The 55,576-nt window shown below is 67.4% G+C and carries 53 protein-coding genes and 1 riboswitch (1 of these 54 cut by a window edge); of the genes, 21 read left to right on the top strand and 32 right to left on the bottom strand.

The features are described 5' to 3' along the window. The 7 genes from IEW85_RS10275 to otnK form a co-directional block, all read right to left on the bottom strand. Positions 1–477, bottom strand: the 5' portion of a protein-coding gene (locus IEW85_RS10275) for an SGNH/GDSL hydrolase family protein (RefSeq protein ID WP_188685370.1). It extends 315 nt beyond the left edge of the window; the window shows 477 of its 792 coding nt (coding positions 1–477); the start codon lies at positions 475–477; its stop codon lies off the left edge, out of view. A 22-nt stretch (positions 478–499) separates the two neighbouring features. Then, complete coding sequence (gene otnC, locus IEW85_RS10270; protein ID WP_188685368.1) at positions 500–1,117, bottom strand: 3-oxo-tetronate 4-phosphate decarboxylase; 618 nt, start codon at positions 1,115–1,117, stop codon at positions 500–502. Between the two features lie 10 nt (positions 1,118–1,127). Continuing rightward, positions 1,128–2,543 (bottom strand): GntP family permease, encoded by a 1,416-nt coding sequence (locus tag IEW85_RS10265; RefSeq protein WP_188685366.1) that lies wholly within the window; start codon positions 2,541–2,543, stop codon positions 1,128–1,130. 62 nt (positions 2,544–2,605) lie between these two features. Continuing rightward, entirely contained in the window at positions 2,606–3,565 is a 960-nt protein-coding gene (gene denD / locus IEW85_RS10260) for a D-erythronate dehydrogenase (protein ID WP_188685365.1), read from the bottom strand. A 103-nt stretch (positions 3,566–3,668) separates the two neighbouring features. Next, positions 3,669–4,454: a DeoR/GlpR family DNA-binding transcription regulator gene (locus IEW85_RS10255; RefSeq protein WP_188685362.1), complete on the bottom strand. Its 786-nt coding sequence runs from the start codon at positions 4,452–4,454 to the stop codon at positions 3,669–3,671. After that, positions 4,451–5,296, bottom strand: a complete 846-nt coding sequence (gene otnI, locus IEW85_RS10250; protein ID WP_188685360.1) for a 2-oxo-tetronate isomerase — start codon at positions 5,294–5,296, stop codon at positions 4,451–4,453. The genes IEW85_RS10255 and otnI overlap by 4 nt, the downstream gene beginning before the upstream one ends. Next, positions 5,296–6,681, bottom strand: coding sequence for a 3-oxo-tetronate kinase (otnK, locus tag IEW85_RS10245; RefSeq protein WP_188685358.1), 1,386 nt, complete (start codon positions 6,679–6,681; stop codon positions 5,296–5,298). Before otnK ends, otnI begins: the two co-directional genes overlap by 1 nt. Before the next feature lie 142 nt (positions 6,682–6,823). Here otnK and IEW85_RS10240 point away from each other — a divergent pair, with 142 nt between their 5' ends. Beyond that, entirely contained in the window at positions 6,824–7,735 is a 912-nt protein-coding gene (locus tag IEW85_RS10240; protein ID WP_188685355.1) for an NAD(P)-dependent oxidoreductase, read from the top strand. A 22-nt stretch (positions 7,736–7,757) separates the two neighbouring features. Here the strand turns inward: IEW85_RS10240 and IEW85_RS10235 are convergent, their stop codons facing one another. Beyond that, positions 7,758–8,891, bottom strand: coding sequence for a glutathione S-transferase family protein (locus IEW85_RS10235; RefSeq protein WP_188685353.1), 1,134 nt, complete (start codon positions 8,889–8,891; stop codon positions 7,758–7,760). A gap of 102 nt (positions 8,892–8,993) precedes the next feature. On the opposite strand from IEW85_RS10235, the gene IEW85_RS10230 reads away from it, so the two are divergent. Continuing rightward, positions 8,994–9,809 carry an MBL fold metallo-hydrolase gene (locus tag IEW85_RS10230; protein WP_188685351.1) on the top strand — a complete coding sequence of 272 codons (816 nt, stop codon included), beginning with the start codon at positions 8,994–8,996 and terminating at the stop codon, positions 9,807–9,809. 110 nt (positions 9,810–9,919) lie between these two features. Here IEW85_RS10230 and IEW85_RS10225 read toward each other — a convergent pair whose 3' ends face one another. Further along, complete coding sequence (locus IEW85_RS10225) at positions 9,920–10,327, bottom strand: hypothetical protein (RefSeq protein WP_188685350.1); 408 nt, start codon at positions 10,325–10,327, stop codon at positions 9,920–9,922. Between the two features lie 141 nt (positions 10,328–10,468). On the opposite strand from IEW85_RS10225, the gene IEW85_RS10220 reads away from it, so the two are divergent. Continuing rightward, positions 10,469–11,884, top strand: coding sequence for an SDR family NAD(P)-dependent oxidoreductase (locus IEW85_RS10220; RefSeq protein ID WP_188685349.1), 1,416 nt, complete (start codon positions 10,469–10,471; stop codon positions 11,882–11,884). Positions 11,885–11,996: 112 nt separating this feature from the next. Here the strand turns inward: IEW85_RS10220 and IEW85_RS10215 are convergent, their stop codons facing one another. Next, complete coding sequence (locus IEW85_RS10215) at positions 11,997–13,604, bottom strand: mechanosensitive ion channel family protein (protein WP_188685348.1); 1,608 nt, start codon at positions 13,602–13,604, stop codon at positions 11,997–11,999. A gap of 86 nt (positions 13,605–13,690) precedes the next feature. Between IEW85_RS10215 and hisD the strand changes: the two genes are divergently transcribed. The 4 genes from hisD to IEW85_RS14400 are packed head-to-tail and all read left to right on the top strand — an operon-like array spanning position 13,691 to position 16,891. Continuing rightward, entirely contained in the window at positions 13,691–14,998 is a 1,308-nt protein-coding gene (hisD, locus tag IEW85_RS10210; RefSeq protein ID WP_188685347.1) for a histidinol dehydrogenase, read from the top strand. 30 nt (positions 14,999–15,028) lie between these two features. After that, positions 15,029–15,154 carry a hypothetical protein gene (locus IEW85_RS14590; RefSeq protein ID WP_268234672.1) on the top strand — a complete coding sequence of 42 codons (126 nt, stop codon included), beginning with the start codon at positions 15,029–15,031 and terminating at the stop codon, positions 15,152–15,154. A 35-nt stretch (positions 15,155–15,189) separates the two neighbouring features. Continuing rightward, positions 15,190–16,479, top strand: a complete 1,290-nt coding sequence (locus IEW85_RS10205; protein ID WP_229658953.1) for a GmrSD restriction endonuclease domain-containing protein — start codon at positions 15,190–15,192, stop codon at positions 16,477–16,479. Further along, a complete protein-coding gene (locus tag IEW85_RS14400) occupies positions 16,430–16,891 on the top strand; it encodes a hypothetical protein (protein ID WP_229658952.1) in 462 nt (153 codons plus the stop codon). The genes IEW85_RS10205 and IEW85_RS14400 overlap by 50 nt, the downstream gene beginning before the upstream one ends. A 135-nt stretch (positions 16,892–17,026) precedes the next feature. On the opposite strand, the gene IEW85_RS14650 is transcribed toward IEW85_RS14400, so the two are convergent. Then, positions 17,027–19,369 (bottom strand): SH3 domain-containing protein, encoded by a 2,343-nt coding sequence (locus IEW85_RS14650; protein WP_188685346.1) that lies wholly within the window; start codon positions 19,367–19,369, stop codon positions 17,027–17,029. A gap of 871 nt (positions 19,370–20,240) precedes the next feature. Between IEW85_RS14650 and IEW85_RS10195 the strand changes: the two genes are divergently transcribed. The 3 genes from IEW85_RS10195 (at position 20,241) to IEW85_RS10185 (ending at position 21,977) form a co-directional block, all read left to right on the top strand. Further along, entirely contained in the window at positions 20,241–20,630 is a 390-nt protein-coding gene (locus IEW85_RS10195; RefSeq protein ID WP_188685345.1) for an RNA-binding S4 domain-containing protein, read from the top strand. 38 nt (positions 20,631–20,668) lie between these two features. Next, on the top strand, positions 20,669–21,013 hold the full coding sequence (locus IEW85_RS10190; RefSeq protein ID WP_188685343.1) for a non-heme iron oxygenase ferredoxin subunit: 345 nt from the start codon (positions 20,669–20,671) through the stop codon (positions 21,011–21,013). A gap of 337 nt (positions 21,014–21,350) precedes the next feature. Further along, on the top strand, positions 21,351–21,977 hold the full coding sequence (locus IEW85_RS10185; RefSeq protein ID WP_188685341.1) for a YigZ family protein: 627 nt from the start codon (positions 21,351–21,353) through the stop codon (positions 21,975–21,977). 6 nt (positions 21,978–21,983) lie between these two features. Here the strand turns inward: IEW85_RS10185 and IEW85_RS10180 are convergent, their stop codons facing one another. Genes IEW85_RS10180 through IEW85_RS10170 form a run of 3 tightly spaced genes read right to left on the bottom strand, consistent with a single transcriptional unit; the run spans position 21,984 to position 24,048 of the window. After that, entirely contained in the window at positions 21,984–22,757 is a 774-nt protein-coding gene (locus IEW85_RS10180; protein WP_188685339.1) for a hypothetical protein, read from the bottom strand. Then, positions 22,754–23,650 carry an ATP-binding cassette domain-containing protein gene (locus tag IEW85_RS10175; protein WP_188685336.1) on the bottom strand — a complete coding sequence of 299 codons (897 nt, stop codon included), beginning with the start codon at positions 23,648–23,650 and terminating at the stop codon, positions 22,754–22,756. Before IEW85_RS10175 ends, IEW85_RS10180 begins: the two co-directional genes overlap by 4 nt. A gap of 38 nt (positions 23,651–23,688) precedes the next feature. Then, entirely contained in the window at positions 23,689–24,048 is a 360-nt protein-coding gene (locus IEW85_RS10170; protein ID WP_188685334.1) for a GntR family transcriptional regulator, read from the bottom strand. 115 nt (positions 24,049–24,163) lie between these two features. Between IEW85_RS10170 and IEW85_RS10165 the strand changes: the two genes are divergently transcribed. Further along, entirely contained in the window at positions 24,164–24,976 is an 813-nt protein-coding gene (locus IEW85_RS10165; protein ID WP_188685333.1) for an HAD-IIA family hydrolase, read from the top strand. A gap of 749 nt (positions 24,977–25,725) precedes the next feature. Here IEW85_RS10165 and IEW85_RS10160 read toward each other — a convergent pair. Together IEW85_RS10160 and IEW85_RS10155 are read right to left on the bottom strand one after the other, a co-directional pair. After that, complete coding sequence (locus IEW85_RS10160) at positions 25,726–28,431, bottom strand: MMPL family transporter (RefSeq protein ID WP_188685331.1); 2,706 nt, start codon at positions 28,429–28,431, stop codon at positions 25,726–25,728. Positions 28,432–28,550: 119 nt separating this feature from the next. After that, positions 28,551–29,195, bottom strand: a complete 645-nt coding sequence (locus IEW85_RS10155) for a TetR/AcrR family transcriptional regulator (protein ID WP_188685329.1) — start codon at positions 29,193–29,195, stop codon at positions 28,551–28,553. A gap of 114 nt (positions 29,196–29,309) precedes the next feature. Between IEW85_RS10155 and IEW85_RS10150 the strand changes: the two genes are divergently transcribed. Next, entirely contained in the window at positions 29,310–29,513 is a 204-nt protein-coding gene (locus IEW85_RS10150) for a hypothetical protein (RefSeq protein ID WP_188685327.1), read from the top strand. After that, a complete protein-coding gene (locus IEW85_RS10145; RefSeq protein ID WP_229658951.1) occupies positions 29,495–31,126 on the top strand; it encodes an anthranilate synthase component I family protein in 1,632 nt (543 codons plus the stop codon). The genes IEW85_RS10150 and IEW85_RS10145 overlap by 19 nt, the downstream gene beginning before the upstream one ends. 50 nt (positions 31,127–31,176) lie before the next feature. Here IEW85_RS10145 and IEW85_RS10140 read toward each other — a convergent pair whose 3' ends face one another. The 3 genes from IEW85_RS10140 to cls all read right to left on the bottom strand — a co-directional run bounded on the left by IEW85_RS10140 (position 31,177) and on the right by cls (position 34,507). After that, positions 31,177–31,983 (bottom strand): hypothetical protein, encoded by an 807-nt coding sequence (locus IEW85_RS10140; protein WP_188685322.1) that lies wholly within the window; start codon positions 31,981–31,983, stop codon positions 31,177–31,179. Further along, positions 31,973–32,929: a hypothetical protein gene (locus IEW85_RS10135; protein WP_188685320.1), complete on the bottom strand. Its 957-nt coding sequence runs from the start codon at positions 32,927–32,929 to the stop codon at positions 31,973–31,975. Before IEW85_RS10135 ends, IEW85_RS10140 begins: the two co-directional genes overlap by 11 nt. A 66-nt stretch (positions 32,930–32,995) precedes the next feature. After that, positions 32,996–34,507 (bottom strand): cardiolipin synthase, encoded by a 1,512-nt coding sequence (cls, locus tag IEW85_RS10130; protein WP_188685318.1) that lies wholly within the window; start codon positions 34,505–34,507, stop codon positions 32,996–32,998. 90 nt (positions 34,508–34,597) lie between these two features. On the opposite strand from cls, the gene IEW85_RS10125 reads away from it, so the two are divergent. From IEW85_RS10125 to IEW85_RS10105, 5 genes are all read left to right on the top strand, one after another. Further along, positions 34,598–35,554 carry an aminodeoxychorismate lyase gene (locus IEW85_RS10125; protein WP_188685316.1) on the top strand — a complete coding sequence of 319 codons (957 nt, stop codon included), beginning with the start codon at positions 34,598–34,600 and terminating at the stop codon, positions 35,552–35,554. Positions 35,555–35,696: 142 nt separating this feature from the next. Next, complete coding sequence (locus tag IEW85_RS10120) at positions 35,697–36,506, top strand: carbon-nitrogen hydrolase family protein (RefSeq protein WP_188685314.1); 810 nt, start codon at positions 35,697–35,699, stop codon at positions 36,504–36,506. 433 nt (positions 36,507–36,939) lie between these two features. Continuing rightward, positions 36,940–37,044: riboswitch (TPP riboswitch) on the top strand. Between the two features lie 77 nt (positions 37,045–37,121). After that, the gene (locus tag IEW85_RS10115) at positions 37,122–37,967 is read left to right on the top strand and encodes a 3-oxoacyl-ACP reductase (RefSeq protein WP_188685312.1); all 846 of its coding nucleotides are present in this window, start codon (positions 37,122–37,124) and stop codon (positions 37,965–37,967) included. Then, positions 37,964–39,304, top strand: a complete 1,341-nt coding sequence (locus IEW85_RS10110) for an LLM class flavin-dependent oxidoreductase (RefSeq protein ID WP_188685309.1) — start codon at positions 37,964–37,966, stop codon at positions 39,302–39,304. The genes IEW85_RS10115 and IEW85_RS10110 overlap by 4 nt, the downstream gene beginning before the upstream one ends. 72 nt (positions 39,305–39,376) lie before the next feature. Further along, complete coding sequence (locus tag IEW85_RS10105; protein WP_188685308.1) at positions 39,377–39,643, top strand: DUF4235 domain-containing protein; 267 nt, start codon at positions 39,377–39,379, stop codon at positions 39,641–39,643. 22 nt (positions 39,644–39,665) lie between these two features. On the opposite strand, the gene mnhG is transcribed toward IEW85_RS10105, so the two are convergent. Genes mnhG through IEW85_RS10075 form a run of 6 tightly spaced genes read right to left on the bottom strand, consistent with a single transcriptional unit; the run spans position 39,666 to position 46,450 of the window. Next, entirely contained in the window at positions 39,666–40,049 is a 384-nt protein-coding gene (mnhG, locus tag IEW85_RS10100) for a monovalent cation/H(+) antiporter subunit G (RefSeq protein ID WP_188685307.1), read from the bottom strand. Next, positions 40,049–40,585 (bottom strand): MrpF/PhaF family protein, encoded by a 537-nt coding sequence (locus tag IEW85_RS10095; protein WP_229658950.1) that lies wholly within the window; start codon positions 40,583–40,585, stop codon positions 40,049–40,051. Before IEW85_RS10095 ends, mnhG begins: the two co-directional genes overlap by 1 nt. Then, positions 40,578–41,195, bottom strand: a complete 618-nt coding sequence (locus IEW85_RS10090; protein ID WP_188685306.1) for a Na+/H+ antiporter subunit E — start codon at positions 41,193–41,195, stop codon at positions 40,578–40,580. The genes IEW85_RS10095 and IEW85_RS10090 overlap by 8 nt, the downstream gene beginning before the upstream one ends. After that, complete coding sequence (locus IEW85_RS10085) at positions 41,195–42,949, bottom strand: Na+/H+ antiporter subunit D (RefSeq protein ID WP_188685305.1); 1,755 nt, start codon at positions 42,947–42,949, stop codon at positions 41,195–41,197. The genes IEW85_RS10090 and IEW85_RS10085 overlap by 1 nt, the downstream gene beginning before the upstream one ends. Continuing rightward, a complete protein-coding gene (locus tag IEW85_RS10080; protein ID WP_188685304.1) occupies positions 42,930–43,400 on the bottom strand; it encodes a Na(+)/H(+) antiporter subunit C in 471 nt (156 codons plus the stop codon). Before IEW85_RS10080 ends, IEW85_RS10085 begins: the two co-directional genes overlap by 20 nt. Beyond that, entirely contained in the window at positions 43,400–46,450 is a 3,051-nt protein-coding gene (locus IEW85_RS10075; protein WP_188685303.1) for a Na+/H+ antiporter subunit A, read from the bottom strand. The genes IEW85_RS10080 and IEW85_RS10075 overlap by 1 nt, the downstream gene beginning before the upstream one ends. An 87-nt stretch (positions 46,451–46,537) precedes the next feature. Between IEW85_RS10075 and IEW85_RS10070 the strand changes: the two genes are divergently transcribed. Next, positions 46,538–47,947, top strand: coding sequence for an MFS transporter (locus IEW85_RS10070; RefSeq protein ID WP_188685301.1), 1,410 nt, complete (start codon positions 46,538–46,540; stop codon positions 47,945–47,947). A 98-nt stretch (positions 47,948–48,045) separates the two neighbouring features. Here the strand turns inward: IEW85_RS10070 and IEW85_RS10065 are convergent, their stop codons facing one another. Together IEW85_RS10065 and dcd are read right to left on the bottom strand one after the other, a co-directional pair. Continuing rightward, on the bottom strand, positions 48,046–48,870 hold the full coding sequence (locus tag IEW85_RS10065) for a putative endonuclease domain-containing protein (RefSeq protein ID WP_229658949.1): 825 nt from the start codon (positions 48,868–48,870) through the stop codon (positions 48,046–48,048). A gap of 291 nt (positions 48,871–49,161) precedes the next feature. Continuing rightward, the gene (gene dcd, locus IEW85_RS10060) at positions 49,162–49,743 is read right to left on the bottom strand and encodes a dCTP deaminase (protein ID WP_188685297.1); all 582 of its coding nucleotides are present in this window, start codon (positions 49,741–49,743) and stop codon (positions 49,162–49,164) included. Between the two features lie 166 nt (positions 49,744–49,909). Between dcd and IEW85_RS10055 the strand changes: the two genes are divergently transcribed. After that, on the top strand, positions 49,910–50,335 hold the full coding sequence (locus IEW85_RS10055) for an SseB family protein (protein WP_188685295.1): 426 nt from the start codon (positions 49,910–49,912) through the stop codon (positions 50,333–50,335). A gap of 137 nt (positions 50,336–50,472) precedes the next feature. Here the strand turns inward: IEW85_RS10055 and phnE are convergent, their stop codons facing one another. From phnE to IEW85_RS10040, 3 genes are read right to left on the bottom strand one after another with little or no spacing between them, the layout of a single operon-like run. Further along, a complete protein-coding gene (gene phnE / locus IEW85_RS10050) occupies positions 50,473–51,366 on the bottom strand; it encodes a phosphonate ABC transporter, permease protein PhnE (protein WP_188685293.1) in 894 nt (297 codons plus the stop codon). After that, complete coding sequence (phnC, locus tag IEW85_RS10045; protein WP_188685291.1) at positions 51,356–52,129, bottom strand: phosphonate ABC transporter ATP-binding protein; 774 nt, start codon at positions 52,127–52,129, stop codon at positions 51,356–51,358. The genes phnE and phnC overlap by 11 nt, the downstream gene beginning before the upstream one ends. Next, positions 52,126–53,061 (bottom strand): PhnD/SsuA/transferrin family substrate-binding protein, encoded by a 936-nt coding sequence (locus IEW85_RS10040; protein WP_188685289.1) that lies wholly within the window; start codon positions 53,059–53,061, stop codon positions 52,126–52,128. Before IEW85_RS10040 ends, phnC begins: the two co-directional genes overlap by 4 nt. 218 nt (positions 53,062–53,279) lie before the next feature. Here IEW85_RS10040 and IEW85_RS10035 point away from each other — a divergent pair, with 218 nt between their 5' ends. Further along, a complete protein-coding gene (locus IEW85_RS10035; protein ID WP_188685287.1) occupies positions 53,280–54,239 on the top strand; it encodes an AEC family transporter in 960 nt (319 codons plus the stop codon). A 180-nt stretch (positions 54,240–54,419) separates the two neighbouring features. On the opposite strand, the gene IEW85_RS10030 is transcribed toward IEW85_RS10035, so the two are convergent. After that, positions 54,420–55,001 carry a hypothetical protein gene (locus IEW85_RS10030; RefSeq protein ID WP_188685285.1) on the bottom strand — a complete coding sequence of 194 codons (582 nt, stop codon included), beginning with the start codon at positions 54,999–55,001 and terminating at the stop codon, positions 54,420–54,422. A 114-nt stretch (positions 55,002–55,115) separates the two neighbouring features. Then, on the bottom strand, positions 55,116–55,409 hold the full coding sequence (locus tag IEW85_RS10025) for a hypothetical protein (protein WP_188685283.1): 294 nt from the start codon (positions 55,407–55,409) through the stop codon (positions 55,116–55,118). Positions 55,410–55,576: the final 167 nt, after the last annotated feature.

Genomic DNA, 55,576 nt, shown 5'->3' with positions numbered 1-55,576 from the left:
CTCACAGTCTGCGGAGATCTTGCGGACGTGCTCGTTGTAGATCGCGGTGCGTCCGCGGGTGGCGCGGAAGATCGGCGCCTTGCCGGAGTCGAAACCGGTGAACAGCACCACACGCGCACCGGTCTCGGCGAGCTTCTCGACGCCGGCCCGGTAACGTTCCATGAGCCCGTCGAGGTTCACCGAGGGGCGCAGGATGTCGTTGCCGCCGGCATAGAGAGTCACCAGTGTGGGATCCAGGGCGATGGCGGCGTCGAGCTGCTCGTCGAGGACCTGCTGGAGCTTCTTCCCGCGGATCGCGAGGTTCGCGTAGCCCCAGGAGTCATCGTTGGCGACCAGCTGAGCGGCCACCCGGTCCGCCCAGCCGCGGCAGTCGTTGGGACGTGTGGGGTCGATGTCCCCCACACCCTCGGTGAATGAGTCCCCGATGGCGACAAAACGCTGCGCAAAGGGACCGTCGAGTTCATCAGCTGCGGACATGGCACCAGCCTACAGGGGCTGATCAGCCGAGCAGGTCGGCGACCTGCGACTCTGTCAGCGGCCGGGTGGCCCGGCCCTCCAGCAGGAAGGCCAGCTGAGCCGAGACCTCCAGCTCCTCTGCGGCGTTGACTGCGTCCTCCAGCGTTGATCCGGCCACGATGGAGCCGTGGTTGGAGAGGATCACGCCCGGTCCACGCCGGCCGGCGGCCACGATGTCATCGAGCATCTCCGCGGCTCCCGGCCTGTAGTACGGCACTGTGGGCACGTCCCGGCCCAGTCGCATGACGAAATACGGCGTCAGCGGCGGGATGCCCTCCTCGCCGGCCAGGCAGCTGTAGGCGGTGACATAGGTGGAGTGCAGGTGCACGATGGCCTGCGCCTCGGGCCGAGCCTCGTACATCGCCCGGTGCATGACCACCTCTTTGGAGGGCCGGGGCCCGTCCACATGCTCCCAGTCCTCGTTCAGCACGGAGAGACTCTGCGGGTCCAACCGTCCCAGCGAGGAGTTGGTGGGGGTCATCAGGTAGCCCTCGGGGATGCGGACGCTGATGTTGCCGGCGCTGCCCACGGAGAATCCCCGCTGGAACAGGCTGGCGCCGAGTTCGGTGATCTGCTGGCGCAGCAGGTGTTCGTCGGTCACGGTTCTCCTCTCAGACGATGACGCTGGCGATCAGCAGCATCACCATGGTCGCGGCCCAGGCGATGGTGGTCGGCACCGACCAGACCAGCATCTGATGTTTGGCGTTCTTGACCCCCAGCATGCGGTTGACCACCCAGAAGAAGCTGTCGTTGAAATAGCCGAAGAACAGCGATCCGAGGGCGGCGGCCTGGGCTGCCAGAACCATATTCACATCCGGGACCTGAGCCAAGATGGGCGCGGAGATCGAGGCGGAGGTGATGATGGCCACCGTTCCGGAGCCCTGGATGACGCGCACCACGGTGGCGATCAGGAAGGGCACCAGGATAGTCGGCAGCGGCAGTCCGGCCACGGCCTCACCGATGGCGTCGGCGGAGCCGGATTCGCGCAGCACCTCACCCAGCGCGCCGCCGGCGCCGGTGACCAGCAGGATGATGCCGGCCGCCTGCACGCCCTGCTCCATATCCTCGATGGTGTCCTGCCGGCTCTGCCTGCGAGTCAGCCCGTAGATGGCGGCCAGCACGCCGAAGAGCAGAGCGATCACGGGGTTCCCGATGAACGCCGCCACGGAGACGAAGCCCTCAGGGAGGTCGAGAACCCCGGCGTCGGTGAGGTTGGCGGAGAAGGTGTTGACGAAGATCAGCAGGATCGGCAGGAGGATGGGGAGCACCGAGATGAACAGGTTCGGCAGCTCCTTCTCCCGCTCATCGGCCCGCTGCTGGAACTCTTCGAAGGCCTCGGCGGGGGTGATCTCCTCTCCGGTTCCGAGCCGCTCCCCGGTGTCGCGCTCGATCATCGCCTCGATCCGCGGTCCCATGATCTTCGCGTAGAGGGTCACCAGGATCGCCGCGGGGATGGTCAGGATGACGCCCCAGAGGATCATCTCTCCCACGCTGACCCCGAAGATCCCGGCCGCACCCAGCGGACCCGGCGTCGGCGGCACGGCGTGGTGGGTGACGATCAGGCCGCCGGCCAGCGCGATGCCCAGGGTCAGGACCGAGCGCCCGGTGGTGCGGGCCAGCGACTTCACCAGCGGCTGCAGGATCACGAAGGCGGAGTCGACGAAGATCGGGATGGAGACGATGAAGCCTGCCGCGGCGAGCGCCCACTCCTCCTTCCTCCTCCCCAGCCACCGGATCAGGGTGTAGGCGAGCTTCTCGGCGGCCCCGGAGACCTCCAGGATCCGCCCCATCATCACGCCCAGGCCGATCACCAGGCCGATGGTGCCCAGGGTGGAGCCGAAGCCGGAGGTGATCGCGCCGATGACGGCGTCGGGAGCCATCCCAGCGGAGATGCCGGCGATGGAGGCCGCGATCACCAGCGCCAGAATGGCGTGGATCTTGGTCCTGATGACGAAGAAGATGAGCAGCGCCACCGCTGCCGCGAGGCCGACGAGCGCCCCGATCTCGGATGTTCCGAGGTCATTCATGGTGTCCTCCTTGACACTGAAGAGGTGAGAGAGGCGTCATACGCCTGTAGAGCCTGAGGGACTCAGGCGACAAACTCCTGGTGGAACTGGCGGACCGCGTCTTCGAAGCTGTCATCGCGGGCGAAGCCGAGCTCCAGCACGCGGTCCACGTCGAAGTCTCCGGGCCAGGAGAGCACGATGGACTTGATCCGCTCGTCCTCCTGGTGGGTGACCAGGTCACGGGCCTGCTGGCCGCCCACTGCGGTGAGGCTCTCAAGCATCTCGCCCACGGTCACGCAGATCCCGGGCAGGTTGAGCACGCGCCAGCGGCCGATCTGCTCGCCTTCGATGGTCACCGCGTGGACCAGGTTGGCCACCACGGTGTTCGGGGAGGAGAGCCACATGCGGGTCTCCAGCGGGACCGGGCAGACCGAGGCCTCGCCCTGCAGGGGTTCGCGGATGATGCCGCTGGCGAAGGAGGAGGCCGCCGAGTTGGGGCGTCCCGGGCGCACCGAGATGGTGGGCAGTCGGCAGATCCGTGCGTCCACGAAGCCCTTGCGGGAGTAGTCGTTGACCAGCAGCTCGCCCATGGCTTTGAACGCCCCGTAGGTGGAGTCGGGCTGGGTGGCGAGGTTCTCCGGGACCGTCTCGGGCATCTCCCCGCCGAAGACGGCGATGGAGCTGGTGAACAGGAACCGCGGGCGGCTCCCGGTGGCCCGGGCGGCCTCGAGCAGCTGGTGGGTGGCGTGGACGTTGACCCGGTGGGAGAGGTCGAAGTCCTCCTCCGAGCCTCCGCTGAGCACGGCGGCCAGGTGGCAGATCGCCCAGGTGTCCTCATCCACAGTGCGGCGCAGCAGCTCGGGGTCGGCGATGTCGCCCACCACGGAGCTGACCCGCGGGTCCTGGACCGAGGTCTCGGTCAGGTCCAGGGAGACCACCTCGGTGATCTGCTGGGGCAGGTGGCCTGCGTCCTGAGCGGCCAGCAGCTCGCTGATGACGCGGCTGCCCAGGAATCCGGCTCCTCCGGTGACGATGATCTTCATAGAACGTCCTTGTCCTTTCGAGGTCCTCGGCCGTCTTCGACGGCACATTCGGTGGTGGTGCCCCAGGCTCAGCGCCCGGGACGAGGTGGTCGGTGCGGCACCCTCAGAGCAGCAGCTCGAGGCCGTGCTGCTTGGCGTGTTCTCTGGCGGCCTCCGGCAGGTCCTCATCGCTGAGGATCCCATCGAAGGCGTCCAGTGCCAGGGCTTTGAAGGCGGCCACTCGCCCGTATTTGCTGCTGTCGGTGGCCAGGTACGACCGCGAGGAGTTGGCGATGATCGCCCGCTTCACCACCGATTTCGCATCAGTGGGGACCGAGAGCCCCCGCAGGTCGAAGGAGGAGGCCGAGACGAAGGCCAGGTCGATGTTGAACTCGCCCAGCTCCGCGGCGGTCATCGGCCCCTGTGTGGACATGTTCCCGCTGTCCAGGGCTCCACCCAGCACGTGCACCCGCGCCTGGGTGTGCTCCCCGACGGCGGCGGCCACCGCCAGATCATTGGTCACCACATCCAGTCCCGACGTCGGCTCCTCGGCCGGCTGCTGGGCGGCGCGGCGCACCAGCTCACGGGCCAGGGCGAGCATGGTGGTCCCGGCGTCGAGGTAGACCAGGTCACCGGGGCGGACCAGCTCGGCGGCACGGGCGGCGATGGTCTCCTTCTGCTGCGGCCGGATCCCCAGCTTGGCCTGATGCGTGGCGTCCAGGGCCAGGCGGGAGGGTTTGGCCACTCCCCCAGAGACTGAGACCAGCCGGCCGTCCTCCTCCAGGACGCGGATGTCCCGGCGCACCGTCATATGGGAGACGTCGAGCTCCTCGGTCAGGTCGGCCACGGAGGCGGAGCCGCGCTCCTCCACCAGGTGGAGCAGCCGGCGTCGGCGCTCGTCGGGGATCACTGCTGGGCCTTCCCGGACTGTCCCGACTCTCCGGCATCGGACTGCAGAGCGTGGAACCAGCCCAGTCCGTCCTCGGTGCGGCCGACCGGGTGGTATTCGCAGCCGACCCAGCCGCTGTAGCCGATCTCATCGATCACGGAGAACAGATGCGGATAGCTGGTCTCACCGGCGTCGGGCTCATGACGATCCGGCACGGAGGCGATCTGAATGTGCTCGATGACCTCGGCACTGCTGCGCAGCAGCCGGGTGAGGTCCCCGTCGGTGATCTGCGCGTGGTACAGGTCCAGCTGCAGGCCGAGGTTCTCGCGGTCGATGCGCTCGAGCATCTGCAGCCCCAGGGCCACGCTGCCCAGGAAGTAGCCGGGCATATCCACGTGGTTGATGGGCTCGATGACTACACGGCGGCCCTCTGCGGCGGCACGGTCGGCGGCCTGGCGGATGCGGCGGGTGTAGACCTCGGCGGCCTCGTGGTTCAGCGCCTGCTCCACTGTGCGGCGCCCAGGGCCCTGCGGCCCCGGGATGCCTGCCATGACGTGGATCTGCGGGCAGTCCAGCGCCTGGGCGTAGCTCATGGCAGTCTCCAGGCCCTCGACGAATTCCTCGTCCCGGCCGGCGAGGGAGGCAAGCCCCCGCTCACCGCTCTCCCAATCGCCGGGGGGTGCGTTGAACAGCGCCTGGGTGAGGCCGGCACCCTGCAGCGCGGCGGCCACCTCCTGCTCCGGGTGGGCGTAGGGGAAGAGGTACTCCACGGCGTCGAACCCGGCCTGGGCGGCGGCTTCGAAACGCTCCAGGAAAGGCACCTCGGTGAACATCATGGACAGGTTGGCGGCGAAGCGGGGCATCAGCGGTCCTCCTTCTGCTGGCCTGTGGTGGGCTGGACTGTGCTGGACGCGCCGGAGCTCATCTGCACGGCGGTGCGGAAGAAGTCGGGGTCGCCGAAGTTGCCCGACTTCAGGGCCAGATCGATGCCCTGCTGCGGGTCCGACTCCAGGCTGCGCGTCCAGGGCACACCCGGGGCGATCTGCGGGCCGACTTCGAACCCGTCCACGCCCAGCGCCTGGGTGACGGCGCCCGAGGTCTCGCCGCCGGCGACGATGAACCGGGTGACTCCGCCGCTGCGCAGCCGGGCGGCCAGCTCGCCGAAGAACTCTTCGATGGCGGCCGAGAGCCGCTCAGCGCCGTAGCTCTGCTGCCACTGCTTCACCTTCTCCGGGGCTGCGGTGGCATAGACCATCGGCGCCGCCTGGTCAGTGCTGTCCGGGGCGGTGCTGTTCTCCAGCACCCAGCGGCTGAGCTCCTCCAGATATCCGGCGGCGTCGTCCATGACCCGCGGGATGTCCAGGGCCGTGCTCGGAGCCTCGGCCGCATAGGCCTCCACCTGCCGATTGGTCATCTGCGAGGCCGACCCGGAGATCACGACGGCGGCGCCTGAGGTGAAGCTCCAGTCCTCGGCCGGGCTGGCGGCGTCGGGAGCTCCGGTTCCGCCCTGCTGGGCCGGCTGGGCCGGCTGGCCCGACTGGCCGGTGAGCGCGCGGGCGAGTCCGGAACCGATGCCGGATCCGCCGGTGAGCAGGCGCAGGCCGGTGGCGGCCTGGCCGATGATGTCCAGGTGGTCGTGGTTCAGAGTGTCCGGCACGGCGTAGCGGGCGCCTTCGGAGCGAGCCTGCCGGAGCGCCTCGCGGACGGCGTCGGGGCCCTGCTCGACGACCGCATAGGGCACTGAGGTGGCGGTTCCCGAGCTCTGCGCCTCCATGAGACGCAACAGGTCTGAGTCGGTCATCGGGGTGACCGGGTGGTCCTTCATCCCGGATTCGTGCAGCGGCTGGTGGTGGACGAAGAGGGTGCTCCGGTAGACCGTCCGGCCGTTGACCGGCAGGGCGGGGACCACCACGGTGAACTCCTCGCCGAGCTCCTCGAGCAGGGCGTCGGTGACCGGGCCGATGTTCCCCTCCGCCGTGGAGTCGAAGGTGGAGCAGTACTTGAAGATGATCTGCTCGGCGCGGAGCTCCTGCAGGATCCGGCAGGCGGCCAGGCTCTGCTCGACGGCCACCTGAGCTGGGATGGAGCGGGTCTTGAGGCTGATGACCACAGCCTCGGCGTCGAGGTTCTCCGGCGCCTGCTGCGGACTGTTCAGCTGGGCTGTGCGCAGCCCGGCGGAGACCAGGAACCCCGCAATATCGGTGGCTCCGGTGAAATCGTCGGCAATCACGCCGATGCGCAGCGTCATCATCACGCCTCTCTGTGGCCTTCGGGATGCGGCGAAGGTTCCGCCGCGTGGTGTTCAAGTATGTGAACTCTTGCTCTCTAGTTCACATAATATAACATCGATGGGACTTGAATGTGAAGACCATCACGAGAGGCAGCTCACCATGGCGTCCAGCACCCCCAGCGCAACACCCCAGAAGGTCACCTTCGTCGGCATCGGCGCCATCGGCCTGCCCATGGCCACGGCCGTGGCGGCCGGCGGCTTCGAGGTCACCGGAGTGGACTTCTCCGCCGAACAGCGCGCCGCCGCCGAGCAGAAGGGGCTGACAGCAGCCCCCGACGCCGGCTCCGCGACTGAGGCGGATGCGGTGATCGTCATGGTGGCCACCGGAGATCAGCTGCGCGCAGCGGTGCTGGGATCTGCCGAAGGCGGGCCTGGCGGCGAGGGGCTGCTGGCGAGGATGCGCCCGGGTGCCGGGCTGATCGTGATGAGCACTGTGGGACCTGAGGCCGTGCAGGAGCTGGTGGGCCCGGCCGCCGAGCGCGGCGTGCAGCTGGTGGACGCCCCGGTGACCGGCGGTATCGCCCGCGCCGCCTCAGGGGATCTGCGGCTCTTCGTCTCCGGTGATCCGACGGCCGTGGAGTCTCAGCGCGCGCTGCTGGAGTCCATGGGAACGGTGGTGGGCTGCGGCGAGGAGATCAGCCGCGGCCAGTCCTTCAAAGCGGTGAATCAGCTGCTCTGTGCAGTGCACATCGTGGCCGGCGCCGAGGCGTTGGCGCTGGCCGAGAAGCTGGGGCTGGAGGCGGCCGAGGTGCTGGAGGCGGTATCCGGCGGGGCAGCGGGCTCCTTCATGCTCAGCGACCGCGGACCCCGCATGCTCGAGGGCCTGGACGCCCAGGTGGCCAGCGCGGTGAGCATCTTTGTGAAGGACTCCGGGCTGGTCAGCGAGATCGCCGAGTCCGCCGGCATGGAAGCACCCATGCTGGAGGCGGCCAAGAAGAAGTACGCGGAGGCCGCCGACGCCGGCTGGGCCGGCCGGGACGATTCCCAGGTCATCCAGACCTACCGCAGCTGAGGCGCGGGGCGGAACACACGCATCAGCGGTACAGCGGGTTAGCCCCCGGGGGACGCTCCTCCTCGGCCACAGGGCCGGGCGCCGTCGCACCCTCGGCAAAAGGTGAGCCGCCCAGCTTCTCGCGGCCGTGCGGGCTCAGCCAGCTCTCCAGCTCCGGGCCCTTGGGGATGACCTGGGTGGGGTTGATGTCCTCGTGGACCACGTAATAGTGGGCCTTGATCTGGTCGAAGTCGACGGTGTCGCCGAAGCCCGGGGTCTGGAACAGGTCGCGGGCGTAGGCCCAGAGGTTCGGGAAGTCGGCCAGCTTCTGCCGGTTGCACTTGAAGTGCCCGTGGTAGACCGGGTCGAACCGCACCAGCGTGGTGAACAGCCGGATATCGGCCTCGGTGATGTGCTCGCCCATGAGGTAGCGCTGGTCGGTCAGCCGCTCCTCCAGCCGGTCCAGGGCGGTGAAGAGACGGTCGTAGGCGGCGTCGTAGGCCTCCTGGGATCCGGCGAATCCGGCCCGGTAGACCCCGTTGTTGACCTCGGTGAAGATCCGTTTGATCACCGGGAGCATGTCTTCGATGAGCTCCTCGGGGATCAGGTTGGGCGCACCCTCGCGGTGGTGCTCCTTCCACTGCGTGGAGAAGTCCCAGGTCAGCTGTGGGTAGTTATTGGTGACCACGCCGCCGGAGGGCACATCCACCAGCGCGGGGACGGTGATGCCCCGCGGGTAGTCGGGGAAGCGGGCGAAGTAGTTCTCCTGCAGGCGCTCGGTGCCCAGCACCGGGTCCCTGCCGTCCTCGGTGAGGTCGAAGGTCCAGGAGCGGATGTCGTGCACCGGGCCGGGGGTGGCCAGGGAGATGGCGTCCTCCAGGCCGAGCAGCCGGCGGATGATGATGGAACGGTGGGCCCACGGGCAGGCGCGGGCGGCGACCAGCCGGTACCGGCCAGGTTCCACGGGCCAGGCCTCGGCATCCTCGGTCAGGCCGCTGATCCGCGGATCCCCGATGGAGCTGGACTCTTCGCGCGGGGCCGAGGAGACGGCGTCGACGTCGGCGACCACCCGGTCCTCGATGTAGTTGGTGTCGCGGGTGAACTCGCCGCCGGTGACATAGGCGCCCTTGGTGGAGTTCTCCGTGCCGAAGGACTTCTGCGGATTCTGATCAGCCATGGGGTCAGCCTACGCGGCACCGGCCTGAGGAGGACAGAACACGGCGCCGACCGCCGCACCTGGGTCCAGCCCACCACCCGCGCCCCTATTAGGCTGGGATCCATGGCTGTCCCGACTCTGACCAGGATCACCTGTGACAACCCCTCCCCGATGACGCTGGAGGGCACCAACACCTACATCATCAGCACCGAGGGAGCCTCCGAGGCCGTGATCGTGGACCCCGGCCCGCAGGGCCACCGCGACCATCTGCACGCGGTGCTGGACGCCGTCGGCGAGCGCAGCGTCACCGAGATCCTGGTGACCCACCGGCATCGCGACCATACCGGGGCGGCCAAGGAGTTCAGCGCCCGGACCGGCGCGCCGGTGCGCGGGTACGACGCCGACCACTGCCTCCCCGTCCAGGGCGCAGTCCTCCCGCTGATGGACGGCGAGGAGATCCAGGTCGCCGGGGTGAGCCTGCAGGTGCTGCACACTCCCGGGCACACCTCGGATTCGGTCTGCTTCTGGATCCCCGAGGCCCAGGCCGAAGGCGCTGAGGAACCCGGGGCGATGCTCACCGGCGACACCATCCTGGGCGCGGGCACCACCATGCTGGACCACCCCGACGGCACGCTGACCGACTACCTGGAGACGCTGCGGCTGTTGGGCGGATTCGGCGGCGTCGGGATGTATCCGGCGCATGGACCTGAGCGCGAGAGCGTGGGCGCTGTCGCCGGGCACTACCTGAAGCACCGCGAGGAGCGGCTGACCCAGACCCGCGAGCTGATCGCCGAGCATCGTGCCCGCACCGGGGAGGTCCTCGACGCCATGGCTCTGGGGAAGCTCATCTATGGGGACCGGGCTCACGTGCCGGAGAAGGTGATCGAGCAGATCGCCGCCTCACAGCTGGCCCATCTGCAGGACCTCGGCGAGATCTGAGTGCCCCCTCCACCCCTACCCGCCGAATCGTGTACCGGAATGTGGCGAATGAGCGGATCGTGTACCCGATTCTCGACAACGGGGCACGCAATTCTGGGCCAGCCCAGACTTCAGAACGCGCGCTTCACGGAGGGGTGCTCGGTCCAGGTGATCTCCTCGACGCCGACCCCTTCGCTCTGCAGATAGTCCACCAGCTCAGAAGCTGAGGATCCGAGGCGATCGAAGGCGTGCGGCTGGGCCTCGCCCACCGGTCCGCCCGCGTAGAACGTCACCGTGTACACCCGCCTGCCGCGGCGGTCCTCCCCCACGCGCTGAGCCACGGCCAACTGACCGTCGGTGACCCCGCTGAGCGGGACGCCGTCGAGGTCTGCGCGGAAGAAGTCCATGAACCCGGTGAGCTCCTCCACCGCCTGTTCCACGGCGGCCAGATCTTCGGCGCGGATCTGCGCCTCCAGCACAGCCCACTCGTCGGATCCCAGCTTGCCCGGACCCCAATCCGTACGTTTCCTCCACCGCATGAGAGCCTCCCCGACGCAGGTAATAATGTAAGAGTTTCACAACGATCCGCAGGCGCGGTTCCAGTCATCCCGCCAAACCCTGAGTATGACCTGAACAGTGTGGCCTCCAGCATCCACTTTCACGTTCTACGATATCTAGTCATGGGCACTCATACCGCTGTAGTCACCGGTTCCACCGCCGGACTTGGGGCCGCTTTCGCGCGCCAGCTCGCCGGTCAAGGCTATGACCTGATCCTGGTCGCACGAGATGCTGACCGGCTGCGCACACAGGCGGACGCACTGAGCTCCAAGTACGGCATCGCCACCACCGTCCTGGTGGCCGATCTGGTCACCGACGACGGCGTGGGAGCAGTCCAGGAGCGCCTCTCCGATATGCGCAACCCGGTGCACCTGCTGGTCAACAACGCCGGACACGGCCTGGCCAGCGAGTTCCTGGAGAGCGACCTCGACGCCGAGCGCGATCTGCTGCGCCTCCACGTCCAGACCACCATGGAGCTCACCCACACTGCGGCCCGGGCGATGGTCCGCCGCCGCGCCGGGCGCATCATCAACGTGGCCTCGGTGGCAGGCTTCACCCCCACCGGCACCTACTCGGCCGCGAAGTCCTGGGTCATCAACTTCTCCAAGGCGCTGCACCAGCAGCTGGCCGGCGACGGCGTCACCGTGACCGCTCTCTGCCCCGGTCTGGTGCGCACCGAGTTCCACAAGCGTTCAGGCATCAGCATCAAGGGCGCGGCCAAGCGCATGTGGCTCGACGCCGACGACGTGGTCCGCCAAGGCCTGGCGGTCAACGCGCAGGGCAGTGCCGTCTGCGTGCCCTCCCGCAGCTACCAGGTGCTCACCGCAGCCACCCGCTTCATGCCGGATTCGGTGGTCCACTGGGCGGTCAATCGCCGCATGGGCATGCCCGGTCAGCAGGAGGGCGCCGAGCAGATCGAGGCCCCGGACTACGCGGGCACCGCACCGGCCCCGACGCCGGCCCCAGCCGCAGAGCACGACGCCGACGGCACGGCTGAACCCACCACGGACGCGATCAAGACTGTGGACGCCTATAAGGCCTCCAAGGTGAAGTTCCCGAAGCCGCCTGCCCCGCCGGCGCGTCAGCAGCCGGCTGCGCCTGCTGAAGATGCCGCGGCTCCGGCCGCGGAACCTGCGCAGGCACCCGCACCGGCTGAGGATGCCGCCACTTCTCCTGCGGAGTCTGCACCTGCCGAGCCTCCCGCACCGGCACCTGAGGCCGCCCCGGATTCGGCGGCCGAACCGGCCGAGGCCGCTCCGGCTTCCGAGGAGCAGGGCTCCGCTGATCAGGCCAGCTCTGAGCAGCCTGGCACTGAGCAGTCCAGCTCCGAAGAGTCCACCGCCGACCAGCCTGCTGAGGAGGCCGCTGAGGAAGGTGAGGAGCCGGCGTCGTCGTCTGAGGGCGACGCGGCCGCAGAGGAGGGCTCCTCTGAGCAGGACTCCTCCGAGAGCTCCGAGGAGGAGTTCGCCGCGGCCTCCAGCCCCTCCTCCGCCCAGTCCTCCTGGCAGGCGAAGAAGAACCCGCTGAAGAAGAAGTGAGGTGCGGGCCGCCACGGCCCAACCCTGTCCATACAGAAGATATCCAGCGGTCGGTGCGGCGCCAGGTCGGCGCCGCACCGATCAGTGCTGGACCGGTCAGTGTTGCCTCAGATCAGTGCCGAGGGTCCTTCTCCTTCGGCTCCTCATCCTCATCCGACTCACCGTCGAGCTCCTCCTGACGCTCCCTGCGCTCCCGGTAGGCGTCCTCGCCCGGTCCGGCGAACTCCCGGTTGCGCTCCACCGCGGAGATCGAGCCGGTGAAGATGGAGGAGTACTGATCCGAGGTGGCCAGCGGAGTCTCATCGGTCTCCGCGGAGTACTCCTCGGTCACCGAGCCGTAGCGCTCAAGGAACTCCTGCTCCTCGCTGCGAGCCCCATTGCCGGAGCCGGGCGCCTCAGGAGCACCGGCGGTCTCTGCGGAATCGCCGTTGGCGACCTGGCCCTTGCCGGAGATGTCCTGCTCCACCGTGGCGGCACCCTCGGCAGGCGTCGCGGCGGAGACGGCGGGCTTCTCGTCGCCGCGCTCGCCCATCTCCACCAGACCCTGGTCGCTGGAGATCAGCATGCGCTGGGCGGCCACGGCATAGGGATACTCGACGCGCAGGAAGTGCACCAGGTCCTCCCGGACCAGGCACTGCAGGTCCCACAGCTCGCCGGAGTTGCGGGCCGAGACCACAGCGCGGGCCTTGACCGTACCGCCCAGGGCCTCAGTGATCTGGATGGAGGCCTCCTGGCCGTCCCAGAGGTCGGTGGCCTCCACCAGCCGGTTGAGCCGGCCGCGCAGCGCGTCCATCGGGACACGCCAGTCCACCTCGAACTCGATGGTGCCCATCATCTCAGTGCCCACGCGGGTCCAGTTCTCGAACGGGGTGCCCACGAAGTAGCTGGACGGGTAGATGAAGCGGCGGCCGTCCCAGCACTTGAGCACCACTGCGGAGAGAGTGATGTCCTCCACCGTGCCGAATTTGTCCTCGACCACGACCACGTCGCCCACGCGGATCGAGTCGGTGAAGGCCAGCTGGATGCCGGCGAAGACGTTGGTCAGCGTGGACTGCATGGCCAGACCGGCCACCACAGAGACCACGCCGGCGGAGGCGAGCATACCGACGCCGAGCGCACGCACCTCTTCGATGCTCAGCAGCACTGCCGCCACAGCCAGGGTGATGATGACTGCGGCGAGGATGCGGCGGATCAGCGAGACCTGGGTCTGCAGTCGGCGGCCGCGGCGGTCCTCGATGTCCCCGCCGCTCTCGCCGATGTACTTGGAGAGGATGAACGCCTCGGCCACGCGGACCAGGCGCAGCGCCCACCATGCGATGCCGACCACCACGGCCGCCAGCAGCAGGAAGGCCACGGGCACATGCCAGGTCTCATTGCGCGCCACATACCCCACGGCCAGGCGGGCGCCGAGCACGGTCAGCGTGAACAGCATCGGCAGCCGGGTGCGGTCGATGGCACGCCGGACCTCCGGAGCCTTCCTGAAGAACTGCTTCAGAACGGTGGAGGTGACCAGCGTGAGCACCAGCGCAAAGAGGAACGCGACGCCGACGCCGATCAGCAGACCCCACAGCAGGCCGGCCTCAGTGACCATGGCCTCGAACTCTTCGGGGACGTACTCTCCGACCTGATCGAGCTGCTCCCCCGCGGGGTCGGTCTGCTCATCGATCAGGCTTTCCTCTTCTCCCTCAGCGGCAAACAGCAATGACGTGTCGATACCCATGGACACGATGATCCCACGCAGGAATTAGGATGGGCTAGGCGGGAGTTGCACAGCCGCCTACCCCTTTTTCGTCTCGAGGAGGACCATTGCTGACCCTCAAGGATCTCCGTGGAAGCACGGCAGATGTCGCCACTGTGCTTCCACGCGCGGAACAGGACGTCTCCGCGACCGTCGAGACCGTCAAGCCGATCCTTGAGCAGGTCCGCACCGGCGGCGTCGAGGCTGTGTTGGATCTCTCAGAGAAGTTCGACGGTGTCCGTCCGCCCTCGCTGCGCGTGCCCCAGGAGAAGCTGGATGAGGCTCTCGAGCAGCTGGACCCGAGCATCCGCGAGGCTCTGGAGGAGCTCATCACGCGGGCACGCGAGGTCCATGCCGCCCAGCTGCCGGCGGCCTCGGTGATCTCACCGGGCCCGGATGCCCGGATCACCAATCGCTGGACTCCGGTGCGACGCGTGGGGCTCTACGTGCCCGGCGGCCAGGCGGTCTACCCCTCATCGGTGGTGATGAACGTGGTGCCCGCCCAGGTGGCCGGCGTCGAGTCCCTGACCATCACCTCTCCCCCACAGGCCGAGTTCGGCGGCTACCCGCATCCGGTGGTGCTGGCCGCGGCCGCGCTGCTGGACATCGGCGAGGTCTACGCCGCCGGCGGCGCCCAGGCGGTGGGCATGCTCGCCCACGGCGCCAAGGACTCGGAGGGCGAGCAGGTGTGTGCGCCGGTCTCGCTGATCACTGGCCCCGGCAACATCTTTGTGGTCACCGCCAAGCGGGCGGTCCAGGGTGTGGTCGGCATCGATTCGGAGGCCGGACCCACCGAGATCATGGTGCTCGCCGATGAGACCGCCGATGCCGCACTGGTCGCCGCCGACCTGATCTCCCAGGCCGAGCACGACGAGCTGGCCGCAGCCGTGCTGGTCACCGATTCCATGGACCTGGCCGAGTCCGTGCTGGAGCAGGTCGCAGCCCAGACGGAGTCCACTGAGCACGTGGCCCGAGTGAAGGCCTCACTGAGCGGGGAACAGTCCGCCGTGCTGGTGGTGGACTCCCTGGATGTGGCCGTTGAGGTGGCCAACGCCTACGGCGCCGAGCACCTGGAGCTGATGACCGGCAAGGACGAGGAGCTGCTGGACCGGATCCACAACGCCGGCGCGGTGTTCGTAGGCTCCTACACCCCGGTCTCGCTGGGCGACTACTGCGCCGGCTCCAACCACGTGCTGCCCACCGGTGGAGCCTCGGCCTACTCCTCCGGACTCAACGTCACCAGCTTCATGCGCTCCCAGCAGGTCATCCACTACGGACGCGACGGCCTGGACCAGGTGGCCGGCCACGTCTCCGCACTGGCCGCGGCGGAGGGGCTGCCCGCCCACGGCGAGGCCGTCCAGATCCGCTTCCGCTGAACGCAGGGGCCGCCGCACTAGGGTGGTGTCATGGGATTCCAGACTCCACAGCACAACATCACCAAGTACTTGGAATGGACCACTTCCGGGAGCATCCAGCTGCCGGACTTCCAGCGCAGCTACCGCTGGAAGGATGGGGCATCCGGCAGCTGCTGATCACTGTCCTGCGCGGACACCCCATGGGAGTGGTCATGCTGCTGGACACCAAGAATGACGAGGTCCGCTTCAAGCCCCGCCTCATCACCGGCGTCAGGCTCAGCACGGAAACTTCTCCCGACTATCTGCTGCTGGACGGCCAGCAGCGTCTGACCTCCATGACCCAGGCCCTCACCGGGGACGGCGTGGTCGAAACGTCGGACGACCGAGGCAAGCTGCTCAGCCGCCGTTACTTCGTCCATATTGAGACTGCTCTCCTCGGGGAGGAGAGGGTTGATGAAGCGGTCATCTCTGTTCCTGCCGACGGGAAGATCAAGACGAACTTCGACCGCGAAGTCGTCCTCGATCTGTCCACTCCGGCGCAGCAGCAGGAGCATGGCTATTTCCCGCTGAACCTGCTGTTCTCACCCACTGAGTCGACCGACTGGCTGATCGACCTTGGGAACACCGAACTGTTCAAGAGGTTCAACGCCGAGGTCATCAGCCCGGCCTCCCAGTATGAGCTGCCGGCGATCCTCCTCGACCGGAACACCAGCAAAGAGGCAGTGGCCACCGTCTTCGAGAAGGTCAACACCGGAGGGGAACCGCTCACAGCCTTTGAGTTGCTGACTGCGACGTTCGCCGGGGATCGTGAGTACTACGAGGCGAACGGCCAGGACTTCCGACTACGGGAGGACTGGGCCGAGACCTGCCGACAGTTCGAGCACTACCCCGTGCTGCGTCAGATCACCAGCACCCACTTCCTGCAGGCGGTGACCTTACTCGCCTCGAGGAAGAAGCATCTGTCCGATGCCGGCGCCCGCCCGACCGCGATCACGGCGAAGACCGAGGACGTCCTGAAGCTGAAGCTCGCTGACTATCTCGAATGGGTAGATCCGCTGCGTGAGGCCTTCCAGTGGGCGGCCCGGTTCTGCATGGACCGGCACATCTTCGACGCCTCTCTGCTCCCCTATCCGACTCAGCTCATCCCGCTCGCCGCCATCCGGGTAGTGCTCGGCCCCGACGCAGACCTGTTAGGTCCGAGGACCCAGATCATCCGGTGGTTCTGGTCCGGAGTGCTGGGAGAGCTCTACGGCAGTACCACAGAAACCCGGTTCGTCGCTGACGTCCGCCAGGTCCCAGAGTGGGCGATGGGCCCCGAAAGCGCTGCCACACCCCGAACCATCCAGGACGCCACCTTCACCGAATCGCGCCTGCATTCGCTGCGTTCCCGGGTTTCGGCCGCCTATAAAGGGGGTCTCGGCCCTGCTGCTCGCAGAACAGGCCCGGGATTGGATGGAGGACAAGAGCTTCGACAAGATCCAGCACTCGGAGCTCCAGGCTGATATTCACCACATCTTCCCTAAGAAGTGGTGTGCGGAGCATGACGTCGACCGTGAACACCAGGAATCGATCGTCAACAAGTCCACCATCAGCGCCCGGACCAACCGCAGCATCGGCGGGCAGCCGCCGTCGTCGTACCTCGCCAAGATCGAACGGACCGCCCAGATCACCTCCGAACATCTGGACCAGCGTCTGGCATCTCACCTGATCAGTGGAGCGCACCTGCGCCGGGATGATTTCGAAGCGTTCTTCGAAGATCGGAGGGAACGCCTCTGCGCAATGATCGGTGAGGCCATGGGCAAGGAGGTTCACCGCGACATCCAGCTCAGGAACGCGTTGGAGGACTCCTCGAAATTCGCCGACGAAGCTCCCGAAGACCGGGGTGTGGCGGAGACGGTCGAAGCCTCAGTCTGAACGCTGAGTGTGGCTGTTCCGCTGAGGCGGCTCTACAGCAGAATCGCGTACCGGATTATCGACAATGACGGACGCAATCCATCTGTTCGCGACATTCCGGTACGCGATTCTGCGCGTGAGGGGCGAGGCTGCGGCTCAGGCGGCCATCACGTAGTCGGTGTTGACCCAGCCGGTGAGGGTCTCGTCCTCGCCGGTGTAGCGCACCTGGATCCAGGAGCCGCTCTCGTCGAGCTTCTCCAGCTCCGCGCCCCGCGGGATCTGGACCAGGCGGTCGCTGGAGGAATCGGCCTCCTCGCGCAGCGGCACGCTGTAGCTGGCGTTCCAGACCTCGGCCGATGACCGGGTGGAGACGGTGTCCGCTCCGCCGGTGCCGTGGATCTCCAAGTAGGAGTCGCCGTAGCCGCCGGGGTCGTTGTCCCAGCCGTTGAGGCCGGTGACCCCCTGGTTGGGCAGGACCTCCTGGGTGCAGTGCGGCCACGCGCCCCAGCCCTGCTCCTGCCAGAGGGCGTAGGCACGCTGGATCTGCTCCTCCTTGGAGGCCTCGCTGGGCAGACCCTCGCCGCCCACAGCCTCCCAGGAGCTCAGCTGGAACTGCAGACCGCCGTAGAAGCCGTTGCCGGTGTCGATGGACCAGTCTCCGGTGGACTCGCACTGAGCCAGCTGATCCCACACCTGGCTGTAGGGCTCGCCGGTGGAGCTCTGGGCGTGCAGCCCGCTGGAGGGGCCGGTCTGACCCGGCTGCTGTGAGGGAGCCTCCTGCTCGGGCTCCTCCTCCGGCTCGGGAGCGGGTTCCGGCTCAGGCTGCGGCTCGGTGCCTCCCTCCGGCTCCTGGAACTCGAAGGTCCAGGAGGTCTCGCCGGTGAGCTCATAGCCCTCATCGGCCGTGGCCTCCACGGTCACGCCGCCCTCAGGGACCTCGACGTCGTCCTCGATGGCGCCGGCTGCGGTGGTGTAGGTGACGCCCTCCACCTCGGGCATCTCGACCAGGTTCCAGACCTGCTCAGGCGCCTCCGCAGTGACCTCGATGAGCTCTGGTTCGGGCTCGGGGTCCTGCGCTGGCTCCTCCTCAGGCTCCGGTTCGGGCTCGGGCTCTGGCTCGGGGTCCTGGGAGGCAGGCTCCGGTTCGGGCTCCTCCTCAGATTCAGGCTCAGGCTCGGGCTCAGGCTCCGCATCGGGTTCCTCCTGAAAAGCCTCTTCCTCAGCCTCGTCCTCGAGCGGCTCCTCCTGCTGAGCCTCCTTCTCGGAGTCCTCCTCGGAGCCCTCGTCCTGCACGGGCTCCTGCTCCGGCTCCTGCTCAGGCAACTCAGGCTCGGCAGGCTCCTGCACGGCCTCATCCTGGACAGGCTCTTCAGCAACCTGCCCCTCGGCCGGCTCCTCCTGAACAGGCTCTTCAGCAGGCTCCTCCTGGACAGGTGCCTCCTGCGCCGGCTCCTCAGGCTCTTCCGACTCGGGCTCGGGCTCGGGCTCAGGCTCGGGGGCAGGCTTATCCGCCTCCTCCTGGACAGGCGCTTCCTGGGCAGGCTCCTCCTCAACCGGGACTTCCTCAGCCGGAGCTCCCTGAACAGGAGCCTCCTGGACAGGCGCCTCCTGGACAGGAGCCTCCTGGACAGGCGCCTCAGCATCCTGCCCGGATCCCTGGCCAGCGCCGCTCACGCCGAAGTCGAGGTAGGCGCCGTGCATCCAGCCGGTCTCGCCCTCGATCTCGACCTCGTACCACTCGCCGTCCTGCTCGCCGGTCAGCTCCACAGTCACGCCCGGGGCGATCCCCCGGATCACGTTGTGCTCGGTGCTCGGACCGGTGCGGAAGTTCTGCCACACAGTGGTGGTGGCCGTCTGGGTCGCCACCTCGGTGAGGTAATCGGAGTGGGACCACAGGGTCTGATCCTCGGAGGCGAAGCTGAGCCAGTCGCCGTCGCGCCCCGTCACCTCGATCTGGGTGCCGGGCTCCAGGACAGTGTGCACGGAGTGCTCCGTGCCGGGGCCGGTGCGGGCGTTGAGCCACACACCGTCCACCTCATAGGTTCCCTCCACCTCAGGCTCGGCCGGCCCGACCTCGTCCAGATAAGCGCTGTGGGACCAGACGGTCTCACCGCTGCGCTCGAACTGGACCCAGTCGCCGTCCTGCGCGGTGACGGTGATCTCCTCGCCCTCAGACATCCCCTGCTGCACAGGGTGGGAGGTTCCCGGACCGCTGCGCGCGTTCAGCGGAGTGGTCACGCGGTAGACGGTGGGATCCATCTCCTCGGTGCCCGCGCTGGTGGAGACCGAGACGGTCGGGGCCTCCACTCCGGAGGTGCGGGTGATGTCCAGGGCCACGCCGTCCAGCGCGTTGGTCCCGGTGGTGGGCACATCGGTGCCCGGGCCGGTCGGCGTCGGGCTGGGCGCTGCGGGCGCCGCCGTCGCCGCTTGGGCATTCATCGGCAGGGTCAGGCCTACGGCAAGAGTGCCGACGATAGCCGTAGAGAGTTTCTTCGGCACAGCAATTTCCTCACTAGTCGTTCCGCGGAACGGCCCCCTCGGGGCGCACCAGGTGCACCCCACATCTGTCGCTGCGGGGGAAGCGGCGCATCGTACACAAGGATGGGAAGCCAGCGCGTACGACTCGCCGCATTCGGGTTCAGAGTAACCCGGGGCTGTCAGGGCATGGCAAGGAGAAGTCCGCAAAGCTTCGAGCTGCAGTTGAAGATGCTCGGGGGCTGGCTGAGTGAGGTGAGGAGGGCAGTGCATCGTCTGGCTGCCACTACCGCAGGACATCCGAAGACTCTGCACTGCCCTCTTCGCGTTCCACTATTTCATCCGTGCAAGCTTCAGAACCCCCGTGCCGGGGCACGCGGCTGACATCGTAATCAGACTGTGACTGACCGTGACTCCTGGAGCCTGCGCTGCCCTGGCCGCATGCTGAGTTCACACCTATCTGAGACCGCGACCGACGCCGAGGCCGCACCCTCCTCCACCCGGGGTGACCTGGTGGTTCGGCGTCGCCTCCGCAGGGCGGGAACCGGAATGTTCGACGCCGGAGCACTGCTGCTGAGTGCCTGCGCAGGAGACGACCCCGAGGCCAGGGCCACCCCCGGACCGGACCAGGGCTCCTCCCCCGAGACCCCGCCTGAGGGGAGCGAGGCGCAGCAGCAGGAGGAGGGCAGCAGCACCCTGAACAGGGGCATGGCTCCGAAAGTCCCAGAATACTTTCAGGTTGCGCCCATTGATCACTCAAGCTCGCTCCCTAGAGTGGTGACTGCCTCTTCAAGGTGCGAGTGATTCAGCAGGCCCCGTGTCGAAGTACAGCGTCCCCCTCACGCTTTCGACACGGGGTCTGCGCTCGTTTGGGGGCATTTCCTAGACTGGCGGCATGAGTGAGAGTGCCCCGACCTCGCCGGTCCGAGTCGATGCGTGGCTGTGGTCCGTGCGCATGTTCAAGACCCGCTCGGCGGCCACGGAAGCCTGCCGGGCCGGCAAGATCAAGATCGACGGCGATCCGGTGAAGGCCTCGCTGAAGATCTCCCCGGGCACCGAGATCCACATCAGCAGGCCGGGTTTCGTGGTGATCCTCGAAGTGGTCCACACCCATTCCAAGCGCGTGGGCCCGCCGGTGGCGCGCAAGGCCTATCAGGACCACTCCCCCGAGCAGATCAAGCCGCGGGAGGTGGGACTGCCGGTCCGCGAGCGCGGGACCGGGCGGCCCACCAAGCGTGAGCGCCGGCAGCTGGAGGCGCTGCGCGGCTACATCAAGGAGCGCTGAGCAGGAACCGGGCGGGGCGGACCCACTACCCTGGAACCATGACTGAACCAGTGAACCTCGGACCGGCCAGCCAACTCCCTGAGGGCGAAGTCATGCGGGTTCCCGCGGAGGACTCCGGATACGACACCGACATCGCCGTGGTCCACGCAGAGGAGGGCGGATTCTTCGCCCTGGACGACGAATGCAGCCATGAGGCGGTCTCACTCTCCGACGGATTCGTGGAGGAGCAGACCCTCGAGTGCCCCATGCATGCCTCGGCCTTCTGCCTGAGGACAGGGGTTCCGGAGACTCCGCCTGCGATGAAGCCGGTGAAGACCCACCGAGTGAGCGTGGAGGAGGACAACCTGGTGCTCTACCCAGGGACTCCTTTCTCCGAGGAGTGACCCTGCTCTGACCTGGAGCGATGCGACCAGCAAGCAATATCCAAAAACTCACAGGAAACTTCCAGGGAGTTTTGGGGGAACCATCAAGGTGGATTCCTATAGTGGTAAGTACCTCATCAAGGTGCGAGTGATTCAGAGCCCCCGGGCCCGGCACAAAGCGTCCCCCTCACGCAGCCGGACCCGGGGGCTCTTCTCTGCCCTGGGACCTTCTCCTTTCCGTGGGTGATCGAAGAAACCCATGAAAGCCGCCGAAACAGCCTGAATCTGGCCAAAACATGGGTTTTATCGATCACCCACGAGGATGGCGGAGCTGGGGCGGCGGATAGTGTGGTCTGCGATGGCTGAGCAATACACCACTCTGGCGGCTCCCACCGAGGCGGAGCTGGAGATCAAGAAGTCCCGCTTCATCTGCGCGCTGGCCCCTGCCCGCACGGAGGAGGAGGCTCGGGAGTTCATCGCCCAGCAGATCTCGGCCCACCCCAAGGCCCGGCACCACTGCACCGCCTTCGTGCTGGGCCCGGACGCCTCGGTCCAGCGCAGCAACGACGACGGCGAACCCTCCGGCACCGCAGGCCGCCCCATGCTGGACGTGCTGCTGCAGGAGGAGATCACCGACGCCGTCGCTGTGGTCATCCGCTACTTCGGCGGGGTCCTGCTGGGAGCCAGCGGCCTGATCCGCGCCTACGGCAATGCGGTCTCCGAGGGCATCCGGTCCGCCCAGCTGGCCCACTATGCGCTGCGCCAGGAGATCACCGTGGTGCTGGGCTATCAGCACGGCCCCTCCTTCGAGGCCGAATGCCACAGCGCCGGCTGGTTCGTGGTGGACACCAGCTACGGCGAGCGCGTCACACTGACCTTCGCCGTGCCGCCGGAGGAGACCGACCAGGCCATGGATCGGCTGGCCGATCTGACCTCCGGCGCCGCCGAACCCGCGCTGGGCGAGACCCGCTGGGTGCTGCGCTGAGCAGGACTAGGCCGGCGTCGCGCGGCGGATCATGAGGTAGGTGCCGCCGCCGACCACCAGGGAGACCGGCAGCGTCCACAGCGCCAGGGTCAGCGACGTCTGCTCGCTGAACCAGCGCCCCACTGCGGGCCAGCCGTCATTGCTGGTGATCAGCATGACCGCCACGGCCACCAACACTGCGAGGCCGAGCAGCACCGTCCAGGTCCACACCAGCCCCATTCGCAGGTTCAGGATCACGACTCCGAAGCCGACGAGCATCACCATCAGGCACAGCGCCGCGGCCAGGACTCCGGCTCCTGCGATCCCGGAGCTCTCAGTCAGGAACGGCAGGTCGAATGTGTAGACGTGCATGCCGTAGCCGTCGGTCACCCGTTCCAACAGGGCCGCCAGGACGAAGAGCACCCCGTAGGCCGCGGAGACGGCCGCGAAGGCCAGATAGGTGCCGATCAGGAAGACCCGACGGCTGAAGCTCAGAGCCATGGAGAAGGGGAAGTTGTGCGAGGCCGCATAGGCGGCCATGAACGCCAGGCACCAGACCACGGCCTGGGAGGCGCCGGCATAGAAGGGATCCTCCGCAGTCCAGGGGCCCTCGGCCCGCACGCGGTCCAGCCAGAATCCGATGCCCAGAGCGATCGCCCAGGCGGCGAAGAAGACCATCAGCGGCACGTGGATGAGGAAGGACTTCACTTGGAAATGAAGCCGGAATGCCGCTGGGACCCGAGCGAAGCTGGAGCGGGGCTGCATACTCGCAGCCGTGGTAGACGTCGTCGTGGTGCTCATCGTGCCGCCTCCTGCTGCTTCTCGGTCATCCGGACGATCAGTTGCTGCAGGGACACCGGGACCACGTCCAGGTCCAGCTCCTTGAGCCTGTGCCGCTCGGCCTGGCTGAGCGCGCCCAGCACGGTGGTGCGAGCCATCCTGCCCAGCTCCTCATGGTGGAGCACCTCGCGGGTGCCGGAGATCTCGGCGACGGCGTCGGCCCGGCCCACCAGCGTGACCGCGCGGTCGCGCAGCTGCTCTACGGGCTCATCCATCAGGATGCGGCCCTGGTCGATGACCACCACGTTCTCGATCAGGTGGGCCACCTCGTCGATCAGATGTGAGGAGAGCACGATGGTCCGTGGGTTCTCCGCGTAGTCCTCCAGGAGGCGGTCATAGAAGAGCTGGCGGGCCACCGCGTCGAGACCCATATAGGGCTCGTCGAAGAAGGTGACCTCAGCCCTGGAGGCCAGCCCGATGATCACGCCCACTGCTGAACGCTGGCCGCGGGACATCTTCTTGATCCGAGTCTTCTCCGGAACCTTGAAGTCCTGCTTCAGCCGCTCGGCGAGCTCCCAGTCCCAGTTGGGGAAGGCCAGCGCAGCGGCGGCGAAGGCGTGGGAAGCCTTGGCGTCATCGATGTATTTCTGCTCCTCTCGGACAAAACAGATCTGCGGCAGCACCTGCTCGTTCTCATGCGGGGCCTGACCGAAGACTGTGATCTCACCGGAGCTGGGCCAATCCTGGGCGGTGATCAGCGACATCAGAGTCGTCTTCCCCGCGCCGTTGCGGCCGAGCAGGCCGTGGATCATGTCCTTCTCAAAGGTGACGCTGACGGCGTCGAGCGCTGTCGCACCGCGGTAGTTCCGCGTGACGTCGCGCACCTCGATCGCCGGTCTCTGCTGGGTGCTCATCAGAACATCCCTCCTCTCCTGATGCCCGTGCGGGCATCTCACTGCTCGCGCGCTCTGGCGCGGAGCATCTCGATCACGCTGTCCGTCGAGAGTCCGACGGCGCGCGCTTCGGTGAGCATCGGTTCGAGGTAGTGATCGGCGAAGTGCTGTCGGCGTTCGGCACGCAGGATCTCCTGGGCGCCGTCGGCGACGAACATACCCAGACCGCGGCGCTTGACCAGGATGCCCCGGTCCACCAAAAGATTGACACCTTTGGCCGCCGTCGCCGGGTTGATCCGATGGAAGGCTGCGAGTTCGGTGGTGGAGGGCGCGCGCTCCCCTTCAGCCAGAGAGCCGTCGAGCACGGAGGACTCGACCTGCTCGGCGATCTGCACGAAGAGCGGACGGCCATCTTCCACGGGACTCACCTCCAACAGGACCTCCCCAGCTTAGACCACATCACTACCTCAGTGGTTCATTACTTGACTAACTAACCACTGGAGTGAGCGATCTGTCAACGGTAGGATGGGCAGCATGATGAACGGTGAGAACATCGAATGCTGGCTGACCGACATGGACGGCGTGCTCGTCCGTGAACACGAGGCCCTTCCGGGCGCGGCTGAACTGCTCGAGCAGTGGCGCCGTCAGGACCTGCCCTACCTGGTCCTGACGAACAATTCGATCTTCACCGCCAGAGATCTCAGCGCCCGGCTGCGTCACTCAGGGCTGGTCGTGCCCGAGGAGCGGATCTGGACCTCCGCGCTGGCCACCGCCACCTTCCTGGCGCAGCAGGTGGACCGGGACAAGGGCCAGGGCAGCTGCTACGTGGTGGGCGAGGCCGGCCTGACCACGGCGCTGCACGAGCACGGCTTCATCATGACCGAGACCGACCCCGACTACGTGGTGGTCGGTGAGACGCGGAACTACAGCTTCGAGGCCATCACCAAGGCGGTGCGCCTGATCAACGAGGGCGCCCGCTTCATCGTGACCAACCCGGATGCCACCGGCCCCAGTCCAGAGGGCGTGCTGCCGGCCACCGGGGCGATCTCCTCACTGATCACCAAGGCCACCGGGCGCGAGCCCTATGTGGTGGGCAAGCCGAACCCGATGATGTTCCGCTCCGCCCTGAACCACCTGGGTGCCCACTCGATGCAGACCGCGATGATCGGCGACCGCATGGACACCGATATCGTCGCCGGCATGGAGGCAGGCATGCACACCATCCTGGTGATGTCCGGAGTGTCTTCGCAGTCGAGCATCTCCGAATACCCCTTCCGGCCGAACCGAATCATCGACGGCGTCCACGAGCTGGTGGACGACTTCATCCAGGATGATGCCGAGGACTGAGGGGCTTCTTTCCTGCTCGTGAGCTCCTACGGAATTGCGTACCTGATTGTCGATGATGGCGGCCGCAATCCGCTGATTCGACACATTCCGGTACACGATTCTGGGGCCGGGCGATTCCCGGCCCCGGCCTGGCGCCGAGCTTGGACGCCGGGCGCCGGGCGCCGGGCGCAGAGAACGCCGCGAGCCTTCTGCTGCCTGAGCGCCGGGGCGAGCCTCAGCTGCACCTATTGTCGATGCTCAGCGAGGAAGGACCGGATCCTGCGCTCTTCTCCCTCAGGGTCTTCCACAGTGAGGACGGCCTTCCGGAAGCCCTCATTGACGAGCTCCAGCACGATGTTCTGACGGGGATCCCGGACATTCCAATAGGAAGCCCGTCCCTCAGCGAGAAATGTTCCCATATACCTGCCCGGCAGAGACGTCCCCATCAGGCGGGATTCCGGGCCCCGAGATCCGATGCCAGAGTCTGCGGCGACATGTCTGACGTTGCTGGCTTGCAGACGCAGCTCTCTTCGGAACCCGAAGATCTTCGCCCAACCGCGGGGCTTCACCACCACATGATCACCGTCGAAGAGGATTCTGTTCACCCGACATCCTTCGCTCAGCCCTCGGAGTCTTCTGTCCTCAGGCTATCGGCCAGCACAGCCCCACACCCCCAGGCGCGTAATCGCGCGCCGGAATGTGGTGAATGAGCGGATTGTGTCCGCCATTGACCACATTCCGGTACGCGATTCGGAAAGGGAAGAAGATCCTCAGCTGCGGGTGGACGCGTACTCCTCGGCGTCGGCGTCGGCCTCCTTCTCGGATTCGACCCCTTCGCGGCGGCGGCTTCGACGACGCCGGCCGTTCGCCTTCGCCTCCTTAGCCTCCTTCCGCGCGGCCTCGGCCTCCTCGGTCTCACCATCGGTCACCTCACGCTCCAGCGCGGCACCCTCGACGTCGACGTCGGGCAGCAGCCTGTCCAGCCACTTCGGCAGCCACCAGGCCGCCGGACCGAGCAGGTGCAGCACCGAGGGCACCAGCAGCAGGCGGACCACGAAGGCGTCCAGCAGCACGCCGCCGGCCAGACCCAGGCCGATGGAGGCGACCATCGGGTCATCGGTGAAGATGAAGCCGGCAAACACCGAGCTCATGATCAGCGCCGCGGCGGTGACCACCGAGCGACCAGCGTGCAGACCCTGACGCACCGCCAAGCGCGGAGCCGAGCCGTGAACATAGGCCTCACGCATCCCGGAGGCGGTGAAGAGCTGATAGTCCATCGCCAATCCGAAGAGGATGCCCACCATGATCACCGGCAGGAAGGTCACGATCGGCCCGGGCTCGCTGAGCCCGAAGAGATCGCCCATCCAGCCCCACTGGAAGATCGCGACCACGATACCCATCGCCGCGGCGAAGGAGCCGATGAAGCCCAGCGTGGCCACCACCGGCAGCAGGATCGAGCGGAAGACGATCACCATCAGCACCAACGACAGGCCGACCACCAGCGCCAGGTAGAGCGGCAGCGCATCGGAGATGACATCGGAGATATCGATGTTCGCCGCAGTCATACCGGCCACGGACAGCTCCACACCGGAGAGGTAGATGCCCTCGGTCTCGGCCTGGACGCCGGCGAGCGGCTCGCCGTCGCGGAACTCGTGGACCAGCGACTCGGTGGACTCCGCGGACGGGCCCTCCAGCGGCAGCACCTGGAAGACGGCCACCGAGTTCTCGTCATTGACGCCCACCGGCACGGCGGCGTCGATGTCATCGCGGGCGCTCAGCGCCTCGCCGATCTCGATCTGGTAGTCCATGGCCTGGTCCTCGTTCAGGTCACCATGCAGATCCGCCACCACCAGGAGCGGACCGTTCATGCCCTGACCGAAGGCCTCCTCCGTGGAGCTGTAGGCCTGGTAGGCGGTGGACTCCTCGGCCTGGGAGCCGGCGTCGGGAAGGCCCAGCCGCATGTCGAAGGTGGGCACGGCCAGCAGACCCAGTCCGATCAGCGAGACCGCGGCGATGCCCAACGCCTTGAGGCTGCCCATCGGCGTCGTGATCTTCTTGGACTCGCGCAGGCCGATGTAGCGGCGCTCCTTGCCACGCAGGATGCGGCGGTCCACCAGGGAGAGCAGCGCCGGGGTCATAGTGGTGGCCATCAGTACCGCGATGATCACGCAGACGGCGGCCACCGTGCCCATCAGGCCCAGGAAGGGCAGGCCGGTGACGTTGAGCGCCAGCAGCGCGATGACCACTGTGGCGCCGGCGAAGACCACCGCATTGCCTGCGGTGCCGTTGGCCAGCGCGATGGATTCGCGGACGGACATCCCGTCCTTCAGCTGGTTGCGGTGGCGGTGCAGGATGAACAGCGCGTAGTCGATGCCCACGGCCAGGCCCAGCATGAGGCCCAGGATCGGGGTGACCGACATCATCTCCACTGTGCCGGAGAGCGCCATCGCACCGGCCACACCGATCCCGACGCCGACCAGCGCGTTCAGCAGCGGCAGTCCGGCGCCGATCAGCGTACCGAGCATGATCAGCAGCACTGCGGCGGCCACCATCAGACCGATGACCTCGGCCACGGAGAACAGGTGAGGCATCTCCATGGAGATGTCTTGGGAGGGGAGCACCTCCACGCCCTCGATCTCAGCGGCGGTCAGATCCTCGTCCAGGGAAGCGAGCTCCCCCATGCCCACGTTCTCCAAGGCCTCATGGAAGGAGACCATCATGACGGCGACGTCGCCGTCCTCGGAGACCATGCCCAGGTCCTCGCTGAGCGCCAGCATGGCCTCGCCGCGCTCCAGCTCAGCCTCGGCAGGGGCAACCTCCTCCTCGGCGGCCTCCAGCTCGGCCTCGCCCTCTTCGATCTCCTCGAGGGCGCCGTCCAGTTCCTCCTGAGCGACGTCGATCTCACCCTGCTGATAGGTGAACTGACCGGCGAGCGCGTCATAGTAGCCGCCGGCCTGGGCCTCCTCGATGGCGGCGTCGAGCTGACCCTGAGCCTCGTCGAGCTCAGCCTGGCCGCCCTCGATCTCCTCGCGGCCGGCCTCGAGCTCCTCCCAGCCCTCGTCGATCTCCTCAGTGCCCTCCTCCAGCTCCTCGCGGCCTTCGGAGAGCTCCTGCTGGGACTCAGCCATCTCCTGCTCGGAGACGAAGGGGCCGGTGACCGAGTCCACGGCCTCGTGCTGCTCGACCTCCTCGATCAGCTGTGCGACCTCGGCCTCCTGGGCCTCGGTGAAGGCGCTGCCGTCCTCAGTGCGCAGCACCACGCTGGCGCTTCCACCGCCGGCGTCGGGCATCTCTTCGGCGAGCCGGTCGGCGACCTGTGTGGTCTCCAGGTCCGGCATGGTGATCTGGTCGGTGAGCTGGCCCCCGAAGCCCAGGAAGGCGCTGATCGCGAGGACCAGCAGAGCGAACCAGGCGGCGATGACGGTCTTGGCGCGGCGGGCGGCCAACAGACCGAGGCGGTAGAGCATTTTTGCCATGAGTGACCCTGTTCTGACGGTGGAGAGAGGTCAGTGAACCTCAACCAGCATAAACGGAACGGTGCGTCTCATAAATATATTTCGAGACGTGACGACTCGAAAGTGAGAAGCATCACAGATCACGCAGGACGGCGCGGCTCCAGCGCGCCGTCGAGCATCACATGGAGCAGCCTCTTCAGCGACTCCCCATCAGGCTTCCCCACAGTCAGCATCTGCATCACCACAGCCCCCATGACCGCAGAGGCGACCATCCCCGGATCCACATCATCGCGCAGCTCACCGGCCGTATGGGCCGAGCGCAGCCGCTCCGCCAGATGCATCCCGGACCAGACATCGGTGTTCTGCAGCAGCTCCTGGATGGCCTCGCCGCCGCTGACGATGGCCGCCATCAGGCTGCGCAGGATGACCGTGCCCTCATCCTCGTCCTGCTTGCACAGGCCCTTCACGCTCTGCTCGACCCAGCTGTCCAGATCAGCACGCAGATCCCCAGTGTCCGGCACCTGATGGAAGTCCAGCTTCACGTACCCGGTGACCAGCGCCTCCAGCACCACGGCGGCCTTGTTCTCCCACCAGCGGTAGATGGTCTGCTTCCCGACGCCGGCCTCCGCCGCGATCCGCTCCACGGTCAGCTCCTCATAGGGAAGCTCCTCCACGTCGAGCAGCCGCGCAGTGGCCTCCATGACGGCCTGGTGGGAGGCTTCGCTGCGCGGGCGCCCACGGCGCGAGGCGGTGCTCTTGGCGGGAACGGCGGGGGTCTCAGTCACGCAGATCATCGTATCGCGGGCGGGTCTGGGCGGAACCCCTGTGGGACTGGAGCTGGGTGTCGGTGGGACTGATGCTGGGTGGGGCGGCGGTGAGCGAAATCGTAGACTTGGTCCATGCCCAACAACTCCCAGGGAAGCCGCGGATCCGGCTCCCCCTCCACCTCCACAGGAAACTGGCTCCTGCTGATCGGCGGACTTGTCGTCGCCGGCTCAGGAGCGTTCTTCCTGTTCATCGACCACGGCTGGACCCTGCTCTCGGCCGTGCAGCTCGGCGTGGGGGCCTGGATGGCCATCGACGGATGGCGCGGACTCTCATGAGGCTGCCGGAGGACACCCTCCTGCACAGCGCCGACCTCGCAGCGGCCCTCTTCTCAGCACTGAACGAGACACGGCCCGAGGCCCCGGCCGCTCTGCTGGACAGCAGCGATCACCGGGTCTCCCCCACCCCCGAGCGCAGCCGGTACAGCGTCCTGGCCTTCTCCTTCGGGCCCCAGCGCGAGGAGGTCGTGCATGCCCGCGGCATGACCACAGTGCGGCACGCGGTTTCTGAGAAGGGCGCTTCCGAGCACAGCACCGAGCTGCCCTTCTTCCAGTGGCTGCACCAGAACTGGGAGATCCTTCCCGACGCCGGCCACCCCGGTGAAGAGGCCGCCCCCTTCCAGCTGGGCTGGGTGGGCTGGCTGGGCTATGAGATCAAGCGGGAGCTGGGCTCCCCCGACGGGCGCGCCTCCGCCCAGCGCAGCACTGAGGATGGCCTCCCCGAGACCGAAGCCCACCTCTTCCGCGCCACCCACGCCGTGGTGGTGGACCACCACCGCGGCGAACTGGAGACCCAGTCGCTGAAGGAGGATCCGGCTTGGGAACAGGAGGTCGCCGCGGCAGTGGCGGAGGTGGCCGAGGCTGGGCTGGGCAGTGCTGGGTCGGCGAGTGCTGGTGCGGCCGACGTCGGGCGTGGGGATGCGAGCGCTGAGAGCACCGCTCACCCCGGGGAGCTTGAGGCGGCACTGAGGAATCTGCGGGTCCGCGACTCCCAGGAGGAATATCTGGCGGCGATCCGTGCCGCCCAGGAGGAGATCCGCAACGGCACCACCTACGAGGTCTGCCTGACCACGGCGGTGAGTGCCGAGCTGCACGGCTCCTCCCCCGCCCTGGAGCTCTTCGCCCGGATGCGGGAGCGGAACAGGGCGCCCTTCACCCAGTACCTGCACCTGCCCGGGGCACAGGACCCAACCCCCGACGCCGGAGCCGGGACGGGCACCAGCGCTCCCCTGCGCACCGAGATCCTCTCCACCTCGCCGGAGCGCTATCTCAGTGTGACCCCAGGTCAGGGCACCAGCATCACGGTCCGGTCGGAGCCGATCAAGGGCACTCGCCCCCGGGGCAGCACCCCGGAGGAGGACCAGGCGCTGGCCCACGACCTGCGCACCCACCCCAAGGACCGGGCGGAGAACGTGATGATCACCGATCTGGTGCGCAACGATCTCTCCATCCACTCGGAGCCCGGCACGCTGCGCACTGAGCGGCTCTGCACCGTGGAGAGTTACCCGAGCGTGCATCAGATGGTCTCCACGGTGAGCGCCCAGCTGCACGAGAACGCCCATCCGGCCGATGTCATCGCCGCGGCCTTCCCTCCCGGCTCCATGACCGGGGCCCCGAAGATCTCCACGATGAATATCCTCGAGGAGCTGGAGACCGGACCGCGGGGTGCCTATTCGGGAGTGGCCGGCTACTTCAGCCGCAGCGGGGCCGCAGACCTCTCCGTACTGATCCGGACAGCCGTGATCACCCACGACGGCGAGCGCCGCCGCCTGCACCTGGGCCTGGGTGGGGCCGTCACGGCCGACTCCGACCCCGAGGCCGAATGGGAGGAGGTCCGCACCAAATCAGCGGGCGTCCTGGGCGCCCTGGGAGCCGAGTTCCCGCAACGCTGAGGCGAGCCGCCGGCATCGGGACCTCCCCATCTGCGCGTGATCACCCACGGTCACACAGCGGGGAGTTTGGCGCTCTGGGCCTCCACGAGCTGCTCGAAGACCGACTGGTCCACGTTGATCGCGCTGATCATCACCAGGTTCTCCCCGTAGTCGACCGTGGCGAACCAGCCCTCCACAGCGGAGCCGTCCTCGAAGTCCATCTGCATGCTCATGCCGCCGAACGCCCCGTGGGAGAAGCTGGCAAACTCGGCGGTCTCCGTCTCGTTCTCCAGCACGGTGCTCTCGCAGGCGCCCAGCAGGTCCTCCCAGACCTGGGCCGAATCGGCCTGTCGGTCATAGCTGAGCATCCAGAGCGCCATGCTGCCGTCGGCATAGCCGATCTCGCGGATCACGCCCTCCAGCGGATCGTCCCCGATGAGGTCCACGTTCACCGCATCCATGGCGGCCGCGCATTCGGACTCCCCGAAGCCCTCGGTGTAGACGCCCTGGTTCACACCCATCCGCTCGTGAAAGTACTCGGTGCCCGTGGTCTCGGCGAACTCCAGGACCTCGAGGGGCATCTCCTCCTCGTCCAGCAGCAGTCCGAGGATCTCCTCCTCGCTGAGCGCTGCGGGAGCCTCCTCGATCTCGCCCGCCTCAGCTGCGTCACCTTCAGCCGACGACGCCGCCGGCTCGCCTTCCGGGGCGGCCCCCATACCTTCACCGGCCTCGGCCGCCGCCGCAGCCTCCTCCGTGGACACTGCCGCATAGGGTGCCTCGGCAGTCTCCGCCGCGGCGGGATCCGAGCTGGAGCAGGCGGTGAGGGTCAGCGCCGAGAGGGCCAGAAGCGCTGCGGAGACACGGGGATCAGGCGTCATCCTCATCGTCGCCTTCGTCCTCATCATCGTCCTGGTCATCATCGTCTTCGTCATCGGAAGGGCCCTCGATCTCCTCGTCATCGAGGTCATCCTCAAGGCCCCCGTCATCGTCCTCGTCGCCCTCGTCGCCCTCGTCGAGGTCCTCCGGCAGACCCTCGTCCAGCTTTCGCTCCTGGACCCGCAGCACATCGGTGAAGGTGCCTGCCGGGACGTCCATACCCACGGCGTAGACGATGTTCTCTCCACGGTCCAGAGTGGCCAGCAGGATGTCGTCGAAGTACAGGTCCTGCTCGAAGAAGCTGCCGGCCTGCACCGTCATATGCACGCCGCTCCACTCGCCCTGTTCCACAGCGCCGATCGAGACGACATCGCCGTCCTCCTCAATCTCCACGCCGTCGCAGGCATCCAGAACGGCCTCCCAGACCGAGGCGGTGTCCTGCTCATCGCGGAAGGAGGAGATGCCCACCAAGATCCCGTCCTCCTCATAGGAAGTGTTCGGGTTCTCACGCAGGCCGCTCACAAAGTGGTTCTCCCGGCCGTCGGTCTCGATGTCCTCCAGCTCGGCGATGCCGTCGAAGCAGTCCTCCTCCTCGGAGGAGTAGTCGATGCCGTCCAGCGGGACCCAGTACTCGGCGAACTCGGCGTAGTACTCGCTGAGGGAAGGGTCGTCCTCCTCCTGATCGAAGCCGTCCACGCTGTAGGGCCAGTCGTCCTCGTCCAGCAGCAGATACTGGATCTCCTCAGCGTCGAGCTGCTCGAAGGTGAGCTCGGCCGGGTCGATCTCAGGCTCTTCAGGATCCGGAGTGGATTCGCCGCTGCCGCCGGCGTCGGTGCTTCCGCTCTGATCCTCCTCCTCCAGATCAGCGGTGGGCTCCAGGCCCACGCAGCCGGTCAGGACCAGTGCTGCCAGTGCGGTGACGGCCAGAGGCCTGAGTCGTGTCTCCATAGCTTCCCCCTCAATATGCGACGCCGACTCCCACATTCTACGGTGCTCGGCTGCTGCAGGGCCCGGCTACTGCAGCGCCGAAGTCAGACGGAAGACGTTGTCCAGGTATCGCACCCGCCAGGGACGCCGCTTCCAGGCCTCGCAGTCCAGCTCGGAGGCGCCCTGCATATAGCGGGAGTAGATCTCAGTGATCTCACCGACTTTGTCCTCGTCGACGATCATCAGCGTGACCTCGAGGTTCAGTGAGAAGGAGCGCATATCCATATTCGAAGAGCCCAGGACCACGACCTCGTCGTCGACCACCATGAACTTCGCGTGCATGACCTCGGGTGCCGGGTAGCGGAAGAGCCGCACACCGGACTCCAACAGCGCCGAGTAGTAGGACTGCTGGGCGTGCTGAACGGTGAACTGATCCGCCTTCTCCGAGACCATCACCTGGACCTCCACTCCGCGGCGGGCGGCTGTGGTCACCGCATAGAGCAGCGAGTCATCCGGCACCAGATAGGGGGTGCAGATGATGATCCGGTCGGTGGCCTGGTAGATCAGGTCGTTGAACAGGCGCAGGTTGTTCTCATCCGGGAAGCCGGGCCCGGAGGGGACCACCTGGACCAGGGATCCGCCCTCGGCGGCCTCATCGGCCTCCATGTCCACCAGCAGCTTCTCACCCAGGTCCTCGCCGGTCTCGGCGTACCAGTCGGAGGCGAAGACGATGTCCAGGCCGGTGACCGTGGGGCCGGTGACCACCAGATTCAGCTCCACCCAGCGCCGACCGATCCGCCGGGCCGAATCCCGCTGATAGTGGGGCTCGATCAGGTTGGTGGAGCCGGTCAGCGCGGTCTCACCGTCGATGACCACGATCTTGCGGTGATTGCGCAGATCCAGACGGGAGAACCGGCGCCTGAACGGGCGGATGGGCAGCACGCGGTGCCATTCGAAAGTCTCCCCCAGCTCACGGCTGACACGGGTCAGCCGACGGCGCAGCCGCTGGTAGCCGCGGACCCGGAAGGTGCCCAGGTGGTCATAGAGCAGGCGGACCTTGACCCCGCGGGCCGCGGCGCGCTCCATCGCCTCCAGCACCGGGCCGACGTATTCGTCGTCGTTGCCGATGATGTAGAAGAGCATGTGAACGTACTCTTCGGCGGCGTCGATCCTCTCCACCAGCCAGTCGAAGGGCTCGCGGTACTCCGTCATCAGCCGGATCTGGTTTCCCTCCTGGATGGGGAAGGCGCCCAGATTGCGGTTCAGCGCGGCCGTGTCCCCGAGCTGCTCGTCATGGCCGCGCAGCTGATCGACCAGGTCCAGATGCCGCGTGGCCTCCAGCAGCGACTCATTGATCCGACGCTGACGCTCCTGGCGGCGTCGGGAGAGCTTATGGCTGCCCAGCATGAAGAACAGCGGCAGCGCGATGACCGGGATGAAGAAGATGGCCAGCAGCCAGGCCATGGCGGTGTTGGGGCGGCGGTTCTCCGGGATGATGCCGATGACCAGCAGGCGCACGCCCATCTCGAAGACCAGGATGAGCAGGAAGATCCACTGGGGCAGAGATTCCAGCCCCAGTCCGCTCAATGGCCACAGCACGATGTACTCCCTCCGAATCCGTCCTGCTCATCCTACGGCCTGCTGGGGACACGGAGCGGCGCAGGCCCGGCATGGCCTAAGCTGGTAGGTATGGCCGAGCACTTCCGTGAGGACTCCGTTGCCGCCGTCGCCGTGCGGATCGACGTCGAGCACCCGCAGGGCATGATCTTCGATCCCCATCAGCCGCAGCTGCGCGTGGACGACCTCGGGGCCGTCCGCGGGGACGGGATCTTCGAGACGATGAACGCCGTGGACGGCGAGGTCCGGAAGTTCCAGGCCCATGTCGACCGCCTGGCCCGCTCCGCCGAGCTCACCGGCATCGGCATCCCACCGACCGAGTCCTGGCGGGCCGCCGTGGACCTGGGCATCGAGGAGTACCGCACCCGCGGCGTGCTGCCCGAGGAGCTCTCCATCCGCCTGGTGGCCACCCGCGGCGTGGACGGGGAGCCGGCCTCCGACGACCCGGCCTTCGCCGGCACCTACTGGACCCTGCTGACGCCCATCTCCCCGGAGATGCGCGCCGACCGCGGCAAGCCCATCGCCGTGACCCTGCTGGACCGCGGCTACGACGCCCGCGCCGCCGAGCGCGCCCCCTGGCTGCTGCTGGGCGCGAAGACGCTGAGCTACGCGGTCAACATGGCCGCGCTGCGCCATGCAAAGGCCACCGGCTTCGACGACGTCATCTTCACCTCCTCCGACGGCAAGGTCCTGGAGGGCCCTACCTCCACGGTGCTGCTGGTGCACCGGGGCGAAGACGGCCAGCCGCCGCGGCTGACCACCCCGGAGCTGGAGACCGGCATCCTTCCCGGCACCACCCAGGGTGCCATCTTCGCCGCCGCGGCCGAGGCCGGCTGGGAGCTGGGCTACGGCCCGCTCACCCCGGAGGAGCTCTACGACGCCGACCACGTGTGGCTCTGCTCCTCGCTGCGCCACGCCACCCCGGTGGCGCGGATCGAGGACCGCGAGCTCGAGGTGGACCAGGAGCTCACCGAGAAGCTCACCTCCTTCCTGAAGCAGGACCTGCCGGTCAATCACCCGCTGAACTGAGCGGCGTCGGGCTGCGCGCCGGGCCGGTGCGCGGGCGCGTGCTGGTCGGAGTGCGCAGCTGGGTGCGCGGCCGGCGTCGGGCGCTTGGATTTTGGGCGACTGACCCTCCCCCGCCCCAGGTCAGCGGGAGTACGCTGAGAATATGCGTATCGCCGCCGCACAGATCGTCACAGGTCCGGACACCCACGAGAACCTCCGCCAGGTGGAGAGGTGGACCGAGCTCGCAGCCGCCGAGGGCGCGCGGGTGGTGGTCTTCCCCGAGGCCACGCAGCGAGCGTTCGGGCATCCCCTGACCCCCATCGCCGAGCCGACCCACGGCCCCTGGGCCTCCGCGGTCAAGGAGATCGCAGAGCTCAACGGCGTCACCGTGGTGGCCGGCATGTTCACGCCTGCCTCCCCCAGCGAAGCGGGCCGCGACCGGGTGACCAACACGCTGATCGCCGTCGGAGGCGGAGTCCACTCCTCCTACGACAAGGTCCACCTCTACGACGCCTTCGGCTTCAAGGAATCCAAGACCGTCCAGGCCGGGGACGAGATCGTCCAGTTCGAGGTGGACGGCGTGAAGCTGGGCCTGGCGACCTGCTACGACATCCGCTTCCCCAACCTCTTCACCGCCCACGCCCGCGCCGGTGCGGTGGCCACACTGCTGTCGGCCTCCTGGGGCGCAGGCCCCGGCAAGGTGGGGCAGTGGGAGCTGCTGGCCCGGGCCCGAGCCCTGGACTCCACGCAGTACATCGTGGCCTGCGGGCAGGGCCTGCCCAGCGCATCCGGAGTGGAGGCAGCGGCGAAGGCGCCCACCGGCGTCGGGCACTCGATGGTCGTGGCGCCCAGCGGCAAGGTCATCGCCCAGGCCGGCGAGTCCCCGCAGCTGATCACCGCGGACCTGGACCCGGATACCGTGGAGCGCACCCAGCGCCTGATCCCCGTCCTCGCCAACGCCCGCGAGCTCTGAGGACTGAGGGCGGGGCCGGCCGTCAGGGAACTTTCCTTCCCCGCAGGTAGGGCCCACCCACCAGTTGTGCGGGCAGTTTGAAGCGTTATCCGGCCAGGGTTCGGCGTCAAAACGTGTCAAAGTGCCCACACAACGGGGAACTCTCATCCCTGCCCCAGTCCAGAGAATCCGGTGTGGCTGTGTCGGCGCGGCCTCCCTCATCGTCTCGGTGCCTGAGGTGTGATCAGATACGCGCGTAATTCCTGCCGAATTGGCCTGAGTTCCGCGCGTATCTGATCACACCACGCACACAGGCCAGACTGACGGCACCTCTCCCCTCGTCCATCGGCACAGATGAGTCGGCAGACCGGCGCGGACCCGACCCATAGGTGCCAATCGACGGGACTTACGGAGCCGGGCAATTGAGTGTTCTGCACCACTCGTGGTGGGATGGTGCTGTGACACGGGGTGCCCCGTCCGGTGAGGACCGGGGCTGAGATGACACCCGTCGAACCTGATCCAGTTAGCACTGGCGAAGGGAATGTCCGGCCCTGCCGCACCCGCGAGGCTCCTGCCCGCGGATCAGCGCATCGCCGCACGGGCTGCCTTCGCCTCCGAACAGAGAGGCATGAGCGCATGACCGCTTCGAACCCGACCCCCGACGCCGGCCCAGCCGCCGGCGCCCCCACCTCCAGCACCAGCCCCACCTCCAGCACCGCCCCGCCCCTGTCCGAACAGATCGTGCTGGTCACCGGAGGGGCCCGCGGGCTCGGCGCCGCGATCACCCGGGCCTTCCTCGCCCAGGGTGCCCGTGTGGTGATCAACTACCGCTCCTCCGCCGAGGCCGCCCAGGCCCTGGCCGCCGAACACCCTGACCGCACCCTGGCCCTGCAGGCCGATGTCCGAGACCGCAGCGCCGTAGAGTCCCTGGTCAGCACCGCCGCCAAGCATTTCGGCGCCCCGATCACCACTGTGGTCAACAACGCCCTGGTGGACTTCGTCTTCAACGGCGATGCCCGCTCCCACGCCGAGGACATCACCTACGATGAGCTCTCCGGGCAGTTCGAGGGCTCGGTGAAGGGCGCGCTCAACATCATCCAGGCCGCCCGGCAGGGCATGGCCGAGGCCGGGGTCGGGCGAGTGATCAGCATCGGCACCAATCTGTTCCAGCACCCGGTGGTGCCGTATCACGACTACACCGCCGCCAAGGCCGCCCTGCTCTCGCTGACCAGGACCTTCGCCGATGATCTGGGGCCCTCCGGCATCACGGTCAACATGGTCTCGGGCGGGCTGCTGCAGACCACCGACGCCTCCGCGGCCACGCCTGAGGCCGTCTTCGAGGGGATCGCCGCCGGAACTCCGCTGCGCACGGTGACCACCCCCGAGCAGCTGGCCGATGCGGTGCTGTTCTTCGCCTCGCCGTGGGCACGCGGGGTCACGGGACAGAACCTGATCGTCGACGGCGGGCTGGTGAAGGGATGACCGGCACACCCTCCGCACAGACCGCCCCCAAGCAGGCCCACTTCAACCTGTTCATGCACGGGGTGGGGCACCACTCGGCCGCCTGGCGCGCCCCGGACTCTCACGCCGAGCGGCTGCGCTCGGTGGAGTACTATCAGGAGCTCGCGCAGATCGCCGAGCGCGGGAAGCTCGACGCCGTCTTCTTCGCCGACGGGCACTCCACCTCCATCACCGCAGTGGAGGACGGCCCACTGTGGCACCTGGAGCCGCTGACCCTGCTCTCCTCCCTGGCTCAAGCCACTGAGCGGATCGGCCTGGTCAGCACGGTCTCGGCCACCTTCTTCACGCCCTTCCACGCCGCCCGCATGCTGGCCAGCCTGGATCACATCTCCGGCGGGCGCATCGGCTGGAACGTGGTCACCTCCATGTTCGACGCCGAGGCCCAGAACCACGGCATGGCCCAGATGCCCGAGCACGCGGTGCGCTACGCCCGGGCCGAGGAGTTCGTGGATGTGGTGCTGCGGCTGTGGGAGTCCTGGCCGGCGTCGTCGATCCTCATCGAGCGCGAGCACCGCACCGACGAAGCCGACGCCCCCGGCCGCTATGCGGACGGCACCCAGCTGAGCGAGCTGAACCACGACGGCGAGCACTTCAGCGTGCGCGGCCCGCTGAACGTGCCCAGCCCGCCTCAGGGCCGTCCGGTGCTGTTCCAGGCCGGCGCCTCGGAACAGGGCCGTACCCTGGCCGCCCGCCGGGCGGAGGGCATCTACGCCGTGGCCTATGACCTGGCCGCCGGGCAGGAGTACCGGGGTGATGTGCGGCGCCGGATAGCCGGCGTCGGGCGTGACCCGGATGCGGTGGCGATCATGCCAGGGCTGGTGACCTATGTGGGCTCCACGATGGAGGAGGCCCGCGCCAAGCAGCGCGCCCTGGACGAGCTGCTGCCGGTGGAGAGCTCGCTGCGTCAGCTCAGCGTGTTCGTGGGGCAGGACGCCTCGGGCTGGGCGCTGGATGCCCCTGTGCCGGAGCTGCCGCCGTTGGAGGAGTTCACCGGGCCCAAGGGCCGCTACGCCACCATCCTGCGGATCGTGGAGACCGAGCGGCCCACCGTCCGGCAGCTGCTGGGCCGGTTGGCCGCCGGCGGCGGCCACTGCACCATGGTGGGCACACCGGAGTCCATCGCCGATGAGATCGAGCGCTGGCTGGACGAGGGCGGCGCCGACGGGTTCAACCTGATGCCGCCCTCGCTGCCCTACGGCGTGGAGGACTTCGTGGAGCAGGTGATCCCGGAGCTGCAGCGCCGCGGCCGCTTCCGGACGGACTATGAGGGGACCACGCTGCGCGAACACCTGAGCTGATGTTCGCTGAAGCGCGCTCCGCTAGGCTGGTGCCGGAAACAACGGCGCTGATCAGAGCATGGAGGTATCACGATGGACAAGATCATGGACAAGCTGCTGACCACGGGCATCGCGTTCGGCGGAGGCTTCGTGGCCACCAAGGTCTTCGAGACAGTCTGGAAGCAGGTCACCGGTGACGAGGACACTCCCAAGGGCGACGACGACGAGAACATCTCGCTGCAGAAGGCGCTGGTCTTCTCCGTCACCTCCGCCGCCATCTCCGCAGGTGTGCAGGTCCTCTCGCAGCGCGGCGCCAAGTCCGCGGTGAACAAGCTCAAAACGAATAGGACCGAAGTCTGACCCCACCGAAGGGGCGGCAGGCTCAGCGGTCGACTTCGCGCCGGCTGCCCGGGTCGCGGCTGACCCGGTCGACTGTTGCGGCGAGCTCATCTGCGGTCAGCAGGTCGGCGCGCATGTGCTTGGTTCGGTATCCGGCCCGGCCCACCACATGTGCGCTGACCGGCGCCGTGAGCAGCATCAGCCCCCAGGCCAACAGCGTGACCGCCACCGAGGCCCAGCTGCGCCAGGTGATCGCCGCGGCCAGCAGCAGCATCAGCAGACCCAACACCTGGGGTTTGGTGGCCGCATGCATCCGAGAGTGCAGGTCCGGGAAGCGCACCAGCCCGATGCCGGCGGCCAGGGACATCAGTCCGCCGATCACCAGGAACACAGCGGCGACGCCGTCGAGCACAGCATCCAGTTCCATCAGCGCTCTCCCTTCGGTCGCTCAGACGGCCCCTCAGCAGAACCTCCGCCGGAGCCTCCGGGACCCTGACCAGAAGAGCCAGACTCCGAGTCCTTACCCCGTTTGGGCACGAATCCGGACTTCGCCAACGCGGTGAACCAAGACGTCGACTCGTCCTCCTGCTGCGGCAGCGCAGTCATCACCGGTGCATCGGCCCCATTCTTCGGGGCCTCCGGCTCCGGGACACCCATCCCGGCGGCCTGAGCCTCCCGCTCGGCTGCACGTTCGGCGTCCTCCGGCTTGCGCGCCACCACATAGCGGGCGATGGCCACAGCCCCCAGGAAGCCGATCACCGAGGTGACCAGCACGAACACGATGAAGTCCTGGTGGTCGCTGCGCACCATCTCCACCAGCATCACCGAGGCCACGATCACCAGGATCACGTCCACACTGATGACGCGATCCAGCACCGACGGCCCCTTATAGACCCGGTACACCGCGCAGAGCGCACCCGCGGCCAGCAGCACCTGGGTGATCCAGACAGCCGTCTCAAGCATCGGCAGCCCCCTCACGCGCCCGGATCGGCGCATCGCGCTCAGTCTTGGAGAATCCGCTGACCCGACCCAGACGCCGCTCGGCCCGCACCACGGCCAGGTCCGAGGGGTTCCCGCAGGTGCGGATCAGCAGCGCCTCCGTGCGCAGCGCGTCCTGGCGGATCCGCTCCGCCCCCTGGTCATCGGTGACCGCCAGGCAGTGCAGGTACAGCGTCGCCGTCGTGCGGTCCACGTCCAGGACCAGCGATCCGGGCACCAGGGTCAGGGCGTGGCCCACCAGGGTCACCATGAGGTCGTCGTGGGAGCGCATCTGCACCGAGACGATCCGGTTGCGCACTGTGGGCCCGCGGCGCAGGACCACCCAGGAGACCTGGAAGGAGGCCGCCACCATCTTGGCCAGGAAGCGCACCGTGAAGATCAGACCCCAGAACACGTTGATGCGGCCGGTCCCGCGCAGCGGCGGCAGGTAGAAGATCCGCACAATGATGGTCGCGTAGACCAGGCCGATGATGAACGTGCCCAGGTCGAACTGCTGCCACAGGGCCATCCAGACAAAGGCCAGGAAGGCGATCAGCGGAAGCTCGAGCTTCAGCGGCGTCTTGGGCCTCTTCATCAGTCACCGCCTCCTTCCACAGGCTCGCCCTCATCGCCGGAGGTCGAATGCCGGGTGTCTTCGAGGTTCTCCCTGTCCTCCGGCTCCAGTCCGGTGCGCACCGGTGCGTGATCCTCCACGCCGGCGTCGCCGGTGTCCAGATCCACCAGCAGGTCCTCGGTGAACTCGGTGAGCTCATCGCGGACCCCGTCCACACGCTCCTCACCCAGGACAGCGTCGAGATAGGGTGTGCGCTCGTACATGTCATAGGCCGCGGCCCGGGAGAACTGCATCAGCGGTCCGGCGAAGACGGTGAAGGCCACCGACATCGCCACCAGGGCGGCGGTGGGAGCAACCATGTTCATCGGCAGCAGGCGCTTATTGGCGGCGCGCGCGTGAGTCAGCGTCTTGGACAGCAGCAGCTTATCCGGCTCCTCGGCGTCCTCGCCCTTGCGCCAGAAGCCGCGGGCCCAGATCCGCGCCACGGCCATCAGCGTCAGCAGCGAGGTCACCACAGAGGCGATGACCAGGGTCCAGGTGATCCAGGTGTTCTCAGCGATGCCGCCCTGCATCATGCCCAGCTTGCCCACAAAACCGGAGAACGGCGGGATGCCGGCCAGGTTCATCGCCGGGATGAAGAAGAGGATGGCCAGCACCGGGGAGATCTTGGCCAGACCCCCCAGCCGGTCAACGTTGGAGCTGCCGGACCGGCGTTCGATCAGGCCGGTGACCAGGAACAGCGTGGTCTGAATGGTGATGTGGTGGGCGACGTAGTAGATCGTGGCCGACATCCCCACGATCGAGCTCAGCGCCAGCCCGAACACCAGATAACCGATATGGCTGATCAGGGTGAAGGAGAGCATACGTTTGATGTCGGCCTGGGCCAGCGCGCCCAGGATGCCGACGATCATGGTGAGACCCGCCACGATCATCAGCGCGGTATTGATCCGTTCGCCAGGGAAGAGCAGGGTCTCGGTGCGGATCATCGCGTAGATGCCCACCTTGGTCAGCAGACCGGCGAAGACGGCAGTCACCGGGGCCGGCGCCGTGGGGTAGGAGTCGGGCAGCCAGAAGGCCAGCGGGAAGACGGCCGCCTTGATGCCGAAGGCCACCAGCAGCAGCACATGCAGCATCAGCTGAGTTCCATGTTCCAGCTCGCTCAGACGCAGTGCCAGATCTGCCAGGTTCACCGTACCCGTCGCCGCGTAGATCAGCCCGATGGTGATCAGGAAGAGCATCGAGGAGATGATCGAGACCACCACATAGGTGACCCCGGCGCGGATCCTCTGCTCCCCTCCCCCGAGGGTCAGCAGCACATACGACGCCGTCAGGAAGATCTCGAAGCCGACGTACATGTTGAACAGGTCTCCGGCCAGGAAGGCGTTGGAGACACCGGCCACCAGGATCAGGTACGTGGGGTAGAAGATGGAGACCGGGCCGGAGTCGTTCTTCTCCTCGGCCGCGCCCTGGCCCACGGCGTAGAGCAGCACAGCCAGGGTGATGATGGAGGAGACCACCAGCATCAGCGCGGCGAACCGATCGATCACCATAGAGATGCCGAAGGGCGCGGGCCATCCGGCCAGGTGCACTGCGTGGGCCCCGGTGTGCCAGATCTCGGTCAGCAGCGCGATCTCCAGGATCACCGTGATGATCAGGGTGCCCAACGTGATGGACTTCTGCACCGACTGGTTCCGGTAGAAGGCGAAGGCGAAGCCGGCCCCGAAGAAGGGCAGGAGCACCGCCAGCGGCACGAACTCAACGAGATTCGTCTCCACGGTCCTCCCCTCCTTCCTTCAGCGTCATCTGCTCGTCTTCGATGAACTCGGAGGTCTCGGTCTCGACCTCAGCGTCCTCCTCCGGGTCGTAGTCCGGCTTGGCGGCCACGCGGCGGTCTTCCTCGTCATCGGTGACCTCGTCCTGACGCGCGAGCACCCAGGAGCGGTAGATCAGCGCGAGCACAAAGCTGACCAGGGCGAAGGCGATCACGATGGCAGTCAGCAGCAGGGCCTGCGGCAGCGGGTCGAAGTACTCTTCGGGCTCAGCCCCGTCAGTGACCAGCGGCGCCAGCCCGGCACGACCGGCAGTCTGGAGCAGGAGCAGGTTCACGCCGTTGGAGATCAGGATGATGCCCAGCAGCACGCGGGTGAGCGAACGCTCCAGCAGCAGATAGATCCCGACGGCGAGCATCACACCCATCACGATCAGCAGGGTCAGATTGATGGTCATCAGCGCGCCACCCCCAGTGTGGTCTGCGAGTGGACGTCGTGACCCTGAGTACGGCTGGCGCTGATGCTGCGGCGTCGGTTCTCCTCTTCGCTGCGCACGTCGATCTCAGAGCCGAGGCTGCGAAGGATGTCCAGGATCAGGCCGATGACCACCAGGTAGACGCCGACGTCGAAGAGCACCGAGGAGACCAGGTGGTGCTCGCCCAGCACCGGCAGGTCCAGGTCCACGATGAAGCTCTGGAAGGCCTGTCCGCCGGCGAAGAGCGGCAGGACACCGGTGAAGCAGGCCACGGCGAGGCCCCAACCCATGAGCGCCCCGGCGGAGAAGCGCACGGCAGCCTCCAGCTCATAGCGCCCGCCGGCCAGGTAGCGCAGGACCAGGGCCAATCCGGCCAGCAGGCCTCCTGCGAAGCCGCCGCCGGGGCTGTTGTGCCCGGCCAGCAGCAGGTACACCGAGAGCAGGATGATCGCATGGAACATCAGCCGGGTGACCACTTCGAAGATGATGGAACGGTGTTCGGGGGCCAGGGTCCGTCCTGCCACCAGCCAGGCCTCGCGGGCCACTGTGGCGAAGGAGCGGGCCACCTGGATCTCGCGGACCTGGCGCGAGGTCAGGGCGCTGTCGGGCATGATCCGGCCCACGGAGCCGGTGGGGACCTCGTGCAGCTCGCGGCGTTGGACGTCTCGCCGCTTGACGAAGATCAGACTGGCCACGCCGGTGGCCGCGGCGGCCAGCACGGTGATCTCCCCGAAGGTGTCCCAGACGCGGATGTCCACCAAGGTGACGTTGACGATGTTGGCACCGTGGCCGACGTCGTAGCTCATCCACGGATACTCGACGGACACCGGATCCGCAGTGCGGGAGTCCATGGAGATCGCGACTGCGATCATCGCCACCACGCCGAAGGCCACACCCAGCAGAGCGCGGCCGAACTTGAACTTGGCCGGGTTCTGGGTCCAGATGCCGGCTGGCAGGGTGCGCAGCGCCAGCACGAAGACCACCAGGATGATGGACTCCACCAGCAGCAGCGTCAGCGCCAGGTCCGGGGAGCCCTGCAGAGCGAAGAGCCCGGCGATCCCCCAGCCGCAGAGGCTGACCATCAGCACCGCCATGAAGCGTTTGGGCGCCCAGATCGCCCCCAGCCCGCCGGCGATGACCACAGCTCCCAACACAACCTGCAGCGGCTGCTCATAGGCGATCACCGACTCCGGCACCGTGTGCTCGGTGAAGAGCACCACCGACAGCGGGACCACAGTGGCCACGGCCAGGATGATGAACAGGTAGTAGCCCAGCGAGCCGCGCTGGGTGCGGGCGGTCAGCCAGACGGCGAACCAGTCCACAAAGCGCACTGTGTTGCGGTAGCCGCGCTCGGAGTCCACCAGGGCAGGAACACGGGCCTGCACGGCGCTGACCCTCACGCGCAGCAGGAACGTCCCCAGGCCCAGCAGCCAGGTCAGCACGGAGAGCCCCAGCACCGGGGTCAGCCCATGCCACAGCGCCAGATAGGTGGAGTCTGTGCCCGGCTCGGCGGGCTCGAAGCGTCCGGCGAAGGGTTCGATCAGCGCCTGCAGACCCGCCGGGTAGAGCGCAAGGACCACAGTCAGCAGGGCCAGCACCGCCGGGGCCGCCAGGAAGGTGGCGCTGACCCGACCGTGGAAGGTGGTGTCGGCCAGACGCTGACCCTCATAGGTCTTGGTGGCGAAGGCGCCCCACAGGAACCGGGCGCTGTAGGCCACGGTCAGCGCGGAGGCCAGCACGACGCCGACCAGCACCGTCCACCCCAGCACGGAGCCTTCGGCCCCGGTCACCTCGGCATAGGCGTAGAAGGATTCGAGCACGACCTCCTTGGCCACGAAGCCGAAGAGCGGCGGCAGCCCCGCCATGGACGCCGTGGAGATCAGCGCCACCCAGAACAGCGGCTTCTGATGGCGAACCAGTCCGGAGAGGACCCGCAGATCGCGGGTGCCGGATTCGTGGTCGATGATGCCGACCACCATGAACAGTGAGGCCTTGAACAGCCCGTGAGCCAGCAGCATGGCCAAGCCCGCCAGGGCGGCGTCCTGGGTGCCCAGGCCGTTGACCATGATGAGGAAGCCCAGCTGGGAGACCGTGCCGTAGGCCAGCACAAGCTTGATGTCGGTCTGACGCAGCGCCCGGTAGGCGCCCACCAGCATGGTCAGCAGACCGAAGCCCAGCACGATCGGCAACCAGTAGGTGGTCTCCCAGTAGCCGGGGGCGAACCGGGCCACCAGGTAGACGCCCGCCTTCACCATGGCGGCGGCGTGCAGATAGGCGGAGACCGGCGTCGGGGCTGCCATGGCGGCCGGAAGCCAGAAGTGGAACGGGACCAGTGCGGACTTGCTGAGTGCGCCCACAAGGATCAGCAGCACGGCGATGTCCACCGCCGTGGGGTGGATGCTCATCAGTTCGGGGGCGGCGTCGAGGATCTCGGAGAGGCGGTAGGAGCCGGCCAGCTCACCCATCCACAGCAGGCCCACCAGCATGGCCAGGCCGCCGAAGGTGGTGACGATCAGCGCCTGGATGGCCGAGCGGCGGGCGAAGATGCGGTGCGCCGAGTAACCGATCAGCAGGAAGGACAGGATGGTGGTGAGCTCCCAGAAGATGAAGAGCATCACCAGGTCGTCGCTGAGCACCAGGCCCAGCATGGCGGCAGCGAAGGCGAAGAGCTCAGCGGCGAAGGGCCCGACGTTGCGGTCCTTATGGCCGAAGTAGCGGGCGCAGTAGAGCATGACCAGCGCGCCCACACCGGTGATCAGCAGGGAGAGCGCCAAGCTGAGGGCATCCATCCGGAAGGCCAGCTCCGCGCCCAGCTGCGGGATCCACTCGAAGACCTCCTCCGGCGGGGCGTTGGGCTGGCCGGGAGCGGCCGCCTGGGAGGAGTTCAGGACGGCTGGCACATAGCTCAGCACCCAGATGAATCCTGCACCGAGGACGGCGGCCAGGACGAAGAAGGTCTTCCGGCCGATCCTGCTGTGAAGGAAGGGGACGACGACGCTCACCGCGAACAGCGCAGCGAGCACGACGAGCATCCGCGACCCCTTCTGTGAATAGCAAAGACCAGAACATCCCGCGCGGGGATTCCCCCTATGTTAACAACCTGAGACTACGATGCGCACATGAGCACAGGTGAGGCCGACCACTCGACAGAGGCAAGGAGCGTCCAGCCTCTGAACAAGAAGGTCATCACGGCCTGGAGCCTCTGGAGCTGGGGCAACTCCACGGTCAGCGCGGTGATGACAACCTTCGTCTTCGGCACCTACCTGACCTCCGGAGTCTTCGATCTGCCCGGAACCCCTGAGGCGGAGTCCGGGGACCGGGGCTCGCAGCACCTTGCCGTGGCCACTGCACTGGCGGGCGCCGTCGTCGCGCTCACCGCTCCGGTGATCGGTCAGCGCACCGACAAGGCAGGACGACGCCGGCTCTGGCTCACGGTCAACACGGTGATGGTGCTGATCATGGTGGCCGCCTGCTTCTTCGTCCGCCCGGAGGAAGGCTTCCTGCTGCTGGGCGTGACGCTGATGGCGCTGATGGGGATCTTCGATGAGTTCGCGAACCTGAACTACAACGCGATGATCACCGACATCTCCGATCACGAGCGGATGGGCCGGGTCTCCGGCATCGGCTGGGGCGCCGGCTATATGGGCGGGATCGTCCTGCTGCTGATCTGCTACGTGGCGCTGATCGAGGGCGATCTGCTGGGCATCGGCACCGATGACGCCATCAACATCCGCACGGTGGCCGTGGTGGCGGCTGTCTGGCATCTGGTCTTCGCCCTGCCGCTGCTGCTGACCAAGGTGCCCACCGCGGATCAGGACCAGATGGAGGAGAAGGTCTCGGTGGTGGAGTCCTATCGCAGGCTCTTCCGCGTGATCTCCGGGCTGTGGCGCCGGGACCGCAACACTCTGTGGTTCCTGATCTCCTCGGCGGTCTACCGCGACGGGCTCTCGGCGATCTTCACCTGGGGTGCGGTGCTGGGCGTGCATGTCTACCGGATCGAGGACCATGAGATCCCCTTCACCGAGATCGCCGGCTCCGTGCTGCTCTTCGGCATCGCCGGCAATGTGGTGGCCGCTGTGGGCGCGGCGGTGGGCGGCTGGTTCGACGATCGGATGGGCCCGCGCGCGGTGATCAGCTTCAGCCTGAGCTCCATGCTGGGCACGGCGGTGATCATGTGGTTCCTGGTGGAGGAGCGCCAGGTCCTGGGGATCTCGATGTCCCCGGTGGAGGCGTTCTGGCTGTTCGGACTGCTGCTGTGCCTGTTCGTGGGGCCGGCGCAGGCTTCCTCGCGTGCGTTCCTGGGCCGGCTGGCCCCACCGGATAAGGCTGGTGAGCTCTTCGGGCTCTACGCCACGGCGGGCCGCGGGTTCAGCTTCCTGACCCCGGCGCTGATCGGCCTGCTGATCTGGGCCTTCGGCGGGCAGATCATGGCGATCCCGGGCATCATCCTGGTCCTCGGCGTGGGCCTGGGACTGCTGCTGGGCCTGGTGCGCAGCCCGCAGGGCCCGGCGCAGATGCAGGCCGGGTGAGGGGCGCGGTACGGGTAGCAGGGTTTGATCAGATACGCGCGGAACTCCGGCCGATTCTGGCAAAATGACGACACTATCTGATCAAACCTTGGCAGGGATCAGCGCGCTTCCAATGCCCTGCGCACCTCGAGCGTTGTGCGGCGGAAGCCCTCGCGGGCGTCCTCGTCGTAATAGCGCAGGACCGTCCACCCGCGGCTGCTGAAGTGCCGGTCCACCCGCCGGTCCTGCTTGGCGCGGTCGACGTCGAAGTGGACCCGGCCGTCGTACTGGAGGGCCAGCTTCTGCCGCACGTATGCGGCGTCGGCCTGTGGGGAACGCGGGTTCTGCGGGTCGGCAGGGACCTGCAGCTCAGGTTCGGGCAGCCCGGCGCGGATCAGGGCCAGCCGCATCCGCGTCTCCGGGGCGGAGTCAGCGCCCACCCTGACCTGGTTCAGGGCCGCGGACGCCACAGGGTGCCCATGGACGTTGCGGTGGGCATCCAAGGAGGCGGCGAGCGCCTCGATGCTGCTGTAGGGGCTGCGACGAGACTCGTAGTGGGGCCGCGGCCGGCGGACCAGAGCGTCACCCAGGGCGATCAGCTCATCGACCCGCAGCACGGTGGCGCACTCGAGGAACATCTGCTCTGCGCTGCTGACCGGCAATTGTCCCACGGTACGGAGCTCGCCGGGGTGGACAGTGGCTCGGTGGGGCCTGACTCCCTCACGGCGCACCGGGGCTGTGTCTCTCGGCGTGCTGATATGCAGGTCCATCTCAACACGGCGCGGCAGCGGAAGGCGGAGAAGCTGAGCCACAGTGGTGTGGGAGGCCCAGGAGCCAGGGTGGTCCGCGGTGACTCCCAGTGCCCGCATCCGCAGACGCTCGCGGGGATTCAGTCCGTCGGCGGTGTGCCGCAGAAGGAAGACGCCAGACCCCAGCGGCGTCATGTCGTCCCGTCTCAGCCGCCGTGTGGGGACCCCATGGCGGCGGAGCAGGGCGGCCGTCAGAGGCCAGGCCGTCCAATGCCGAGGGAAGCGGGGCGGCAGGACGCATCCCCTCATCCTGCCCGGAAACCCACGACACCGTCCGGCGTTATCCACAGGCCCAGGTGAAGGGGCCGGCGTCTAGGCGGTGGAGTTTGATCAGATACGCGCGGAACTCGGGCCGATTTCGCCAGAATAACGGCACTATCTGATCAAACCTCGGCGGGGACGGCAGCCAGCCCTCCCCGCCCCGCCTCACTCCTGGATGACGGTGCGGTGGAAGTTCTCATGGGAGCGCGACGCCGTCGGACCCCGCTGCCCCTGGTACCGCGACTGGTGCGTCTGGGAGCCATAGCCGTACTCCGCCGCCGAGCTCAGCCGGAAGAAGCACAGCTGGCCGATCTTGGAGCCGGGCCACAGCTTGATGGGCAGCGTGGCCATATTCGACAGCTCCAGGGTCACCTGCCCGGAGAAGCCCGGGTCGATGAAGCCGGCGGTGGAGTGGGTCAGCAGCCCCAGCCGGCCCAATGAGGACTTGCCCTCCAGGCGCGCGGCGACGTCGTCAGGCAGAGTCACGGCCTCGTAGGTCGCCCCGAGCACGAACTCCCCGGGGTGCAGCACGAAAGGCTCCTCCGGATCCACCTCCACCAGGCGAGTCAGATCGGGCTGCTCCACGGACGGGTCGATGTGGGCGTACTTATGGTTGTCGAACAGCCGGAACATCCTCTCCAGGCGCACGTCCACGGAGGAGGGCTGGATCATGGACGGCTCGAACGGGTCCAGCTGGATGCGGCCGGCGTCGAGCTCTGCACGGATGTCTCTGTCAGAAAGCAGCACGGGCTCCACGATATTGCATCAGGACGCCTCACGAGTGGGTCCGGTGCAGTTCACGATGCCGACCAGGCCGGTCCGCCACGCCGCCCGGGACAGATATTTTCCGCTGAGGGCCGAGTCCGGTCAGCTCGTATTGCATTCTGCGGTGCAGACGTGATCGCGTGGAGTGATGACTGAGAACCAGACCCCGCAGTCCGAAGAGCTTCCCTCCCTGGAGCAGGTCCTGATCGCCGGCAAGGACGGCCAGGCCCAGCCTGCAGATGTGGTGCGCGCCTTCCTGACCAACACCGTCTTCTTCCTGACCCCCAACGAGGTCAGCGACGAGACCAGCACTGTGAACCCCCTGACCGTCCAGGACCAGGAGGGCAACCCGCTGATCGCGCTGTTCAGCACCCAGGAGCAGTTCCCCGCCGAGTACCTGGAGCAGGCCCCGCACGCTGTGGATGCCCCCGGCGTGGCCGTGGTGCAGTCCATCACCGGCGTCGGCGTGATCATCGATCCGGGCGCCGAGCACGGCTTCCAGATCTCCGCTGAGGGTGTGGAGCGCATCCGCACCGACTTCTTGGAGGCCGCCGCTGAGGCTGAGCAGGAGTAAGTCTCCCTCACCCCTGAGACTCGAGCGGGGTCTCCGCCCTCTTCCGCCGATCACCGGCGTGAGGGTGGAGACCCCGCTCAATTCGTCTCTGCGGGGAAGCTCCCCGCTCCCCCAGACCGCCCCTAGATGCACTTCCCCTACACCGCGCGGGTCAGCTGGTCCGCGCCCAGCATCCTGCGCCGGACCATGGAGGAGAGCTGCTCGGCCAGCAGCACCACGGCCAGGATCATCAGGATTATCAACAAGGCTGTGTCGAACTGTCTGACGTTGAAGGCGGTGGTCAACTCCCCGCCGATGCCGCCGGCACCCACCATGCCCAGCACTGTGGCCCCGCGTATGGACTTCTCCACACAGTAGAGGCTGGTGGCGGTGAAGGAGGCGAAGGCCGCCGGGAGCACAGCATCCACGACGACGGCGATCCCTCCTGCACCGGTGGAGCGCAGGGCGTCGATTGGGCCGCGTTCGACCTCCTCGATGCGTTCGGCGAAGAACCGCCCCGCAAAGCCGAGAACGTCCACGGCGATGGCCAGGATGCCGGCCAGCGGGCCCAGGCCCACGGCCATCACAAAGATGAGCGCCCACACCAGGTCCGGGATGGCGCGCAGCGTGGTCAGCACAAACCGCATGGCATAGGCCAGCGGCAGGAACGGCGTGGTGTTCTGCGCGGCCAGCAGAGCGGCGGGAACAGAGAGCACGACGCCGATCACGGTGCCGATCAGCGCGATCTCCACGGTCTCCAGCATGGCCTCGGACAGGGTGGAGAACCGTTCAGTGTTCGGCGGGATGGCCCCGGTGACGAAGTCCCAGATGTTCTCCGGGCCGCGCAGCAGCCGGGCGTAGTCGATGTCCATCCGGTAGAGCCCGTGCAGGGCCAGGCCCAGGACGACCGCCAGGATCACCAGGGTGCTGGCCCGCGGGCGCTGCAGCCGCGGCGGCGGTGCCGGGAGGTGGACTGCCGAGGACTGCACGTGGGGTGTGCTCTGGTACCCATGGGCGCCGTGGGCCGAGCTCTGAGAGGTCTCAGAGCGCATGGAGCACCTCATCCTCTGCGGTGTAGAGCCCCTCGAGCTCCTCCTCGGCCACGCGGGACATGTGGGTGTCCATATCGATCTGGCCGTCGCGCAGGGCCACCACGCGGCTGCCGTAGTCGCGGGCGATCTCCAGCTGGTGCAGCGTGCAGATCAGGGTCAGGCCCTGCTCCTCGGTGACCTCCCAGAGCAGGTCCATCACGGCACGGCCGGCGCGGGGGTCCAGGGCTGCCACGGGCTCGTCGGCCAGGACCACGCGGGGCTGCTGCATGAGCATGCGGGCGATGGCGACGCGCTGCTGCTGTCCGCCGGAGAGCTGCTCGACCCGGCGTCCGGCCACATGGGCCAGGCCCACACGCTCCAGAGCCTCCATGGCTTCCTCACGCTGCTCGCTGCGAGCACTGCAGGCGAACCAGTTCCGGGAGGAGCTCACCCGGCCCAGCGAGCCGTGGATGACGTTGGTCAGCACGCTGAGCTCGCGGACCAGGTTGATCTTCTGGAAGACCACGCCCACATCCTTGCGCAGCGCGCTGATCTCGCGCTTGCGCGCGGTGCACACCTCGGTGCCCAGGACCTCCACAGTTCCCGACGTCGGCCGGACCAGTTTGGTCAGGCACTTCTGCAGTGTGGATTTCCCGGATCCGTTGGCGCCCAGCAGCACCACGGTCTCACCGGCGGTGACCTGCAGGTCCACGCCGCTCAGCGCGCGGGTGCCGTTGGGGAACTCCTTGACCAGGCCGCGGACGTCGATGACGGGCGTGCTCATGCCTCGTCCTCATCCGGCATCTCGGCGTAGTCGTCGAAGCCGGCGGCCTCGAAGGCGCGGCGGACCGGGTCGTAGTCGGGGTCCTCGGCGTCGACGAACTCGGAGTTCAGGTACTTGTCGTTCTCGCCGGTGGAGACGATGGCCTCCAGCAGGACGTCCTGGTTGTCGATGAGCTGCTCCTCGAGGAAGTCGGCGCACTCCTGGCCGAGCCCCTCGCGGGCGACGAAGAGATCGTTGGGCAGGTCCGGACCCTCCTCCAGGACCTCGACCTCGCCCTCGCCGGCGATCTCGTCGATGGTCTCCTGATCGTCGATGCCGGTGCCCAGGGCGTCGCCGTCGCCGGCCGCGAAGGCCTCGATGTGGGTGTCGGAGAGCGGGGTGATCTCCACGTCGCCGGCGTCGGGGTCCAGTCCGGCAGAGTCGAGCATCTCCAGCGGGCCGAGGTGACCGGCGGTGGAGCCGACCTCCTTGGTGATCATCTGGCCGCTCTCGAGGTCCTCCACGGACTCGATGTCGGAGTCGGCGCGCACAAAGATGGCGGGCCGGTAGTTCTCACGGGTCACGCCCACCAGGGAGACGGCATCGGCCTCGGCCTGCAGGACCACGTACTCGGCGGGGCCGGTGAGCAGGACGTCGAGGTCGTCGTATTCCAGCGCTGTGGCCGCAGCGGTGCGGGAGGACATGGGCTGGAACTCGATCTCCAGGCCGGTGGCCTCCTCCAGGGCGACGCGGAAGTCTTCGAACTCCAGCTGCAGGACCTCCAGGCCCTCCACGCCGGTGTCGGAGAAGCGCAGCGGGTCTGTTCCACAGACTTCCTGGCCCTCACCGTCGGCGGCGGTGGCGTCGGCGTCGTCGCCGCAGGCGGCCAGTGCGAGCAGTGAGACGGCGGCCATTCCGGCCATAGTCCTGCTGCGGGCTGCGTGGAAGCGCATAGGTCAGATTCCCCCTCAAGGAATGGTGATGTGAGTGACAGCTGTCCACTCTTCTCGCTCAACGTGACCATTCGGCTTCAGCAGGATGAACCGCAGCCGAACTCCCGGTGACCCGGCGTGAGCCCCAGGTCAGCCCGGCAGGAGTAGGGTGGTGCCCGCGGTCGCAGCGTCAGGGATGTGAGACGGGCCGGGTTCCACAGTTGTGAGGAGGCATTTCTATGGGGGCGGTGCTCTCCGGGTTCAGCGTCATCTGGATCATCATCGCTGTGGGCTACCTGCTGGGCCGCTTCCGGGTGTTGGGCACCGATGCGCGGATCGTGCTGAGCCGCGTGGTGTTCTTCGTCGCCTCCCCCTGCCTGCTCTTCGTCACGATCTCGGCCGCCGATGTGCGCGACGTCCTCGGTCCGGCGTTCCTGATCGCAGCGATCACGGCGTTCGCCATGCTCATCGTCTACATGGTGCTGGCGCGGCTGCTCTTCCGGCGACGCAGCTTCTCGGAGCTGATGGTGGGCGGACAGGGCGCCTCCCAGGTGAACGCGGCCAATCTGGGCTTCCCCATCGCCGCCTATGTGCTGGGCGATGTGGCGCTGGCGGCACCGGTGATGGTGTTCCAGCTGACGATCTACCTGCCGCTGCTGGTGGCCACTCTGGACCAGTCCACGATGAAGGATCACGACGCCGACGCCGGCCCTGGTGCTCGGACCTCCACCTTCCGGCGCGTGGCGCAGACCGCGGGCAATCCGGTGATCATCGGGGCGCTGCTGGGCCTGCTGTTCTCCTGGCAGGGGTGGAGCTTCCCGGAGCCGATCCACAATTCGATCGAGATCCTCTCCGGGGCGGCGATCCCGCTGCTGTTGATCTCCTTCGGGCTGTCCCTGGTGGGGAACCGTCCGCTGGATCAGTCGGCCGGGCAGCGCAGGGATGTGCTGCTGGCGGTGATCGTGAAGCTGATCCTGCACCCGCTGCTGGCCTGGGCGGTGGCGGCGTTCCTGTTCGGACTGGACGGGCTGGCGCTGTACGCGGCGGTGGTGATGGCCTCGCTGCCCACGGCGCAGAACGTGCTGGTGACCGCGGTGCGGTATCAGACCGGCGAGCCGATGGTCCGCGACACCGTGCTGATCACCACGGTTCTCGCGATCCCCGCGATGATCGTTGTCGCGGTGCTGCTGGGGGTTTAGTGGTGGCGCGGGTGCGCGTGGGCGCGGCTGCGGGTGTGGTTGAGGCAGCGGGCGCGGCGGCCGGTTTGTCACCGGCTTATCGACATATCACCGAGAAATTTCACGGTGACAAGTCGATAGAGCGGTGACAGATGAGATGACGACGCCGACGGCTCGGCTGGGACGTGACGGGCAGCGAGCTCAGAGGTCCACGTCTTCCAGCTCATCCTGCAGGCCCTCGTCCACGCGATCGTCGATGACCTGCTGCAGAGACGGATCATCAGAACACGGGGTTCGGTAGATGACTTCGATGTCGTCGTCGTTCTCGCGCTGCTGGCGCACGATCAGGGACCGCCCTTCCTCGCTGGTGGCGGTGTAGTTCATGCGATCCCCGTCAGAGGCATCGTTGTTGACCGCCTCGTTAGGCGTGAACCCCAAGTTCCGCCCGAGGTCCTCTGCGTCAGAGTAGGCCTGCTCCGCGTCCAGGCCAGAGTACTCGAACACCACCTTGTGGCGGTGATAGCCCTCGGCGCAATCCGCGGCGGCAGTGGGCCGTCGGTTGTCCGCATAGTGTTCCCGCGACCATTCATCCACTTCAGAGTCACGGAACGTGTGATCCTCACCGAGGTACATGCTCATCGACTCGACGAAGATGTCCAGCTCATCAACCTGCTCGTCCTGGGTCTCACCGGGGCCAAGATCGATGCTCGGCTCCGGCTCCGTCTGGGTGCAGGCCGTCATCAGCAGTAACGGCACCGCGGCCAGCCCCGCCAGTCGCCTCATCGCTCGCCTCCGCTCGCTCCGTTCCAACACCACGACGCCGACGCTCCGCCGCGACCGGCCCGCTCACGTTCTGAAGTGCTCCCCGGAAACTCCGGCATCCAGACAGACCACAGGTCAGTCATCGTCGGGGTGCACGGGACCTCGGTAGGGCCCCTCGGATTCTTCGACCATCTCCTGGCTGACCGTGGACTGACATTCGTCCAGCTCGTCCCAGTCGATTTCGATTCCCCGATCTTCCAGGGCCTCAAGGATGGCATCTGTTCGTTCGCCGATGTCGTTGGGGTCGGTCAACGAGACGTCTACGATCACCGGCTCACCATCGGCTCGGGTGTCCCCGCTGGCCCAACTCGGCAGATCGGCGACCAGCTCATCGACGTCGAGGCCTTCATCCACCACAAGCTCGCGCACGTGTTCCACAATGCAGAAGTACGAACCGTGATAGGCGCCGGGGGCTGATGCAGGGATAGGTGACAACTGATCTGGCTAGCCGGTGGCTGGCCTGGAAGGATTGTCATCATGCCCAAGCCCTACCCCAAGGAGTTCCGCGACGATGTCGTCCGGCTTGCTCAGAACCG

The organism is Nesterenkonia cremea (assembly GCF_014642675.1).
Taxonomy (GTDB): domain Bacteria; phylum Actinomycetota; class Actinomycetes; order Actinomycetales; family Micrococcaceae; genus Nesterenkonia; species Nesterenkonia cremea.
Note: the sequence above shows the minus strand (reverse complement) of the source record. Positions and strands in the feature narration are given on the sequence as shown.

Excerpts from the sequence above, each read along its gene's own strand:
- IEW85_RS10090 (WP_188685306.1), bottom strand. The coding sequence starts at position 41,195 with ATGAAGAGGCCCAAGACGCCGCTGAAGCTCGAGCTTCCGCTGATCGCC.
- IEW85_RS10145 (WP_229658951.1), top strand. The coding sequence starts at position 29,495 with ATGGCGCGGACTCTCATGAGGCTGCCGGAGGACACCCTCCTGCACAGC.
- IEW85_RS10180 (WP_188685339.1), bottom strand. The coding sequence starts at position 22,757 with ATGAGCACCACGACGACGTCTACCACGGCTGCGAGTATGCAGCCCCGC.
- IEW85_RS10140 (WP_188685322.1), bottom strand. The coding sequence starts at position 31,983 with ATGACGCCTGATCCCCGTGTCTCCGCAGCGCTTCTGGCCCTCTCGGCG.
- IEW85_RS10095 (WP_229658950.1), bottom strand. The coding sequence starts at position 40,585 with ATGCTTGAGACGGCTGTCTGGATCACCCAGGTGCTGCTGGCCGCGGGT.
- IEW85_RS10035 (WP_188685287.1), top strand. The coding sequence starts at position 53,280 with ATGGGGGCGGTGCTCTCCGGGTTCAGCGTCATCTGGATCATCATCGCT.
- IEW85_RS10195 (WP_188685345.1), top strand. The coding sequence starts at position 20,241 with ATGAGTGAGAGTGCCCCGACCTCGCCGGTCCGAGTCGATGCGTGGCTG.
- mnhG (WP_188685307.1), bottom strand. The coding sequence starts at position 40,049 with ATGGAACTGGATGCTGTGCTCGACGGCGTCGCCGCTGTGTTCCTGGTG.
- IEW85_RS10065 (WP_229658949.1), bottom strand. The coding sequence starts at position 48,870 with ATGACGCCGCTGGGGTCTGGCGTCTTCCTTCTGCGGCACACCGCCGAC.
- IEW85_RS10235 (WP_188685353.1), bottom strand. The coding sequence starts at position 8,891 with ATGGCTGATCAGAATCCGCAGAAGTCCTTCGGCACGGAGAACTCCACC.
- IEW85_RS10055 (WP_188685295.1), top strand. The coding sequence starts at position 49,910 with ATGACTGAGAACCAGACCCCGCAGTCCGAAGAGCTTCCCTCCCTGGAG.
- IEW85_RS10150 (WP_188685327.1), top strand. The coding sequence starts at position 29,310 with ATGCCCAACAACTCCCAGGGAAGCCGCGGATCCGGCTCCCCCTCCACC.
- IEW85_RS10225 (WP_188685350.1), bottom strand. The coding sequence starts at position 10,327 with ATGCGGTGGAGGAAACGTACGGATTGGGGTCCGGGCAAGCTGGGATCC.
- IEW85_RS14400 (WP_229658952.1), top strand. The coding sequence starts at position 16,430 with ATGGAGGACAAGAGCTTCGACAAGATCCAGCACTCGGAGCTCCAGGCT.
- IEW85_RS10115 (WP_188685312.1), top strand. The coding sequence starts at position 37,122 with ATGACCGCTTCGAACCCGACCCCCGACGCCGGCCCAGCCGCCGGCGCC.
- denD (WP_188685365.1), bottom strand. The coding sequence starts at position 3,565 with ATGAAGATCATCGTCACCGGAGGAGCCGGATTCCTGGGCAGCCGCGTC.
- IEW85_RS10220 (WP_188685349.1), top strand. The coding sequence starts at position 10,469 with ATGGGCACTCATACCGCTGTAGTCACCGGTTCCACCGCCGGACTTGGG.
- IEW85_RS10160 (WP_188685331.1), bottom strand. The coding sequence starts at position 28,431 with ATGGCAAAAATGCTCTACCGCCTCGGTCTGTTGGCCGCCCGCCGCGCC.
- IEW85_RS10175 (WP_188685336.1), bottom strand. The coding sequence starts at position 23,650 with ATGAGCACCCAGCAGAGACCGGCGATCGAGGTGCGCGACGTCACGCGG.
- IEW85_RS14590 (WP_268234672.1), top strand. The coding sequence starts at position 15,029 with ATGGGATTCCAGACTCCACAGCACAACATCACCAAGTACTTGGAATGG.
- IEW85_RS10135 (WP_188685320.1), bottom strand. The coding sequence starts at position 32,929 with ATGGAGACACGACTCAGGCCTCTGGCCGTCACCGCACTGGCAGCACTG.
- IEW85_RS10215 (WP_188685348.1), bottom strand. The coding sequence starts at position 13,604 with ATGGGTATCGACACGTCATTGCTGTTTGCCGCTGAGGGAGAAGAGGAA.
- otnK (WP_188685358.1), bottom strand. The coding sequence starts at position 6,681 with ATGACGCTGCGCATCGGCGTGATTGCCGACGATTTCACCGGAGCCACC.
- IEW85_RS10240 (WP_188685355.1), top strand. The coding sequence starts at position 6,824 with ATGGCGTCCAGCACCCCCAGCGCAACACCCCAGAAGGTCACCTTCGTC.
- phnE (WP_188685293.1), bottom strand. The coding sequence starts at position 51,366 with ATGCGCTCTGAGACCTCTCAGAGCTCGGCCCACGGCGCCCATGGGTAC.
- IEW85_RS10075 (WP_188685303.1), bottom strand. The coding sequence starts at position 46,450 with ATGCTCGTCGTGCTCGCTGCGCTGTTCGCGGTGAGCGTCGTCGTCCCC.
- IEW85_RS10190 (WP_188685343.1), top strand. The coding sequence starts at position 20,669 with ATGACTGAACCAGTGAACCTCGGACCGGCCAGCCAACTCCCTGAGGGC.
- IEW85_RS10185 (WP_188685341.1), top strand. The coding sequence starts at position 21,351 with ATGGCTGAGCAATACACCACTCTGGCGGCTCCCACCGAGGCGGAGCTG.
- phnC (WP_188685291.1), bottom strand. The coding sequence starts at position 52,129 with ATGAGCACGCCCGTCATCGACGTCCGCGGCCTGGTCAAGGAGTTCCCC.
- IEW85_RS10125 (WP_188685316.1), top strand. The coding sequence starts at position 34,598 with ATGGCCGAGCACTTCCGTGAGGACTCCGTTGCCGCCGTCGCCGTGCGG.
- IEW85_RS10230 (WP_188685351.1), top strand. The coding sequence starts at position 8,994 with ATGGCTGTCCCGACTCTGACCAGGATCACCTGTGACAACCCCTCCCCG.
- IEW85_RS10040 (WP_188685289.1), bottom strand. The coding sequence starts at position 53,061 with ATGCGCTTCCACGCAGCCCGCAGCAGGACTATGGCCGGAATGGCCGCC.
- IEW85_RS10105 (WP_188685308.1), top strand. The coding sequence starts at position 39,377 with ATGGACAAGATCATGGACAAGCTGCTGACCACGGGCATCGCGTTCGGC.
- IEW85_RS10165 (WP_188685333.1), top strand. The coding sequence starts at position 24,164 with ATGATGAACGGTGAGAACATCGAATGCTGGCTGACCGACATGGACGGC.
- IEW85_RS10030 (WP_188685285.1), bottom strand. The coding sequence starts at position 55,001 with ATGAGGCGACTGGCGGGGCTGGCCGCGGTGCCGTTACTGCTGATGACG.
- IEW85_RS10080 (WP_188685304.1), bottom strand. The coding sequence starts at position 43,400 with ATGACCATCAATCTGACCCTGCTGATCGTGATGGGTGTGATGCTCGCC.
- otnI (WP_188685360.1), bottom strand. The coding sequence starts at position 5,296 with ATGCCCCGCTTCGCCGCCAACCTGTCCATGATGTTCACCGAGGTGCCT.
- IEW85_RS10205 (WP_229658953.1), top strand. The coding sequence starts at position 15,190 with ATGCTGCTGGACACCAAGAATGACGAGGTCCGCTTCAAGCCCCGCCTC.
- IEW85_RS10265 (WP_188685366.1), bottom strand. The coding sequence starts at position 2,543 with ATGAATGACCTCGGAACATCCGAGATCGGGGCGCTCGTCGGCCTCGCG.
- IEW85_RS10110 (WP_188685309.1), top strand. The coding sequence starts at position 37,964 with ATGACCGGCACACCCTCCGCACAGACCGCCCCCAAGCAGGCCCACTTC.
- IEW85_RS10120 (WP_188685314.1), top strand. The coding sequence starts at position 35,697 with ATGCGTATCGCCGCCGCACAGATCGTCACAGGTCCGGACACCCACGAG.
- IEW85_RS10070 (WP_188685301.1), top strand. The coding sequence starts at position 46,538 with ATGAGCACAGGTGAGGCCGACCACTCGACAGAGGCAAGGAGCGTCCAG.